Genomic DNA, 57,316 nt, shown 5'->3' with positions numbered 1-57,316 from the left:
TGCAGCCGGTTGGTGAGCTTGACGAAGCCGACCCCCGCGAAGCCGAGCACGGGGCCGACGATCACGGCCCACACGATGAGGGACGGCGAGAGGTGCATCGCGGGCACGTGGTAGAGCACCTCGTCCGGGATGACGAGCCGGGCGACCAGCGCGGCGACCGCGCTCGTGGCGAAGGCCGGCAGCGCAGTCGCGAAGGTCAGCTCCCCGAGGAGCACCTCGACGGCGAACAGCGCGCCGCCGAGCGGGACGTCGTAGACCGCGGCGAGGCCGGCGGCCGCTCCGCAGGCGACGAGGATCTTCGTCTCGCGGGCGGTCAGGCCGGCCCGGGCGGTGACGAGCTGGGACAGCCAGGCACCGATCTCGCGGGGCGCCACCTCTTTGCCGATCGAGGCGCCGAGGCCGACGGCGAGGATCTGCACGCCGGCGTTCGCGACGGTGGCGAGGGCGGGCATCCGCTTGCCGCCGACCGCAGCGGGCACGGACACGATCGGCCGACCCCACCGTCGGAGGGCCCACCACGCGACGCCGGTCAGGACGCCCGCGGCGACGAGCGCGAGGAAACGGTTCAGTGCCGACGGGGCGTCCGCGGCCTCGTGGTGGCCGCCGAACCCGTACCCGAAGGCGACGAACTGGATGAGCTGCAGCGCGAGCCAGACAGAGACGCCGGCGATGCCGCCCGCGATGCCGACGAGGCCGGTGACGACGGCGAGCTTGAGGGCCCAGACAGGGGTCGCACGTGTCGCGTGTCCGGTGTGCGGCATGACGTGGAGCCTATCGGCTCCCCTCGGCGCAGCCGGTCACACGACGACGCGCGGACGGACGGTCCGGCTCAGTCGAACAGCTCGCTCAGCCAGTTGCCCCGGCGCTTCCCGCCGCGGCCGTGCTGCTGCTGGCCGTACTGCTGCCCGTACCCGGGCTGGCCGTACTGCTGGCCGTACCCGCGTCCGGCCTGCTTGTCCCACGAGGACGGCGAGCCGGGCGACCGCGGCGACGCGTACCCGTTGCGCGGCACGGCCATCCCGGGGGCGTACCCGGGCTGCGGGTACCCGGAGCCCGGCAGGGGCTGCTGCGACGGCACGCCCGGCGCGGGAATCGGCGCAGGACCGGCCGATGCGCGCTCGACGATCTTGTCGAGTTCGCCGCGGTCGAGCCACACGCCCCGGCACACGGGGCAGTAGTCGATCTCGATGCCGGATCGCTCCGACATCACGAGGGTGGCCTGGTCGTTGGGGCACTGCACGGGGAGGTCCTTCCGGATGCACGCGCCGGACCGACGCGTTCCTGTGATCCTGTCCAGGTTCCATGGGGCGACCATGTGCGGGACCTGGGCGGGACCGGTGAGCCGGGCCGCGCCTCCAGGCCCGTCGGACGCGCGGTCAGAGCGCCGTCAGACGGAACGGCACCACGCAGTCGGCCGGGACGAGCGGCGGCTGCAGGCCGACCGTCTCGAGCACGCGCCCGCGGAACACGCGGTCCCCGGACCACCAGTCCGGGGCGACGATGCCGGAGTCGTCGCCGATCACCACCGGGTCCACCCGGTACGAGGCTCCGGGATCGAGGTCGCGGAACCGGATGCGGCCGGTGCCGGAGACCTCGGACCGTCCGGTGCTCACGAAGGAGAACAGCGCGCGGCGCTTGTCCGGTGCGACCGTGCCGTACACCAGACGGGTGTCGTCGACCTCGTCGATCCGGACCAGGTCGCCGCCGTGCAGCAGCGACCGGAGCTCCTTGTAGAGCGCGATCCAGGTCGCCAGGTCGCGCTCCTCGTCGGGGGTCGCCTGGGTCAGGTCCCACTCGATGCCGAGGTGCCCGATGATCGCCGTGCCCGCTCGGAACGCCAGGTCGTGCACGCGCCCCGTCGTGTGGCTCCTCCTGCTCGCGATGTGTGCACCGAGCAGCTCCGGCGGCAGGAGCTGCTGCGTCCAGCGGTGCATCTGCTGTCGCTCGAGGGGGTCGATGTCGTCCGACACCCACACGCGGTCGGTGTGCTCGATGACCCCGAGGTCGACACGGGCGCCGCCCGACGAGCAGGACTCGATCTCGAGCCGGGGGAACCGCTCCTTGAGGGTCGCCATCAGCCGGTACGCCGCCAGGGTCTGCTCGTGCACCGCGGCACCGCCGCCCGGGCGACCCGCCTCGAGGAGATCGCGGTTGAGGTCCCACTTCACGTACTCGACCCGGTACTCGCCGATGATCGCCGTCATCCGTTCGAGCACGTACGCGAAGGCCTCCGGCACGGCGAGGTTGAGGACCTGCTGGTCGCGGGACCGGAGCGGCAGGCGACCGTCCGCCTGCATGATCCACTCCGGGTGCGCGCGGGCGAGGTCGCTGTCCTCGTTCACCATCTCGGGCTCGAACCAGAGGCCGAACTCCATGCCGAGCGCACGGACGCGGTCGACGATCGGCCCGAGGCCCTCCGGCCAGACGTCCTCGTCGACGTACCAGTCGCCGAGCCCGGCGTGGTCGTCACGGCGGTGCCGGAACCAGCCGTCGTCGAGGACGTACCGCTCGACCCCGAGCCGGGCGGCGCGTTCGGCGAGGTCGGTCAGCCGGGCCAGGTCGTGGTCGAAGTAGACCGCTTCCCAGACGTTGATCGTCATCGGTCGCGGGGTCCGCGGGTGCGTCGGTCGGCTCCGGAGCCAGCGGTGGAACCGCCGTGCCTGGTCGTCGAGGCCGTCGCCGTACGCGCCGTAGAGCCACGGTCCCTCGTACGTCGCACCGGTGGCGAGCCGGACCTCGCCGGGCAGCAGCAGTTCGCCGCCGCCGACGACCTGCCGTCCGGTGGCGAGTCGCTCGGCCGTGTGCCGGTGGTTCCCGCTCCACGCCGTGTGCACGCCCCAGACCTCGCCGCGGGCGAAGCCGAACCCGGGCTCACCGACACTGAGGACGGTCGCGGCGTCGGCGCCGGTGCGACCCTTGCGTCCCTCGCGCTCGTGCGTGCCGACGACCAGCTCGCGACGCTGCGGTGTGCGTTCCTTGCCCCACCGTCCGGCGAAGTCGAGGACCTCGCGCGCGTGCGACGGGATCGGCAGGGCGAGGGTGAGGTCGTCGACCGTGTAGGTCCCCGCACCGGTGTTCGTGACGGCCGCGCGGGTGCGGACGAGCCCGGAGGCCAGCAGTTCGACGGTCAGCCGGAGCGCGAGCCCCGCGGTGGTGTCCTCGGCCTCGACGGTCACGCTCGTGTCCGTGACGTCGAGCGTCGACACCGTGAAGGCCGGCGACCAGTCCCGTCCGTCGCGGTGCCCGGACAGCCCCGGTCGGCCGGTCCACCCGCGGTGCGGCTCGGGCAGGATCGCGAGCCGGACCGGCACGTCCACCTCGTTCTGGGCGACCGGTGCGACGTCGGCCGCGGCGAGCGCCACGAGCTCGGCGTCGTCGAGCGGCCCGAGCGCCGCGCCCCAGTGCACGACGGCGGGCAGTGCCCGGTCGCGGCAGTCGAGGACGAGGGAGACGCCCCCGGCGGTCAGGTGGACGAGTTCGTCGGGCATCGGTGCTCCAGTCGCGGCGGTGACGCGTCAAGTCTCCCGGTCTGGGAGCGCTCCCAGCAACCCGACGCGCGGCACAAGGTCGGGCTCCCCCGCGATCAGAACCAGCGCTTGACCTTGAACACGATCCAGAGCACGGCCGCGAAGGCCACCATCGCCACCAGCGCCAGCGGGTACCCCCACCGCCACTGCAGTTCCGGCATGTGCGTGAAGTTCATCCCGTAGACGGCCGCGATGAGCGTCGGAGCGAACAGGATCGCCGCCCAGCCCGAGATGCGCTTCGTGTCGTCGTTCTGCTTCTGCGCCGCCAGGGTCGAGTCGACCGTCAGGGCGTTCTGCAGCAGCTGCCGGAACGTGTCCAGACGCTCCACCGTCCGGATGGCGTGGTCGAGCACGTCCCGGAACCGTCGCTGCATCTCGACCGGCAGGTGGTACTTCTCGGCGCCGCGGTGCAGGTTCTCGATCATGTACACGAGGGGTCGGGCCGCACGCTGGAAGTCCACGACCTCGCCGAACAGCTCGTAGATGCGACGGGAGACCCCGGCCTCGCCCGCGAACAACTGGTCCTCGATCTGGTTGATGTCCTCCTCGAGCCCGTCGATCACCGGCATGTAGCCGTCGACGATCGAGTCCATCAGGGCCCAGAGCTGCGCCTGCGGACCCACCGTCACGAGACCCGGCTTGCCGCTCATCCGCTGCAGGGCCCGCGGGACGGTCTGCTTGCCGCGCGGGTCGGCCTGCACGACCGCGAGGAAGAACTCCTCGCCGACGAAGGCGTGCACCTCGCCGAACTCGACCTCCTCCGCCGTGTCGTTGTACAGCGCGGGCTTCAGGACCACGAAGAGCGTCGAGCCGTAGCGCTCGAGCTTCGGGCGCTGGTGCCCCTCGGCGGAGTCCTCGACCGCGAGCTCGTGCAGGCCGAGGGCGACCGCGACGTCGCCCAGCTCCTCGGCGTCGGGCTGGTGGAGCACGATGCACGCGCTGGCGCCCTGGTCCTCGAGCATCCGGAAGGTGTCGTCCAACGAGGGACTCGCGATCGGCGCGATCCGGTCGACGTAGACGGTGTTCAGCTCGACGCTCACGACCCCACCGTACGCAGCGGGACGGTCTGCGGGGCGCGACGCGCGAGGCGGGGGTGCGCCGTGCCTCCAGGCAGTCGCCCGTTCCTGAGCGTGGGCTGCGCGGACCACCCGTCCGTCCGCCTACCGTGCAGGTCATCAGCATGCTGACGAAAGGGACTGCCATGCAGAAGATCTGGAAGCGGATCGCGGTCGCGGTGAGCGCCGTGGTCGCGGTCGTCGGTGCGTTCGTGGGCTCCGGCGCCGCGGGTGGGACCCCCATCCAGGACGCCGCGGGCGGGGCGCTCTCGGCGTCCTCCACGGCCATCGCACCGGACGGGCCGGCCTTCTCGATCTGGAGCGTCATCTACGTGGGACTGCTGGCGTACGCCGTGCGCCAGTGCTTCCGGACCGCCGACGACGCCCGGCACGCGCAGCTGGCCGTGCCCGCGATCCTGTCCCTGCTGCTCAACGCGGCGTGGATCCTGTCCGTGCAGTTCGGGTTCCTGTGGCTGAGCGAGCCGATCATCGTCGCACTGCTCGTCGTGCTGGTCTGGACGTTCCGGATCCTGCGGCGCACCCGCCCCGCCGGCATCGTCGGGGCGATCGTCACCGACGGGACGTTCGGGCTGTACCTCGGGTGGGTGTGCGTCGCGACGGCGGCGAACACCGCCGCGGTCCTCACGGCTGCCGGCTTCCGCGGCTTCGGGCTCTCGCAGGACGTCTGGGGCGTGCTCGTCGCGGCGGTCGCCGGGCTCGTCGGGGTCCTGCTCGCCGTGTGGGGCCGGGGACGCCTGGGGCCCGTCGCCTCGCTCGCGTGGGGGCTGGCGTGGGTCGCGGTCGCTCGGCTGGACGGGCCGCTCGTGTCGACGCCGACCGCGGTCGCGGCGGTGGTGGCTGCGGCTGCGGCGGTCGTCGTGACCGTCGTGGTGCGGGCCCGGGTCGGGTGGCGCGGCGCGGCTGCGCGCGTCGGGGCCGGCGGGGTCCGAGTCTCGGCCTGAGCGACAGCTCTCGGGGTCGTGACCGCGAGAAACGTCGCTCAGCCCGAGTCTCGGCCCAGGGGCGCGCCGCGCGCCCGCGCGCCCGCGCGTCGCGCACCGCGCGCGTCAGCGCCCCGCGACCGCCAGCCCGTGCGCCGCCGCGACGGCCTCGTTCACGACCCGCCCCGCGTGCACGTTCACCCCGAGCGCGAGCGCCGGGTCCGCCGCGGTGGCGTCCTCCCAGCCGCGGTTCGCGATCGCGACGGCGTACGGCAGCGTCGCGTTCGTCAGCGAGATCGTGCTGGTGCGCGGGACGGCTCCCGGCATGTTCGCCACGCAGTAGTACACGGTGTCGTGCACGGCGAAGGTGGGGTCGTCGTGGGTGGTCGGGTGCGAGCCCTCGAAGCAGCCGCCCTGGTCGATGGCGATGTCGACGAGGACCGATCCGGGGCGCATGTCCGCCACCATCGCGTCGGTCACGAGCTTCGGCGCCGACGCCCCGGGGATGAGCACCGAGCCGATGACGAGGTCGGCGTCGCGCAGTGCCTCGGCGATCGCGTGCGACGAGGACCGCAGCGTCGTGACCCGTCCGTCGAACCGGGCGTCGAGCGCGCGGAGCCGCGGCAGGCTGATGTCGAACACGGTGACGTCGGCGCCCATGCCGAGCGCCATCGTCGTGGCGTGCTCCCCCGCGACCCCGCCGCCGATGACGACGACGCGTCCCTTCGGGGTGCCGGGGACGCCGCCGAGCAGGAGGCCGCGACCGCCGTGGGCACGCATCAGGTGGTTCGCTCCGACCTGCGCGGACAGGCGCCCGGCGATCTCCGACATCGGGGACAGCAGCGGCAGCGACCGGTCGGGCAGCTGCACGGTCTCGTACGCGATCGCGGTGGCGCCCGAGTCGATGAGCGCGTCGGTGAGGGGTCGGTCCGCGGCGAGGTGCAGGTAGGTGAAGAGGACCTGCCCGGGCCGGATCGAGGCGTACTCGGAGGCGACGGGTTCCTTGACCTTCATGATCATCTCGGCCTGGGCCCACACCTCGGCGGCGGTCGGCACGATGGTCGCGCCGGCGGCGGCGTACTCGGCGTCCGGGAAGGACGATCCGTCACCCGCTCCCGCCTGCACCAGGACCTCGTGGCCGTGCAGCGCCAGCTCGGCGACCCCGGCGGGGGTGGCGGCGACGCGGAACTCGTTGTTCTTGATCTCGGTGGGGACGCCGATACGCATTGCAGACTCCTTCGTGGGCGGTGCTCTCGTCCCCACCATTGAGCACCGGATTCGTTACGGGAGTGTTGCGGCCGAATGATCTCGAGAAAAGACGCGGAACGGTCCCACCGAATTCGGTGCGCGCGTCAGAACACCTTGCCCGGGTTGAGGATCCCGGCCGGGTCGAACACCCGCCGTATCCCCCGCTGCAGCTCGAGCAGGTCGTCACCGAGCTCGTCGCCGATCCACCGGCGCTTGAGCACCCCGACCCCGTGCTCTCCCGTCAGCGTCCCGCCGAGTTCGATCGCCGCGCGGAACATCGCATCCGCCGCCTCCCACACGTGCGGCGGGACCTCGTCGCCCTCGAACACGAAGTTCGGGTGCAGGTTGCCGTCACCCGCGTGGGCGACGGTGGGGATCCGGATGCCGTACTCGTCGCCGATCGCCTCGACGCGGGCGAACATCTCGGCGAGCCGGCTGCGCGGCACGGCGACGTCCTCGATGAGCACTCGGCCCCGCGCCTCCATCGCCGGGTGGAACGACCGACGGATCGTCAGCAGGCGCTCGCGCTCGGCGGCCGAGCCGGCCAGGTGCACGGTGCCGCCTTCGGACTGGAGGCGCGGAGCGGCTCCCAGCGCCGCCTCAGTCGCGCCCGGGCCGTCGTACTCGACGAGGAGGAACACCTCCCCCGCCGCGGTGCTCCCCACGGTCTGCGCGATCACGTCCGGCCCGAGGTACGCCGCGATCCCCTCGAGCGCGGCGGCGTCGAGCAGCTCGACGGTGGACGGCCGCTCCGCCTCGGTCACGACGAGCGCCGCCGCGCGTGCGGCCGCCTCGACCGAGGGGAACACCGCACCGAGCGTGGCCGGTTCGCCCGCGGGCACCGGTACCAGCCGCACGGTCGCCCCGACGATCACGCCGAGGGTGCCCTCGGAGCCGACGAGCAGCGCCGTCAGGTCGAGGCCGGTGACGCCCTTCACCGTGCGGTGGCCGGTGGAGACGAGCCGGCCGTCGGCGAGCACGACGTCGAGTCCGAGCACCGCCTCGCGGGTGACGCCGTACTTCACGCACCGGAGGCCCCCGGCGTTCGTGGCGATGTTGCCGCCGACGCTCGCGATCGCCGCACTCGCCGGGTCCGGGGCGAACCGCAGCCCGTGCTCGGCGACCGCCGCGTTGAGGTCGCCGTTCAGCACGCCCGGTTCGACGATCGCGAACTCGTCCTCGGTCGAGACCCCGATGATGCGGTCCATCCGGGCGACGCTGAGGACGACGCTGCCCGCGGTGCCGTTCGCGCCGCCGGCGAGCCCGGTGCCGGCGCCGCGCGGCACGACGGGGACGCCGAGCGCCGAACAGGTCCGGAGCGTCGCCTGGACGTGCTCGACGGTTCGGGCCTCGACCACGGCGACGGGTCCGCCGGGTGCGGTCCACCCGGACTTGTCCGTCCGTGCCGCGTCGAGCGCGGCGGGGTCGGTCAGGACGAGCGTGCCGTCCTCGTCGTGGAGGGCGGAGCGAAGGGCGGCGACGACGGTGTCCATGCCGCCACGCTACCGAGGGCAGAGCTCAGCGCGAGCGGAGCGACTCGCTCGGCAGCTCACCGAAGCGGGCGCGGTAGGTCGCCGAGAAGCGTCCGAGGTGCCCGAAGCCCCACGCCCGGGCGACGTCCGCGACCGACGTCTCGTCGCGGTCGCTGCGCACGAGGTCCGCGCGGGCGCCGTCCAGCCGGACCCCGCGGAGGAGTTCGCCGGGGGTCTGGTCGAGGTGTCGTCGGAGCGACTGCTGCAGGCCGCGCGGGCTGAGGCCGGCCGCCTCGGCGATCTCGGGCGTGCCGATGGGCTCGCGCGCGTGGTCGTGCACGTACTCGAGCGCCCGGCGGAGGCGTTCGTGCTCCGGACCGCTGCCGGTCACGGTCGACCGCCACGGGCTGCGCTGGGGGAAGGCGGCGATCGCCGCGGTGGCGAACGCCTCGGTGATGTCCCGCTGGGCGGTGGGTGTCAGCTCGTGGTCGACGTCGAGCCAGGTGGAGGCGTACCCCCGGACCACGGACTGCCACGCCCGCATGCCCTCGGCGGACGGACGACGGAGGGTCTCGAACGTGAAGTCGTCCTCGCCGACGATCGACCGGACGAAGTCGCTGTCGAGCTGCACGAGGTTCATCGCGATGTCGCGGTGGTGCAGCTCGAACGTCTCGGCGAAGGGCAGGACCACGGGGACGCCCGGCTCGAGGTCGTACGACTCTCCCCCGTACGTCAGCGTGCTGCTGCCACCGCGGATCCACGCGACGAGGAACTCGCCGTCCGTGCGGCTGTCGGTCTGCAGGTCGACCAGGAAGCGCGACGACCGGAGGGACATCCGGTCGTCGCCGACGCCGGCGAAGTCCCAGTGCGCCTGCTGGTGCGTCCGTCGGACCCGTGGTGCGCGGAAGTCGTAGTCGCTGCCGAAGAACGCGAGCGCCTGGTGGACGTCGGTGCCCACGAGCCGCCGGAAGTACCGGCCGGTAGCGCGCTCGTCGACGTCGCCGGTGTCCGGGGACGACGGGATCGTGTCGATCTCCGCGGTCGCCGGTCGGCGGGTTTCGTTGGTGGGCACCATGCACCGGAACGTACCCGGCACCACCGACAAAGTAGATCAGATCGTGACTCAGGGCTGCAGGATCGCCTGCCCGACGCTCTCGTCCAGGATGAGGTCGGTGATGAGCCCGGCGGCCAGTGCTCCACGCAGCGACGCTGCCTTCGAGCGACCTGCGACGACGCAGACCCGGCGGGGTGCGCGCTTGATGGTGTCGAGGTCGGGCGCACCGGCGCGGGCGTTCACGCCGATGTCCTTCCACGACCCGTCGGCGCGGTAGAACACGGTCGAGACGTCGCCGACCACCTGGGCCTTCGTGAGCTCGTCGCGGTCCTCGGGGTCGAGGTAGCCGCCGGAGTACACGTGCGAGGGCACCGGCGCCTGCGGAGCCCCCACGCCGAACACGACGAGGTCCATCCGCTCGTGCAGGTCGAGGACGCGGCGGATCGAGCGCTCCCGGAACAGCGCTTCCTTCGTCGAGGGGTCGTCGAAGAACGCCGGCACGGGGAACTGCTGCACGAACGCGCCGTAGGCCTCGCCGAACCGGCGGAGGATCTCGGACGCGTAGACGATGCCGGTGGTCCGGGTGTTCGCCGCGCCGTTGATCTGCACGACCGTCGAACCGTGCGTGGTCTTCGGTACGAGGTACCGGCTGACCGCACTCACCGTCGATCCCCACGAGATGCCGATCACCATGTTCGACTCGACGTACTGCGTGAGGATGCGCGCGGCGGACAGCGCCACCCGCTCGAGCCGGTCGACGTCGCTCGTGTGGTCCGGCACCGGGACGACGTGCGCGTGCACGCCGAACCGCGATCGGATGCTCCGGCTGAGCGCAGCGGCCTGGTCGAGGGGCGATCGGATCTGGATGTCGACCAGCCCGGTGTCCCTGGCGTACTTCAGCAGGCGCGAGACCGACGAGCGCGAGGTGCCGAGCTCGTCGGCGATGGCGTCCATCGTCAGGTCCTGCAGGTAGTACAGGTGTGCGGCGCGCAGCGCCTGCTGCGTTCGCATCGGCTGCGCTGCATCACTCATGGGAACTGAGCATGCACGGACGTGCACGGCCTCTGCAACCCCTGTCGCGCCTCCAGGTCCCCGATCCTGCCTGCGCGACACGTGTGCTGCACGTTCGTGCACGCGAGTTGCCCGACCTCTCACCGAGGCGCACGATCGATGTCGAACCCCCAGTACCGACCAAGGAAGCGACGCAGCAGATGTCGAAGAAGACGCAGCCCCGGAACACGGTGAACGCGCTCACGGAGCGCCCGAACGCACAGGTCCTCGTCGTCGGTGGCGGCATCAACGGCATCGCCACCTTCCGCGACCTCGCCCTGCAGGGGGTGGACGTCGCCCTCGTCGAGCGCGGCGACTACGCCTCCGGTGCGTCCGCGGCCTCGTCCCACATGATCCACGGCGGCATCCGCTACCTCGAGAACGGCGAGTTCCGCCTCGTCCGCGAGAGCGTGCAGGAGCGCAACGGCCTGATCCGGATCGCCCCCCACTACGTCAAGCCGCTGCAGACGACGATGCCGATCTTCTCGACGTTCTCCGGCATCATGAACGCGCCGCTCCGGATGCTCACCCACAAGCAGCGCTCCACGAAGGAGCGCGGCGCCATGCTCATCAAGATCGGCATGACGATCTACGACTCCTTCTCGCGCGACGGCGGCTCCGTCCCGAAGCACGTCTTCCGCACGAAGAAGGCCGCGCTCGAGGACATGCCGGCCCTCAACAAGGACCTGAAGTACACGGGCACCTACTACGACGCGTCGGTGCACGAGCCGGAGCGTCTCGCCCTCGACGTCCTCAAGGACGGCCTGGCAGCGGGCACCGGGACCGGCTCGGCCGCGACCGCCCGCGCCACCAACTACGTCGAGGCCGCGGGCACCCGCGACGGCGGCGTCGTCCTCCGCGACCGCGAGACCGGCTCGGAGTTCGTGTTCACCGCGGACGTCGTCATCAACGCCTCCGGCCCCTGGACCGACCTCACCAACGGCGCGTTCGGCGGGGAGACGAAGTTCATGGGCGGCACGAAGGGCTCCCACATCGTCGTGCAGAACGACGAGCTGCTCGAGGCGACCAAGGGTCGCGAGCTGTTCTTCGAGAACAACGACGGCCGCATCGTCCTCATCTACCCGCTCAAGGGCCGGGTCCTCATCGGCACCACCGACATCGACGCCGACCCGTCGAAGCCGGTCACCACCACCGACGAGGAGATCGACTACTTCTTCGGGCTCGTGAAGCACGTCTTCCCGCAGATCGAGGTCACCCGCGACCACATCGTCTACAGCTACTCCGGCATCCGTCCGCTCCCCCGTCACGAGGACACCGCCCCCGGCTTCGTCTCCCGCGACTACCGGATCGTGGACACCCCGATCGCCGGGCTGCCGGGCAGCACCGTGCTGTCGCTCGTCGGCGGCAAGTGGACGACGTTCCGCGCCCTCGCCGCGCACCTGTCGACCGAGGCCACGACGAAGCTCGGTGTCGCCCGCACGGTCGACACGACCGGCATGCCGATCGGCGGCGGCAAGGAGTTCCCGACGACCGACGCCCAGCGTGCGCTCTGGATCAAGTCGCACCGTGACGGGCTCGACGAGTCCGTGGTCGAGGCACTGCTCGAGCGCTACGGCACCCGCGCCGCCGAGGTCGTCGACGTCCTGGTGGACGGCCCGGTCGACCCGCTCGAGTCGGACCCGTCGCTCACCCGTGCCGAGGTCGCCTACTTCGCGCAGCACGAGCAGGCGGTGCACCTGATCGACGTGGTCCTGCGTCGCACGAACCTCGCGTTCGTCGGCGGCGTCACGATCGACCTCCTCGACGAGCTGGCCGACGTGCTGGCGTCGACGCTCGGCTGGAGCCCCGAGGAGCGCGCGGACGAGGTCCAGCGCACGCTCGACGTCCTGCGCGAGTCGCACGGCGTGATCGTGCCGCTGACGTCCGCGTCGCAGCTCGCGTAACGCACGCAGCAACGGACGGGAGGCGCGGTGCCAGCTGGCACCGCGCCTCCCGTCCGTCGTCCGGTCTGTTCAGAACCGCTCGCCGGTCGGGTCCTGCGCCGTCCGGTCGATGAGCTGCTCGCCGCCGATGGGCTCACCCTCCCAGTCGACGAGGCGCCAGCCGTCCTCGAACGATCCCTCGACCTCGACGATGCCGGTGTTCTCGAGGTGCCGCTGCGTGCCGAACTCGTCGGGGGTGTTCTGCGACGCGGCGCTCGCCCAGGTCCGGATCGCCGCACCGTGGCTGAACGCCGCGGCCACGTCGACGCCGGTCGCCACGATCTGGCGGACCGCGTCGTCGTAGCGGGCGAAGAACTCGTCACCGCGCTCCGCGCCGGGCATCCGGGTGCTGCGGTCCCCCAGCGACCAGCCGTGCACCGTCGAGATGTACGTCTGCACCGAGACCTTGTCGTGCGCTCCCTGCAGGTCGCCGGCCTCGATCTCGCGGAGGCCGGGCAGCACCACCGGCTCGAGGCCGAGTGCGGCGGCGAGCGGTGCCGCCGTGATCTGCGTCCGGACCATCGACGAGGTGAAGAGCCGCTCGATGCCCCGGTCGGCGAGGGCGGCCGGCAGCGCGTCGGCCTGCTGCTGCCCGAGCTCGGTGAGGCCGGGCCCGGGGACTGCGGCGTCGAGGACGCCGTTCACGTTCGCAGGGGTCTGGCCGTGGCGGATGAGCAGCAGTCGCATGCAGCCACCCTACGGAACCCCGGGGACCGGACGACCCGGAACGACATCGTCGACGTCGTACGACGACCGCGATGTCGTTCCGGGTCGGCGCCGCTCGGGCGGCGTCAGCGGGCGCCGGTCATCTGCGACTCCGCCGCGGCCTCGCGTGCCCGACGTGCCGCGTCCTCGGCCGCGAACGGCAGGTCGCCGAGGTCGAGGTCCGGGTTGGTGTCCTGCGTCAGCACGAGCTCGCGCGCCTCGTCCTCGGTCTCGACCGCGGGCATCGAACCCGGCAGGGGCCGCTTCGACGACTCCTTCATGCAGAACACCCCGACGGCCCCGAGTGTGCTCATCGCCATCAGGAAGTACGCGGGCGCGAGCTCGTCGCCCGTGGCGGTGAGCAGGGCCTGCACGATGAGGGGCGTCGTCCCACCGAACACCGCGATGGCGATGTTGTAGGCGAAGCCCATGCCGCCGTAGCGGGTCGAGGTCGGGAAGAGGGCCGGCAGCGAGGCCGCCTGGTTCGACACCCACAGCGCCGTCATCAGGGCCAGCAGCCCGAGCCCGGCGAGGGTCGACCACTGTTCGCCGTGGCCGATGAGCAGGAACGCGGGGACGACGAGGACGACGGTGGTGCCGGCGCCGATCCACATCACGACGCGTCGGCCGACGGCGTCGGACAGCTTGCCGGTGAGCGGGAGCATCAGCGCGAGGAGCACGAGGACGGGGATCGTCAGGAGCGTGCCGTCGAGCGGGGAGTACCCGAGCGAGTCGGTGAGGTACGTCGGCATGTACGACGTCAGCGCGTACCCGACGGTGTTCGACGCGGCGACGAGCATCACCGCGATGAGGATCGGTCGCCAGTGGGCACGGACCATCGCGAACACGTTGGCCGGGCGGTCGCCGCCGAAGGACCCGCGCACCTCGGACGCCGCCTCCTGCGCGGCCTGCGTCGCCTGGAACGCAGGCGACTCCTCGATGCGCAGACGGAAGTAGATCGCCACCACGCCGATGACACCGGCGGCGAGGAACGGGAAGCGCCAGCCGTACGCGGTCATCGCCTCGTCACCCAGGGTGAGCTGCAGCACGGAGACCACGGACGCCCCGAGCGCGAAGCCCAGGTAGCTGCCGAAGTCGAGGATGCTCGCGAAGAACCCGCGGCGTCGGTCCGGCGCGTACTCGGTCACGAAGGTCGTCGCGCCGGCGTACTCGCCACCGGTCGAGAAGCCCTGCGCGAGCTTCAGCACGACGAGCACGATCGGTGCGAGGGCCCCGATCGTGGCGTACGCGGGCAGGGCCCCGATGAGGAAGGTCGACGCGGCCATCATGATGAGCGTCGTGGCGAGCACCTTCTGCCGGCCGATGCGGTCGCCGAGGCGTCCGAACACGATGCCGCCGAGCGGGCGGGCGATGTACGTCGCGGCGAAGACACCCAGGCTGAACAGGATCTGCACGGCGGGTTCGGCGGTGGGGAGGAAGACCTTCCCCATCGTGACCGCGAGGTAGCCGTAGACGCCGACGTCGTACCACTCCATCGTGTTGCCGACGACCATGCCGCTGACGGCTCGGCGCATCATGCTCTTGTCGACCACGGTGACGTCGCTCACGCGGAGGCGCCGTTCGGGCCGCTTCGGGGTACTGCTGGGATCGGAGCCCATGCGTTTCTCCTCGGTGGATCGGCGGGCCGACGGGTACCGGCCCGGGAACAGCCGACGACGTTACCGAGCAACCGAAATGTCATTGGCCGGTGATTCACAGGAACGGGCGTGTCCCTCGGACGAGGGACAGTGCCGCTTCCCCGTGGGCAAGCGGATCCGTGGCGGTGCCAGCCGGAACCTGAACGCGCGGCCCTACGATCGCGTCATGGCGATCGAACCCGAGACGAAGAACTGGACGTGGGTCATCGAGTCCGCGTGCCCCGAGTGCGGCTACGACGGCAGCACGGTGTCGATCCGGGACGTCCCGGGGATCATCGAGGCGAACGCGTCGGCGTGGCCAGCGGTGCTCGGCCGCGACGACGCCCGGGAAGGTCCGGACGACCACACGTGGTCCCCGCTCGAGTACGGCGCGCACGTCCGAGACGTGCACCGGAAGATGGCCGAACGGCTCGCCCTGATGCTCGCCGAGGACGCCCCGACGTTCCCGAACTGGGACCAGGACGCCACCGCCGTCGCGGACCGCTACGGCGAGCAGGACCCGGCCGTGGTGGCCCGCGAGCTCGGCGAGGCCGCGCACCGGGCGGCGAGGGCGTTCGACGACGTGCGCGACGACCAGCTGGAGCGGACGGGGCTGCGCTCGGACGGCAGCGCCTTCACCGTCGCGACCCTCGCGACCTACTACGCGCACGACCCGGTGCACCACCTCTGGGACGTGCGGCGCGGGCGGTAGAGGCGGGATCTCCGGGCCGGGAGGCACGTGGCGGGCCCGCCACGCGCCTCCCGGCCAGGACAGGGGGCCGCCAGGGCCGCACCCGCGTCAGGCGAGCGCGTCGAGCAGTGCGCGCGCGGTCGCCGCGTCCGTGACGAGCTCGTTGACGAGCCCGCCACGCGCGGCACCGATGATGCTCGCGACCTTGGCGGTGCCGACGGCCACGCCGACCGCGTGCGGGACACCGGCGAGCACCTCGCGGGAGGTCCGGACCATCCGCTCGCTCCCCGGGAACTCGATCGCGGAACCGTCGGCTGCGTAGAAGTTGAGGCAGACGTCCCCCGCCGCCTGGTCGAACACGGCGTCCTCGACCGGGAGGCCCCGGGTCAGCGCGTCGCGGGTCGGGGTCGGTGCACCGATCCCGAGGATCGCGCCCTTCGCCCGCCCCCAGAGCCCGACGACGTGCTGGAACGCGGGGTCCTCGTCGAGCGAGGCCCGCATCGCCGGCGAGGGCAGCGCCTGCGCGAAGAGGAACGCGGGGATCGCACCGGAGTGCTGCGCGGCCGCCCGGGTGATCTCGTTCGTCTGGAACCACGGCATCGGGTCCGCCTGCCCGCCGACGGTCGGCACGAGCTGCACCCCGACGAGCGGTGGCATCCCGGCGTGGGCGACGTCGTAGACGGTCCGACCGGAGGACATCAGCACCGCGTCGCCCGGCACGAGCCCCATCCCCTCGACGGCTGCGGCCAGCGGTCCGGCGAGGTCGGTGCCGAGCGTCGCGGTGTGCGTGACCGCGGCGAGGTGCACGGCGTGGAGACCGAGGACGACCTGCAGGCGTTCGGCGAGCGCGACGGTCTCGTCCTGGAACGGGTCGACGACCTCGATGCGGACCAGCCCGGCCTTGCGGGCCTCGGCGACGAGGCGACTGACGGTGGGCCGCGAGACCCCGAGCCGCGAGGCGATCTCCACCTGGGTGGCGTCCTCGAGGTAGTACATCCGCGCGGCCTGGTACACGGTGTCGAGCGGGAAGCGGGTCCGGGCGCCGTCAGGGGTGGGGGTCTCGGCCGACATGGGCTGATCGTAGCGTGACACGCCCAGCGGAAATTGTGTTCTGGACAGATGTCAGGAGGGCGCGCAGACTGGGAGGAGACCACAGGACTGGAAGGTGAGCACGCATGACGTACCGACTCGTGATCGGGTCCGACGACGCCGGGTTCGACTACAAGGAGATCATCAAGGCCGACCTCCTCGCCGACGACCGGGTGTCGTCCGTGCAGGATGTGGGCGTCGACGCCGACGGCCACACCGCCTACCCGCACGTCGCCGTCGATGCAGCACGACTCGTGGCGAACGGCGAGGCCGACCGGGCGATCCTGATCTGCGGCACCGGACTCGGCGTCGCGATCAGTGCGAACAAGGTGCCGGGCATCCGAGCCGTGACCGCGCACGACTCGTACAGCGTGGAGCGGTCGATCCTGTCGAACGACGCCCAGGTGCTCTGCATGGGGCAGCGAGTCGTCGGTGTCGAGCTCGCTCGCCGGCTGGCGAAGGAGTGGCTCGGCTACGAGTTCGACCGCACCTCGGCGAGCGCCGAGAAGGTCCGGGCGATCTGCGAGTACGACGGCAGCGCACCCGCCGGGGTCGACGCCTCCGCGTAGCCCCGACGTGCGACCGATGCGGGTCATCCCCGCGACGGACGACGGCGGGCGGACTCGGGAGCGATCGTGGACCTCGGCGACGCCCAGCCCACTGTCGGGGGCCGGACGTACCGTACTCCCGCACCCGATGCTCCACCGAGGGGAAACCGATGAAGAAGTCAGCCTGGCTGCCCGCAGTCATCGCTCCGGTCGTCGTGGCCGGCGCCGTCGCCGCTCCGATGATCGCGAACGCCGCCAACGACCCGGTCGCGGGGAAGAACCCGAGCGCCGCCGACGTCATCGCCAGCATCGCAGAGTCCTCCGACGCGCAGTACTCCGGCAAGCTCGTGCAGACGAGCGACCTCGGGCTGCCCGAGCTCCCGACCGGGTCCGGCGGCTCCTCGCTCGAGGGTGACGCCTCCGACGCGCTGAGCCTCCTCACCTCGTCGCACACCGCCCGCGTCTACGTCGACGGCCCGAGCAAGCAGCGCGTCCAGCTGACGCAGCAGCTCGCCGAGCAGGACCTGGTCCGGAACGGCAGCGACGTCTGGACGTGGGACTCGAAGGAGCGCACGGCGACGCACGTCACCCTGCCGAAGGACGCCGCGACACCGCGGGACGGCACGACGACCCCGGCGGAGATCGCGAAGCAGGCGGTCGACGCGATCACGCCCAGCACCACGGTCTCGAAGCCGACCGAGGTCCGGGTCGCCGGGCACGACGCCTGGCAGATCACCCTGACACCGAAGGCCTCGGGCACGCTCGTGGGCACCGTCCGCCTGGCGATCGACCAGCAGACCGGTCTGCCGCTCCGCGCCACGGTCGACGCGAAGGGCCGGGACGACCCGGCCGTGCAGGTCGGCTTCACGAGCCTCAGCTACGGCGCCCCGGCTTCCCGGCTGTTCGACTTCACCCCACCGTCGGGTGCGAAGGTCGAGACGAAGGACCTCTCCGACGCGGGCTCGCACGCGAAGGGCGACGCGGACCACCACCGCACGCACGGCTCCCACGCGGACGGCGCGGAGCCGACGTTCACGGGGAAGGGGTGGAGCACGATCGCCGAGCTCCCCGCCGGCACGGTCGACCAGTCCTCGCTCGGTGACGAGGCGTCGGGGCTGCTCGGACAGCTGACGAAGTCGGTCGACGGCGGCCGCGCGGTCCAGACCTCGCTCGTGTCGGTGTACCTCACCGACGACGGCCGGGTCCTGGCGGGTGCCGTCCCGGTGTCCGCCCTGGTCGCCGCCGCGAAGTGACCACGACCGACCCCGACGCGTCGGGCCCGCGACCGGATCTCGCGATCCGCACCACGGGCCTCCGGAAGGTCTTCCGGAAGCAGCGCGCCGTCGACGGCATCGACCTGGCCGTCCCCCGTGGGGCCGTCTTCGGCTTCCTCGGGCCGAACGGCTCCGGCAAGACCACCACGATCCGGATGCTGCTCGGCCTGTCGAGCGCGACGGGCGGCTCGATCGAGGTCCTCGGCGAGTCGATGCCGACGGCCCTGCACCAGGTGCTCCCCCGCGTCGGTGCGCTCGTGGAGGGCCCGGCGTTCTACCCGTACCTGTCCGGCCGGGGCAACCTGCTGCGCTTCGACGCCGCCGATCCCACCTCGGACCCCCGGACCCGGAAGGACCGCGTGGCGAGCGCCCTCGACCGCGTCGGTCTGACGCACGCGGCCGACAAGAAGGCGCACGCGTACTCGCTCGGCATGAAGCAGCGCCTCGGTCTGGCCAACGCCGTGCTCGCCCCGCGGGACCTGCTCGTGCTCGACGAGCCGACGAACGGCCTCGACCCGCAGGGCACGCGCGAGGTCCGGAACCTCATCCGCTCCCTCGCCGACGACGGCACGACGGTGTTCGTGTCGAGTCACCTCCTCGCCGAGATCGAGCAGGTGTGCACGCACGCGGCGGTGATGCGGACGGGGAAGCTCGTCGCGCAGGGCACGCTCGACGAACTCCGCTCGGCCGGCGCGCGCACGGTGACGGTCCGGACGCCCGACCTCGGCCAGGCAGGCTCGGTGCTGATGCGCCTGGGGCTGACCCCGCGACACGACGGCGGGGCGGACGTCCTGGTCGCCGACCTGCCGCACGAGGTCCTGCCGGAGACGATCGCGGCCGAACTCGTCCGTGCGGATGTCCGGGTCCGCGGCCTGACGGTCGGCGGCGGCACGCTCGAGGACCTGTTCGTCGCACTCACCGGGGAGGGATTCGATGTCGCAGCCTGACACCGCCGCGTCCGGGACCCCCAACCCCACGACCACCGACGTGGACGGCACCGCCCCCGCTGCCGGCACCACTCCGGCCGCGCGGGTCGTGCGCCGCCAGCGCCCGTTCGCGCTCCTCGGCTCCGAACTCGCCCTCGTCTTCCGCCGACGGCGCACCTGGGCGATGATCGGTGCGCTGGCCCTCGTACCGATCCTCATCGCCGTCGCCGTCCGGATCACCACCGGCCCGGACGCCGGCGGCCCGGCCTTCCTGGGCGACATCACCAACAACGGACTGTTCGTGGCGTTCACCGCGCTGACGGTCTCGATCCCGCTGTTCCTGCCGCTCACCGTCGGCGTGGTCGCCGGCGACACCGTCGCGGGCGAAGCGAGCCACGGCACCATCCGCTACCTGCTCGTCGCGCCGACGGGTCGAGTCCGCTTCATCCTGGTGAAGTACGCCGGGGCGGTGGCGTTCTGCCTCGCCGCGACGCTCCTCGTGGTCCTCGTCGGCGCGGCGATCGGTGCCGTCCTGTTCCCGATCGGCCCGGTCACCCTGCTGTCCGGCACCCAGGTGGACGGCTGGTCCTACGCCGGTCGTGCCCTGCTGCTCGCGCTGTACGTGACGCTCTCGATGCTCGGCCTGTCGGCGATCGGCCTGTTCGCGTCGACGCTGACGAGCGTGCCCGTCGGCGCGATGGCCGCGACCGTGGTGCTGGCCGGCGCCTCCCAGGTGCTCGACCAGCTGCCGCAGCTCGACTGGCTGCACCCGTTCCTGTTCTCGCACCAGTGGCTCGGGTTCGGGGACCTGCTGCGCGACCCGATCTCGTTCGACTCGTTCGGGTCGAACGCGGTGCTGCAGCTCGGCTACGTCGTGGTGTTCGGAGCGCTCGCGTACAGCCGGTTCGCGACGAAGGACATCCTGAGCTAGCCCCGCCGCGGTCAGCTGGCCGGACTCGCCGAGCCACCCGCCATCGTCTCGGTGTCGGTCCCGCGAGCGTCGGCGTACCGGTCGCGCAGGTCCCGTGCCTTCTCGGACCGGTACCAGTCCAGACGGGCACCGGTCTCGACGGTCTGCATGCCGATGACGACCTTCCCGCGGGACTTCATCTCGGCCAGGTCCTCGTACGCCTCGACGATGTACTCGAACGGGTAGAACCCCGAGATGAGCACCTGCACGCGGCGGTCCTGCACGGCCTTGGCGAGCAGGGTCAGGAGTTCCCGGGGGACCTCGTCCTCCGCCGGTGCGCGGAGGAACCGGATCTCGATGTCGCGACGGGTCTCCGACGACACGAAGCGCCCGGACGGTACGCCGAGGCGCTCCGAGAGGACCTCGGCGTCGCTCTCGCCGTGGTTGTCGATGAACGCGGTGATCGGTCGGCCGTCGGCGATCTCGCGGATGCGCGCCTCCTCGCCGTCGCCGTAGACGACCGGGAGCGTGCCGATCTGCCGCAGGTAGTCGTGGTTGCGGGCGCTGCCGAGCGCGATCACGGTCGCACCGGCATCGTGGGCGAGCTGGCACTCGATGTGCCCGACGCCGCCGGCCGCCGCGCTGATGACGACCGTGTCGTCCGGGCCGAGCTTCAGGTCGCGGACGACGGTCGCCGCGGTGCAGCCGGCGAGGTAGAGGCCGCCCGCGACCTCCCAGCCGACGTGCTCCGGCTTCTTGATGACGGCGCCACGCGGCACCACGAGCCAGGTAGCGTGCGACCCGCCGGCCGGGGCGTGTCCCATGACCTCGTCGCCGACCTTGAGGTCCTTCACACCCTCGCCACGTGCCCGGACGATGCCGGCGAAGTCGACGCCCTGCCGGGCCGGGAAGTCGAGCTCGATGTGGTCGCGGAGCTTCCCCTCGCGGAGGAACCGCTCGATGTGGTTCAGTCCGGCGGCGACGATCTCGACCACGATCTCGCCGGCTCCGGCCGTCGGACGCTCCTGGGGGACGAGTTCGACGACGTCGAAGTCGCCGTACCGGTCGTACTGAACTGCGCTGCCGATCCGCATGGTTGCTCCTTCGCTGAGGTCTGTCCCTTTGGTACTCGGAAATCCCGACCGCAGCCCGGACGTGCAGGGTACGACGTCGGGTGTCCGGGCCTGGAGGCGCGTGGCGGCGCCGCCACGCGCCTCCAGGCCGGTGGGTCCGGACGTCAGCCCGCGGTGGACGCGTCGATGACGGCGGTCACCGTCTCGGCGTCCATGTGGAACGCCAGCGGGTCGGCGTCCGGACGCGGCACGCGGACCGGCGTCGACCACACCGAGCCGTCCTCGGCGAGGTCGACGACGAGTGCCCCGGCGTCGACGTACGCGGACTCCTCGGACCACGATCCGGTGACGTCGGTGTCGTTCGCGACCCCGGGCGCGACGAGGACGGGCACGCCGGCGAGCGATCCGGCGAAGTGGTGGTGGTAGTGGCCGGCGAGGACCACGCGGACGTCGGTGCCGCGGATCGCATCGGCCAGGGCGCCCGGGTTCCGGAGCTTCAGGGCGTCGTGCAGAGCCGTCGGCGCCGGCAGGGGCGGGTGGTGCAGGACGACGATGCTGCCGTCCGGTGCGGGCTCGCCGGCGAGGGCGGTGCGGAGGCGTTCGAGCGCCGTCTCGCTGACCTCGCCGTACCCGGCGCCGGGGACGCTGGTGTCGACGGTGACGACCCGGCGGCCGGCGACGACGGACTGTCCTGACACCGGCACGGTCGGCGGGTGGTACTCCATCGTGTGCATGAGCGGTCGGCCGCCCTCGCCGAGGACGTGCCCGTTCGCGAGCACCTGGCGGAACCCCTCGCGGAGGTCGTGGTTGCCGGGCACCGCGACGAGTGCGGCCCCGTGCCGCTCGGCCCAGCCGCCGACGCGGTCGCGGACCACGGCGTAGGACTCGGCGGAGCCGTCCTCGGAGACGTCGCCGGACACGACGACCAGCCCGACGCCCGGGATGCTGTCGACCCGTGCCAGGACGCCCTCGAGCGCGGCCGTGGTGTCGACGGATCCCTGGTGCAGGGCGCCGTCACCGGTCAGGTGGGTGTCGGAGAGGTGGAGGACGCGGAGGGTCCCCGCTGCGGGCGGCTGCATGCGCCCACGGTATCCGCGGCGGGTATCCGCGGTCTGGCAGCCGGGGCAGTTCGCGGGCGGCGCACGGTGCAGCCTCCGTCATCCGGTGCGAGGTTCGGCACCCGGTGCGAGACCAGGAGGTCGCACCAGCCCGTCAACCGCACACCGAGTGGCGAAGCACGCACGGTGCGCCCCTGACACGGACCGTCAGTCCCCCGCCGCCGCCAGCTGGTCCTCGAGGTTGAACACCTCGGGCAGCACCCGCGCCGTCTGGTCCGCCCGCCCGGTGGAGCCGTCGAACAGGTCCTGCATGTGCGCCTCCCACGCGCCGGCCACCTCGGACGTGGCGAGCGCCGCGTCCGCATCGGCCACCGAGTCGGTCTCGTAGTACCCGATGAGCAGGCCGTCGTCGTCGAGGAACAGCGAGTAGTTCCGGCGTCCCGCCGCCGCGATCGCCCGGAGCATCGCCGGCCAGACAGCTGCGTGCCGTTCCCGGTAGGCGTCCATGTGCTCGGCCGCCACCTGCAGACGGAAGCAGACGCGGGTCACGTGATCCGTGCCTCCAGGCTGGTCCGACCGGAGCCGCGGACGACGCTCGTCGGCGTCGTTCACCGCCCCGTCCGCTCGCGGCCCGCCGCGCGGACCTGCTCGCGCGCCGCGTGCTCCTCGGGTGTCCGGACCGTGCCGGTCACGCTGGTGACGGTGCCGTAGCGCTCGGCTTCGATCTCCTCGAGGGTGCGGCCGCGCGTGTTCGGCGCCCAGATGGTGCCGACCATGAACGACAGCGCGAGCAGGCCGATGATGAGGCCGCCGAGGCCGCGCAGGCCGATGTCGGACAGGAGCAGGGGGAACCAGATGCTCAGCAGGCCGACCATCACGCGGGCGGCGAGGAACAGGACGCCCTGGGCGCTGGCGCGGTACCGGGTCGCGAAGAGCTCGCTCGTCCAGAGGCCGTAGAACGCCTGGGCGCCGATGCCGGACGAGATGCCCCACGCGATCGCGAAGAAGAGCAGCGTGCCGAGGTTCGCCGGCGCGTAGATGAGCACCGCCCAGGCGATGATCGCGAGGAGGGCTCCGGCCGCGTAGAGCACCCGGCGGCTGACCCGGTCTCCGTAGCGCATGAAGCCGAAGTACGTCGCGGCGACGGTGCAGCCCCACACCAGGATCTGCAGCCCGTACTGCTCCGGGACGCTCGTCACGCCGGTGGCGGAGTAGACGCGCGGCTGGAAGATGCCGGCCTGGCCCGCGACCGTGTTCCAGAGCGCGTAGACGCCGAACAGGAACAGCATCGCGGTGAGGTTCTTGCGGCGACTGAAGAGCTGCGTGAAGCCGTGGAAGAAGTTCGCACTGCCGGTGGCCGCACGCTCGTCCTTCCAGATCGTCGATTCGGGCAGGCCGCGCCGCAACCACCACACGATCGCGGCGACGACGAACAGGTGCGCGAAGATCAGGCGGCTGCCGAGGAGCCCCAGCGGTGCGGCGGCGATCGCCAGTGCGAACCCGACCATCGGGCCGATCGACCACGCGAGCTGCGCGGTGCCGACGTGGGCAGCGCGCCGGTCGGCGGGCGCCTGCTCGGCGATGTAGGTCCAGCTGGCGGGGACGCCCGCGCCGACGGCGATGCCGGTGAGGATGAAGCCGACGAGGAGCATGCCGTAGCTGCCGGCGAACACGGCGAGCAGGATGCCGAGCATGTAGAGCAGCAGGTCGTACGTGTAGATGAACTTCCGGCCGTACCGGTCGCAGAGCGGCCCGCCGATGATCGCGCCCGCGGCGGCGCCGAACGCGTTCGCGGACAGGCTCGCCAGCAGGCCGACCTGCAGGTCCCCGATGTGGAACTGGGCCTGCCAGAGGCTGAGGCTCGTGGCGATCGCGATGATCGACCCGGACTCGATGTAGTTCGACATGGCGACGGAGATCGTCGCCTTCCAGCCCGTGGTGTTGCGGGCTCCGATGCGGACCGCCATTGGTCCTCCGTTCGTGCGTTCGTCGGTGAATCGTTTCAACGGTGCTGCGAGGACGGTACCCGCTGCGCGTCCGGAGGGCAAGTCGCTGGGCAAGTCGCTCCCCCGAAACCCCCGACCCGATGCCAGGATGACCCCATGGCAGTCAGCGTTCGGGAGGTCGCAGCGCTCGCCGGCGTGTCCCTCGGCACCGTGTCGAACGTGCTGAACCGCCCCGACAAGGTCGCCCCGGGCACGGTCGAACGCGTGCAGGCCGCCATCGCGGAGCTCGGCTTCGTCCGCAACGACTCCGCCCGCCAGCTCCGAGCCGGCCGGAGCTCCACCGTCGGCCTCATCGTGCTCGACGGCGGCAACCCGTTCTTCACCGACGTCGCCCGCGGCGCCGAGGACGCGGCGATGCAGAAGGGCCTCGCGGTCCTGGTCGGCAACTCCGACGAGTCGGTCGACCGCGAGCACACCTACGTCGACCTGTTCGAGGAGCGCCGGGTCGCCGGGCTCCTCATCTCCCCCGCGGGCGACGACCTCTCCCGCCTCGCACGTCTCCGCGACCAGGGCACCGCCGTGGTCCTCGTCGACCGTCGCGCCGACGACGAGCACTTCGCGTCGGTGTCGGTCGACGACGTCGCGGGCGGCCGCATCGCGGTCACGCACCTGGCCGAGATCGGCCGGCAGCGCATCGCGTTCGTCGGCGGCCCGTTCGGCATCCGGCAGGTCGCCGACCGCCACGCCGGCGCCGTCGCCGCGGCCGCCGAGGCCGGGGTCTCCCTCGAGGTGCTCACGACGTCGTCGCTGTCCGTCCTCGAGGGCCGTCGCATCGGCGAGGAGCTCCAGGCCCGACCGGCCTCCGAGCGTCCGGACGCGGTGTTCGCCGCGAACGACCTGCTCGCCGTCGGACTCGAGCAGGCGTTCATCATGCGTGGGTCGATCCCGGTGCCCGACGAGATCGCGATCGTCGGGTACGACGACATCGCGTTCGCCGAGGCCGCCGTCGTCCCGCTGACCTCGGTGCGGCAGCCGGCGCAGGACCTCGGGCGGCGGGCGATCGAGCTGCTGCTGGCCCAGGTCGAGGAGGGCCAGGGCGTCGAGACCCTGCACGTCGAGTTCACGCCCGAGCTCGTCGTGCGCCAGTCCACGGTCCCCGAGCGCTGACGCGCTCGCGCCGGACGCCGCGACGGCGACGCACGTCGCCGACAGCAACGGACGTTCCGGGCCGTTCGCCGAGTGCTGGCGCCCCGGCGGACGTGGCGGTGACCACCGACGGCCTGGAGGCGCGTGGCGGCCCCGCACCGCGCCTCCCGTCCGGTGGTGGGCAGCACCACCCCGTCCGCCGCCTACGATCGGGGACATGGTGCATGTCCCCCGGCGCGACGGACCGCCGAGCGTGCACCATGTCGCCGCTCGCGCGGGCGTCTCGCTCGCGACGGTCTCGAACGTCCTCAACCACCCCGAACGCGTCGCCCCGACCACCGAGGCCCGGGTCCGCGCCGCGATCGCCGAGCTCGGGTACACGCCGAACCGGAACGCGCGGGCGCTGGTCTCCGGCAGCACCCGGTCGATCGGCCTCGTCGTGACCTCGCTGCGGAACTCCCTCTTCACCGACATGGTGAGCGGTGCCCAGGCCGCCGCGCGAGGCCGCGGGAACACGCTGCTCGTGACCAACAGCGACGACGACCTCGAGGCCCAGGCCGAACACCTCGCCTTCATGGAGAGCACCCGGGTGTCGGGGATCCTGCTCGCCTCGATGACGACCTCCCGCGACCAGGTCGAGACCGTCCGGAAGCACGGGCTGCCCGTCGTCTACGTCAACTACGAACCCGCCGAGGTCGACGCCTGCGCGGTCGTCGTCGACAACGAGCAGGCCGGGTACGTCGCGGCCACGCACCTCATCGAGCAGGGCTCCCGGCGTCTCGGTTTCGTGAGCGCCCGGCCCGACCTGCAGCCCGTGGCGCGGCGCCGAGCAGGCCTGCTCCGGGCGATCGCGGAACACCCGGGGGTCGTGCTCGTGGACGTCGAGGCGGAGGACATCGACCCACCCGGCGGGACCGACGCCGGAGCCCGGATCGCGGCGATGCCCGCGGCCGAACGACCCGACGCCGTCCTCGGGGTCACCGACCTGCTGGCGATGGCCGTCGTCACCGAGCTCCGCGCCGCCGGCATCCGGGTGCCAGAGGACATCCCGGTGTCCGGCTGCGACCACAACTCCATCGCGTGGGGCGGCGCCGTGCCGTTGACCTCGGTGACGATGCACGGCGAGGAGATGGGTGCCGTCGCGGTGGACCTGCTGCTCGCCGAACTCGCCGAGCCGGCGGCCACCCACGTGCACCGGACGGTGGTGCTCGGCAGCGAGCTCGTGCCGCGGGAGAGCACCCTCGGGCGGGCCCGGGCCGCCGAGGTCGCGCTGGCCACGCCCCCGAGCGACCCGAGGCGCTCCGAGGCCTGATGCGCGGGTGCCGCGGGCCGGGAGCCGCCGGCCGCCGCGGGCGGCGCCCGCCGGCCCGCCCGCCGGGAGCCGCCGGCCCGAGTCTCGGGGTGAGCGACAGTTCTCGCGCCCACGTGCCCGCGAACTGTCGCTCAGCCCGAGTCTCGGCCCCGGGGCTACGCGGCCCCGCGGCTACGCGCGACCGACGACCAGCTGGAGGCGCGTGGCGGGCTGGCACCGCGCCTCCAGGCCGAGCGGACGCACCACGCGCCGGGAGCGACCCGAGACTCGGGCCGGCCGACGGCCGGTGCCCCGTCCGGTCCGCCACAGCGAGACTCGGGGTGAGCGACAGATCACGCGGCCGGGAGCGCGAGAACTGTCGCTCAGAGCGAGTCTCGGCCCCGCGCCACCGCGGGACGCGGTCCGCGGCGGCGGACCCGGCCGCGCTCGGAAACGTGGCGCTTCCTCGCGTCCGGCCGGCGTCCGGCCGGCGTCCGGCCGGCGCCCGGCGAGCGCCCGGCGAGCGGGACGCCGCACGCGCCGCGCGCTTCGGTAACGAATCCGAACTGACGATTGACACGCTTCAATCCACGTGGTTCCATTCCGATTGAAACGTTCTAAACAGCAGCACCGGAACCCGCAGCGGAGCGGGGACCGGGTCCGTTTCACCCCGGGGTACCCCGCCCCGGGCCTTACGAGGAGGTAAGGAATGTCAGCTCGCTCCCTGACCACCAGGTTGCTCGCCATCGGCGGCGCCACGGTCCTCATCGGCGGCCTGGCCGCCTGTTCGTCGGGCGGCTCCGCCGACACCGGCAGCAGCGGCGGGAAGGTGCAGATCACCTACCAGGCGGACAACTCCGCCGCCACGGCCGCCACCGCGAAGCCCCTCATCGCCGCGTTCGAGAAGGCCAACCCGAACGTCACGGTCAAGTTCGACACCCGCCCCCAGGGCACCGACGGCGACAACCTCGTGAAGACCCAGCTGTCGACCGGCGAGATGGCCGACGTCTTCAACTACAACTCCGGGTCGCTCATGCAGGCGCTCAACCCGGACAACACGCTCGTCGACCTCTCCGACCAGAAGTGGGCGAAGAACGTCGACCCGCAGTTCACCAAGGTCGTCAGCACCGACAAGGGCATGTACGGCGCCCCGTTCGGGACCAGCTTCGGCGGCGGCGTGATGTACAACAAGAAGGTCTACGAGAAGCTCGGCCTGAGCGTCCCCACCACGTGGGACGAGTTCATCAGCAACAGCGAGAAGATCAAGGCCTCGGGTGTCGACCCGATCATCCAGACCTACGGCGACACCTGGACCAGCCAGCTGTTCGTCCTCGGTGACTTCGCGAACATCACGGCGCAGCAGAAGAACTGGGCCACGCAGTACACGAAGCACAAGGAGTCCTACGCGAAGGCACCGGCGCTCGCCGGGTTCCAGCACCTCGCCGAGGTCAAGGACAAGGACCTCGTCAACAAGGACTACGCGTCTGCGACCCAGGCGAACGGCCTGAAGATGCTGGCCGACGGCACCGGGGCGCAGTACCCGATGCTGACGAACGCGATCTCGACCCTCCAGCAGGACAGCCCGGACGCCGTGAACGACATCGGCGCGTTCGCCCTGCCGGCCGAGAACGCCGACGACACGAACCTCACCATCTGGGAGCCGAACGGCCTCTACATCCCGAAGACGTCCACGGGTGACAAGCTCGCGGCCGCGAAGAAGTTCATCGCCTTCGCGAACTCGTCCGAGGGCTGCAAGGTGCAGAACGACACCGGGACGCCCGGTGGCCCGTACGTCATCTCGACGTGCACCCTGCCGGACTCGGTCCCGTCGATGATCGGCGACCTGCAGAAGTACCTCGACGACGGCAAGGCATCGCCGGCACTCGAGTTCCTCTCCCCCATCAAGGGCCCGAACCTCGAGAAGATCTGCGTGCAGGTCGGCTCCGGGATCTCGTCGGCCGCCACGGGTGCGAAGCAGTACGACCAGGACGTCGTGCAGCAGGCCCAGCAGCTCGGCATCAAGGGCTGGTGATCCGGTGACCGCGACACTCACGACGGCGGTGGCCCCGCCGAAGACGACGAAGGCCGGCCCCGGACCCGCACGCAAGCGGATGCGTTCCTTCTACCCGGCGTGGTTCTTCATCCCGGCGATCGCGCTCTACGTCGTGTTCTTCGCGGTCCCGACCTTCGCGGGGTTCTACTTCTCGCTCACCCGCTGGACGCTGTTCGACCAGACCTTCATCGGCTTCGACAACTTCGTCCGGTTCTTCCAGGACCCGCAGTTGCTCTCCGGGTTCGTGCACACCTTCGAGTACGGGTTCGTGACGAGCGCGGCGAAGGTGGTCCTCGGACTCGCCCTCGCCCTGCTCCTCACGAGTCCCGTGCTCGGGCGCGGGTACCTCCGGGCGGTGGTGTTCTTCCCCGTGCTGGTGTCGACCATCGGCATCGGCATCACGTTCAAGGCGCTGATGGACCCGTTCCACGGGATCATCAACGGCGTCCTCGGTTCGGTCGGCCTCCCCACTCCGGGGTGGCTGACCGACCCGGCCCTCGCACTCTGGAGCGTCGCCGCGGTGGACGTCTGGAAGGGCGTCGGCATCGCGACGCTCATCTTCATCGCCGGCATCGTGGCGATCCCCCAGGAGTACTTCGAGGCGGCCCGCGTCGACGGCGCGAGCGCGTGGACGATCTTCAAGAACATCACGCTGCCGCTGTCCCGGCCGGCGATGGGGACGGTCATCATCCTGTCGCTCATCGGTGGCCTGCGGTCGTTCGACCTCATCTGGGCGATGACCGGCGGTGGACCAGGGTTCACCAGCGACGTCATCGCGAGTGTGATCTACAAGCAGTACCAGGCCGGGTTCTACGGGCTGTCGACCGCGGGCAACGTCGTGTTGTTCGTCGTGGTGACGGCGATCATGGTCCCGATCTCGTGGCTCATCAACCGCAAGGAGGCGGACCTGTGACCACCATCGCCACCCCGCGCCTGGCCCCGGCCGCCCCGCGCGGTCGTCACCCCGGGCGGACCCGCAAGTGGGTGATCGGTTCGATCGCCATCGTCGTCAGCTTCGTCGTGTTCCTCGTGCCGTTCCTCTTCGTCCTGCTCCAGGCCGCGAAGTCGCCGGCCGAGGCGAACCAGCTCGGCTTCACCCTGCCGGCCCAGTGGCAGCTGTGGCAGAACCTCGTCACGGTGCTCCAGACCGGCGACGGCGGCATCCTCCGGGCGTTCATGAACAGCGCCGTCCTCACCGTGGGGAGCGTCATCATCATGGTGGTGTTCTCCGCGATGGTCGGCTACGTCCTGCAGCGGCGGCCGAGCAAGTGGAACGGCGTGATCAACTTCTTCGTCCTCGCCGGCCTCATCGTCCCGCCCGCGATCGTCCCCACGATCTGGGTGCTGCAGGGGCTCAACCTGTTCAAGACGATGGGCGGGATGATCCTCATCGAGGCGACGTTCGGCCTGTCGTTCTGCATCCTGCTCTTCCGGGCGTTCGTCGCGACGATCCCGAAGGAGCTCGACGAAGCCGCCGTGCTCGACGGCGCCGGACCGATCCGCCTGTTCTTCGGGGTCGTGCTGCCGCTGCTCAAGCCGGTCATCATCACGGTCGTGCTCGTGCAGTCGGTGACGGTGTTCAACGACTTCACGAACCCGCTGTACTTCCTTCCCGGATCCGAGAACGCCACCGTGCAGCAGACGCTGTACTCGTTCCAGAGCCAGTCAGTCAGCCAGCTCAACCTGCTGTTCACCGACGTGCTGCTCATCACGATCCCGCCGCTGATCCTGTACATCTTCTTCAACCGTCAGATCGTCGCCGGCATGACCAGCGGCGCCGTCAAGGGCTGACGCCCGACCCCGGCCTGGAGGCACGACCCGCCTCCGCCGGGGCGCCCGCCCGGACGAGACGGCCGGGCCCCACGACCCCGCACCGGTCGACGACGACCGGCCCGGTGAAAGGACCACACCACATGACCACCTGGACCGCATCGTTCATCGCGAGCGACGACGACCTCGGGAGCGCACCGATCCTGCGCCGGGAGTTCACACTCGACGAGGGCCACGGCCCCGTCACCAGCGCGACCCTCGACCTCAGTGCCCTCGGCGTCGTCGAGGGCTGGCTCGGCGGGCAGCGCGTCTCCGACCACCTGCTCGAACCGGGGTGGACGAGTTACGAGTGGCGCATCCGCGTCGCCTCCCACGACGTCACGTCGCACCTGTCGGCGACGAACCCCGGCGACGCCGCGGTCCTCGCGCTCGTCATCGGGAACGGCTGGGCCGCCGGGCGGCTCGCGTGGGGCGGCGGTGGCGGCTGGTACACGGACGAGCGTGCCGGCTTCGCCGAACTCCGGATCACGTTCGAGGACGGCCACGTGCAGACCGTCGTGACGGACACCGACTGGCAGGCGCTGTCGAGTGCGATCACCGCGGACCAGCTGTACGACGGCGAGGACATCGACGCCCGGCTGCGCGACGGCTCGTTCCTGACGCCGGGGTCCGTCACGACCCCGAGCGTCGAGGGGCACCCCGGCCGCACCAGCGCCGTGCACACGGTCGACACCGGTGCGCGCGAGCTCGTCGCCGACACCGTGCCCCCGGTCCGGCCCCTCGCCGAGATCGCCCCGGTGGAGATCTGGACGAGCCCCTCCGGTGCCACCCTCATCGACTTCGGCGTGAACCTCGTCGGCTGGCTCCGCGTCGCGGCGAGCGGTGCGGCCGGCACCGTGCTGACCCTGCGGCACGCCGAGGTGCTCGAGCACGACGAGCTCGGCACCCGGCCGCTGCGGTCGGCGAAGGCGACGGACCACTTCACCCTGAGCGGCGGCGAGGACCGGTTCGAGCCGCGCTTCACGTTCCACGGCTTCCGGTACGCGCAGGTCGACGGCTGGCCCGGCACGCTCGACGAACTGCGGACCGCGATCACCGCCGTGCAGGTCGGGTCGGACCTCACCCGCACCGGCACGTTCGACTCGAGCCACGAGCTGCTCAAGACGTTCCACGACAACGTGGTGCGGGGCATGCAGGGCAACTTCCTCAGCGTCCCGACGGACTGCCCGCAGCGCGACGAACGCCTCGGCTGGACGGGCGACATCGCCGCGTTCGCACCGACGGCGTCGTACCTGTTCGACACCCGCACGTTCCTCGGCGACTGGCTCCGGGACGTCTGGCTGGAGCAGCAGCACGCCGAGGGGGTCATCCCCTTCGTGGTGCCGGACGTCCTGAAGTACTCCCCCGCCGAGGACTTCGGGAAGCCGGACGCGACCGCGATCTGGTCGGACGCCGGGGTCTGGGTGCCATGGACGCTGTACCAGGCGTACGGCGACACGGCCGTCCTCGAGGAGCAGTTCGACTCGATGTCCGCCCACCTCCGCCGGATCCGCGACCACCTGTCGCCCGAGGACCTCTGGGACACGGTGTTCCAGTTCGGCGACTGGCTCGACCCCGACGCCCCGCCGGAGGACCCGGCCGCCGCGAAGGCCGACAAGGGAGTCGTCGCGACGATCTGCGCCTTCCGGTCCGCCACCATCGTGGCGGAGGCGGCCGACCTGCTCGGCGGCCACGAGGAGGAGGCGGCCGAGTTCCGGGAACTGGCCGCGCGCCTCCAGGCCGGCTTCCGCACCCACTACCTGCAGGACGACGGCCGGATCCTGTCGGACGCGACCACGGTGTACACGCTGGCGATCGTGTTCGGGATCCTGTCCGAGCAGGAGCAGGCCGTGGCCGGCGACCGGCTCGCCGAGCTGGTCGAGGCGTCCGGGTACCGGATCTCGACGGGCTTCGCGGGAACGCCGTTCATCACCGACGCGCTGAGCCAGACCGGGCACCTGGACGACGCCTACCGGCTGCTGCTGCAGACCGAGTGCCCGTCGTGGCTGTACCCGGTGACGATGGGTGCGACGACGGTGTGGGAGCGGTGGGACTCGATGCTGCCGGACGGCACGATCAACCCGGGTGAGATGACCTCGTTCAACCACTACGCCCTCGGGGCCGTGGCGGACTGGATGCACCGGGTGGTGGGTGGTCTCGCGCCGCTGTCTCCGGGGTACTCGTCCGTCCTCGTGGCGCCGCAGCCGGGCGGTGGGCTGACGTGGGCGTCGACCTCGCTCGACACCGTGCACGGGCACGTCGCGGTGCGGTGGGAGCTCGTCGACGGCGAGCTCGTCGTCCGGGCGGAGGTGCCTGCGGGGGTCACGGCGGTCGTGCGGCTGCCGGGTCTGGCGGAGCAGCAGGTGTCGGGCGGCACGCACGAGTTCCGCGCGCCGGCCGCCGTCCCCGCCGGGTAGGGCGGTCCCCGGGGCGGGCGGTCCCCGGGGGCGGGGTCCCCGAGGCCGGCGGTCCCCGGGTGGGCTTCTTTCCCCGCAAAACACCGGTGTTCGTGTGCCGCACCTCGGTATGCGTGTGTTTGGCGGACGAACACCGGTGTTTTGCACCCCACCCCACCCCACCCCAGCCCGACCCACCAGCCCCCACCCCAGCAAGCCCCGGCCCACCAACCCCCGGGTTGCGCGGGACGCCACCGGCGCGTACCGTATGAAACGATTCAATCGACCACGAGGAAGTGCAACGATGACATCAGCCAGCTTCAGCTCCATCGCGGAGCAACTGGCCCGGCAGGCGATCGAGCTGCCGAGCTGGGCCTTCGGCAACTCCGGCACCCGCTTCAAGGTGTTCAGCACCCCGGGCACCCCGCGCGACCCCTACGAGAAGATCGCCGACGCCGCCAAGGTGCACGAGTACACCGGCCTCGCCCCGACCGTCGCGCTGCACATCCCGTGGGACCTCGTGGACGACTTCGCCGACCTCAAGCGCCACGCCGAGGAGCACGGCGTCGCCCTCGGCACGGTGAACTCGAACACCTTCCAGGACGACGACTACAAGTTCGGCGCGCTGACCCACGTCGACGAGACGATCCGGCAGAAGGCGATCGACCACCACCTGCGCTGCATCGACGTGATGGACGCCACGGGGAGCCGCGACCTGAAGATCTGGCTCGCCGAGGGCTCCAACTACCCCGGCCAGGAGGACATGCGCTCCCGCCAGGACCGCCTCCACGAGTCGCTCAGCACGATCTACGACCGGCTCGGCCCGGACCAGCGCCTGGTGCTCGAGTACAAGTTCTTCGAGCCGTCGTTCTACCACACGGACGTCCCGGACTGGGGCACGAGCTACGTGCAGACGGCAGCGCTCGGGCCGAAGGCGATGGTGTGCCTCGACACCGGCCACCACGCCCCCGGCACGAACATCGAGTTCATCGTGATGCAGCTGCTGCGCCTCGGGAAGCTCGGCAGCTTCGACTTCAACTCGCGCTTCTACGCCGACGACGACCTCATCGTCGGGGCGGCGGACCCGTTCCAGCTGTTCCGCATCCTCGTCGAGGTGATCCGCGGCGGCGGCTACGACAACCCCGACGTCGCGTTCATGCTCGACCAGTGCCACAACATCGAGGACAAGATCCCCGGGCAGATCCGCTCGGTGCTGAACGTGCAGGAGATGACGGCCCGCGCGCTGCTCCTCGACCGCGTCGCACTGACCGCCGCACAGGAGGCCCACGACGTCCTCGGCGCGAACGAGATCTTCATGGACGCGTACCAGACCGACGTCCGGAAGGACCTCGCCGCCTGGCGGGAGTCCCGCGGGCTGCCGGCGAACCCGATGCGCGCGTACCTCGAGTCGGGCTACCAGCAGTCGATCGCCGCGGACCGGGTCGGCGGCGTGCAGGCCGGCTGGGGCGCCTGACGGCGTCCGCACGAGACGAGGGAACGAACGCAGCATGACCGACACGAGCCTGGAGGCACGGGTGGACCCCGCAACGCAGCGCACGGACGCAGACACGACGATCAGTGCGCTCATCGCGCGCTCGAACGCGCTCGGTTCGGATCCGCGGATCACGAACTACGCCGGCGGGAACACCTCCGCGAAGGGCACCGACACCGACCCGGTCACGGGCGAACCGGTGGAGCTGCTCTGGGTGAAGGGTTCCGGGGGCGACCTCGGCACCCTCACCCCTGCGGGCCTCGCGGTCCTGCGGCTCGACCGCGTCCGTGCCCTCCGATCGGTCTACCCCGGCGTCGAGCGCGAGGACGAGATGGTCGCCGCGTTCGACTACACGCTGCACGGCAAGGGCGGTGCCGCGCCGTCGATCGACACCGCCATGCACGCCCTCGTCGACGCCGCGCACGTGGACCACCTCCACCCCGATGCCGGCATCGCCATCGCCACCGCGGCCGACGGCCCCGCGCTGACCGAGCGGGTCTTCGGCGGCAAGGTCGTCTGGGTGCCGTGGCGTCGGCCCGGGTTCCAGCTCGGCCTCGACATCGCACGCATCAAGCGGGAGCACCCCGAAGCGATCGGCACCGTCCTCGGCGGCCACGGCATCACCGCGTGGGGCGACACCTCCGACGAGGCCGAGGCGAACTCGCGCTGGATCATCGACACGGCCGAGCAGTACATCGCGGAGCACGGGAAGGCCGACCCGTTCGGCGGGACACGAGCCGGGTTCGAGGCGCTGCCCACCGAGGAGCGCCGTGCGCGCGCCGCTGCCCTCGCACCGACGATCCGCGGCATCGCCGGGCACGACAAGCCCGTCGTGGGCCACTTCACCGACGCCGACGTCGTGCTCGACTTCCTCGCGAGCGAGCACGCACCGCGCCTCGCAGAACTGGGCACGAGCTGCCCGGACCACTTCCTCCGCACGAAGGTCAAGCCGCTCGTCCTCGACCTGCCGGCGACGGCGAGCACCGACGAGCAGATCGCCCGGCTGCGCGAGCTCCACGCGTCCTACCGCCAGGACTACCAGGCGTACTACGACCGTCATGCCGATGCGACGAGTCCGGCGATCCGCGGCGCCGACCCGCTCATCGTGCTGGTGCCCGGCGTCGGCATGTTCTCGTACGGCAAGGACGCCCAGACCGCCCGGGTCGCCGGTGAGTTCTACGTCAACGCGATCAACGTGATGCGCGGTGCCGAGTCCGTCAGCACCTACGCCCCCATCGACGAGACCGAGAAGTTCCGGATCGAGTACTGGGCCCTCGAAGAGGCGAAGCTGCAGCGGATGCCCGCCCCCAAGAAGCTCGCGACGCGCATCGCCCTGGTCACCGGAGCAGCGTCCGGGATCGGCAAGGCCATCGCGAAGCGCCTGGCGGCCGAGGGCGCCGCGGTCGTCATCGCCGACCTCGACCTGCAGAAGGCGCAGCACGCCGCGGCCGAGATCGGCGGACCGGACCAGGCCATCGGCGTCGCCGCGAACGTCACGAGCGCGGCCGACATCGACCGGGCGATGCAGGCGACGCTGCTCCACTTCGGCGGCCTCGACCTGGTCGTGAACAACGCCGGGCTGAGCCTCAGCAAGAGCCTGCTCGAGACCACCGAGCAGGACTGGGACCTGCAGCACGACGTGATGGCGAAGGGCTCGTTCCTGGTGTCCAAGGCGGCGGCGAAGGTGCTCATCGAGCAGGGGCTCGGCGGCGACATCGTCTACATCTCGTCGAAGAACTCGGTGTTCGCCGGACCGAACAACATCGCCTACTCCGCCACCAAGGCCGACCAGGCGCACCAGGTCCGGCTGCTCGCGGCCGAACTCGGCGAGCACGGCGTCCGCGTCAACGGCATCAACCCGGACGGGGTCGTCCGCGGCTCGGGCATCTTCGCCTCCGGCTGGGGTGCGAACCGGGCGAAGACCTACGGGATCGACGAGCAGGACCTCGGCAAGTTCTACGCCCAGCGGACGATCCTCAAGCGCGAGGTGGTGCCGGAGAACGTCGCCAACGCCGTCTACGCCATCTGCACCGACGACTTCTCGCACACGACCGGCCTGCACGTGCCGGTGGACGCGGGTGTCGCCGCGGCCTTCCTGCGCTGATCCGGAAGCGAGCAGCGTCATGCACACGAGCGGCAGCGTCGCCGCGGTCGACCTCGGAGCGACCAGCGGCCGGGTGATCGTCGGCCACATCGACACGGACGGCGTGCGGATGGAGCACGTCGCCCGGTTCCCGAACGGCCCGGTGGCGGTGCACGAGGGCGATCGCCAGGCCCTGCACTGGGACGTCGTCGAGCTGTACCGGCAGGCGATCGACGGGCTCCGCCGGGCCTTCGCCGGGCACCCCGGGATCGTCAGCGTCGGCATCGACTCGTGGGCGGTCGACTACGGCCTCCTCCGTGACGGCCGGCTGCTCGGTCTGCCGTACGCGTACCGCGACGAGCGGCACGAACGGGGCGTGGCGCCGGTGCACGCCCGCATGGACGCCGCCGAGCTCTACCGCAGGAACGGTCTGCAGCACCTGCCGTTCAACACGCTGTTCCAGTGGGCGGCGGACCCGGCCCTCGGCGGAGCCGACCGCGCCCTGCTGGTGCCCGACCTGCTCGGGTACTGGCTCACCGGCGTCGAGGCGGCCGAACGCACGAACGCGTCGACGACCGGGGCCCTGAACGTGACCACGTGCGGGTGGGACCCGGCGTTGCGGGCGGCTGCGGGCCTCCCGGCCGGACTCCTGCCCACCCTGCGCGACCCGGGTGACCGACTCGGCCCCCTGCTGCCGTCCGTCGCCGACACCGTGGGCGGCACCGCACCGGTGACGCTCGTCGGGTCGCACGACACGGCCTCAGCGGTCGTCGCGGTCCCCGCGACCGACCCGGACTTCGCGTACATCTCGTCCGGCACGTGGTCGCTGGTCGGCGTCGAGCTCGACGCGCCCGTCCTGTCGGACGCGGCACGTGACGCCAACTGCACGAACGAGGGCGGCGTCGACGGCCGTGTCCGCTTCCTCAAGAACGTCTCGGGACTCTGGCTGCTCTCCGAGAGCGTCCGCACCTGGGAGCGCGGTGGCGAACGCATCGACCTGGAGGCGCTCCTCGCCTCCGCCGCGGCCGTCACGGCCCCGGTCCCCGTCTTCGACCCCGCCGACGAGTCGTTCACGCCGCCCGGCGACATGCCGTCGCGCATCGCCGCGTGGTGCGTGGCGCACGGACTGACCGCGCCCGCGTCACGAGCCGAGTTCGTGCGGTCGATCCTCGAGTCGCTCGCCACGGCCTACGCGTCGACGCTGGACACCATCCGGAGCGTCACCGGCAAGGACGTCCGCGTCGTGCACGTCGTCGGCGGCGGCTCCCAGAACCGGCTGCTCTGCCAGCTCACGGCAGACCGCACCGGGCTGCCCGTCCTGGCCGGTCCCGTCGAGGCCACCGCGCTCGGCAACGTCCTCGTCCAGGCGCGCGCCGCTGGACTCGCAGGCCTCGGAGGGGCTTCACTGGAGGCACTCCGCAGCACCGTCGCACGGACCGTCGAGCCCGTGCGGTACACCCCAACGTCCCCGGCGTCGTCACGCGCCGGGTCCGACCGACCCACCGTCAGGAGCACCGCATGACCACGACCGACGACCAGCACCGCGTCGACCCCGCGACCGGGGCTCCCGCTGCCTCGACCGGTCCCGCGTCCGCGGCGCGCGCCCGGGTGAAGCGGCAGCTGCCGACCGTGCACGACCTCGCGCCGCTCATGCAGTTCAAGAAGCCGGACCTCAACGCGCGCCGCCGCCGGCTCGAGTCCGCGCTGACGATCTGGGACCTCCGGAAGATCGCCGCGCGTCGGACCCCGAAGGCCGCGTTCGACTACACCGAGGGTGCCGCCGAGGCCGAGATCTCGCTCGCCCGGGCCCGCCAGGCGTTCGAGGACATCGAGTTCACGCCGGCGATCCTCCGCGACGTGTCGACCGTGGACACCTCGCGCCAGGTGCTCGGCGGGGACGTGGCGTACCCGTTCGGCATCGCCCCGACCGGCTTCACGCGGATGATGCAGACCGAGGGCGAGCGCGCCGGAGCCCGCGCCGCCGGTCGCGCCGGCATCCCGTTCTCGCTCTCCACCATGGGCACCACCGCGATCGAGGACGTGCGCGACGCCAACCCGCACGGCCGCAACTGGTTCCAGCTCTACATGTGGAAGGACCGCGAGAAGTCGATGGCGCTGGTCTCCCGCGCCGAGAAGGCCGGGTTCGACACGCTGCTCGTCACGGTGGACGTGCCCGTGGCAGGAGCGCGCTTGCGGGACAAGCGGAACGGGTTCTCGATCCCGCCGCAGCTCGGCGCCAAGACGATCGTCAACGCGATCCCCCGGCCGTGGTGGTGGTTCGACTTCCTGACCACCGAGCCGCTGGCGTTCGCCTCGCTCGACCGCTGGTCCGGCACCGTCGGGGAGCTCCTCGACCACATGTTCGACCCGACCGTCACCTACGAGGACCTCGCCTGGATCCGCGACCAGTGGAAGGGCAAGGTCGTCGTCAAGGGCGTCCAGTCCCTGGCGGACGCGAAGCGCCTGGCCGACCTCGGGGTGGACGGGATCACGCTCTCGAACCACGGCGGCCGGCAGCTCGACCGCGCCCCGGTCCCCTTCCACCTGCTGCCCCAGGTGGTCAAGGAGGTCGGCAACGACACCGAGGTGCACCTCGACACCGGCATCATGTCCGGCGCCGACATCGTCGCCGCGGTCGCCCTCGGCGCGCGCTTCACGATGGTCGGCCGGGCGTACCTGTACGGCCTGATGGCGGGCGGCGAAGCGGGGGTCGACCGGATGATCCAGATCCTCTCCGAGCAGATCGAACGGACCATGCGGCTGCTCGGTGTCGCGACCCTCGACGAGCTCGAGCCGGGGCACGTCACACAGCTCCAGCGGTTGACCCCGATCGCCCGGAGCTGACGAGGTTCCCTCGGGTCAATGTCCATCCACGGGGCGGTTCTGTCAAGACCCCCCGAACGGGGCACACATGGGGCATGATGTTCGTGGACTCGTCACCGAAGCCCGGCGGCAGCACCGCCGGACGCGGGTCCGTTCCATCCCCGAGCCCCACACCCGAGGAGCCCGAACATCGACACTCGAACGACGCGCACTCCTGTGCGCGCAACGACCCCCACGCCCATCGTCGAACGGTCCACACGGTGAACCGTCGCTCCGCCGTCGTCGCAGCAGCGGCCGCCGGCGCCCTCGTCCTCGGTGTGCCCACCGCAGCCTCCGCCCACACCTGGTGGGGCGGCTGGGACGGGCACCACCGCACACCCCCGACGGCGTCCCCCACCCCGGACCCGTCCGACACCCCCACGGACGGCGCGGCCGAAACGGCCCCGTCGGACGAGCCGACATCGGCTCCGGTCGGGAGCGAGATCACGCCGACCCCCGCACCGTCCGACGACTCCGAGGCGGCTCCCGTCGCGGACGACGAGTCGGCGGCGCCCGCTGCCGACAGCTCGTCGGACAGCGACGCCTCGGCTGCACCGGACGCCTCGTTCGTCGAGGACTTCTCCGCCTCGGCCGCCATCGGTCAGGTCGCCTCGGCGTACCGCCAGGCGTGGCAGCCCTACCCCGACGGCACGTCCGGCATCTACGAGCCGAGCAAGACCGTCTCCGTCCACGACGGCGTCATGGACGTCCAGCTCGGGGGCGCCGGTGCAGCCGGCACCTTCGGCACGGTCGCCGGAGCATGGGACCACGTCGGTGGCTCCTTCTCCGTGCGGGCGAAGGCGACCGGTGGCGACGGCAACGGTGCGGCGTTCATGCTGTGGCCGACGTCGAACGTCTGGTCCGACGGCGAGATCGACTTCCCCGAGGGCAACTTCGAGTCGAGCCCGTCCGCGTTCCAGCACTCGATGACGCCCGGTCAGGAAGCCGAGCGCGTCCAGGTCCCCACCGGGGTCTCCTGGCGTGACTGGCACACCTACACGATCGACTGGGACCCGGGGAAGTCGGTGACGTACAGCGTGGACGGCAAGGTCCTGCAGACCGTCACGCAGGACGTCCCCACGAAGCCGCACCGCTTCATGTTCCAGGTCGGCAACTGGGGTGCCTCCGGCAACCTGCTGATCGACTGGGTCTCCACCACGGAGTGACCCACATCCTGTGACGGACAGGAGGCGCGGTGCCAGCTGGCACCGCGCCTCCTGTCGTCCGTGGGTCGACCTGGTCAGCCCACCGTGAACGGCGCGTGCCGACCGGCTCCCCACGCCCAGTGCAGCAGTGCGACGCCCGAGGCGTTCGTCACGCCGAGCGTGAGCCGCGAGCCGGAGCCCTGCAGCGCCTCCAGGCTGTAGGTGTCGTCGGTCCGGAGGCCCGGCCAGTAGACGGCACCGAGGTGCCGTTCCCGCACAACCGCCGTGACCGTCTGCAGGAACGTGACCGAGTTGTCGGTGTCCGCGACACCGGTCGTCGCAGAGCCGCGGTAGTCGATGCCGGTCGTCATCGGCACGCCGAACTCGTCGAGCACCGTCCGGGCCGAGCACGCCTGGTCACCGAGACGGCTCTCGAAGTCGGCCCTCCAGCCCGCCGCGTCGTGCGTCCCCCAGAAGCCGTAGTAGTGCTGCGACACGTAGGTGCCGGCCAGGGCCGGCGCAGCGCAGACTGCGTCGACGTGGTCGTTGTAGCCGACGCCGCTCACGAACACCCGGTCACGTGGGATGCCCCGCGCCGAGTAGCGGTCGACCCAGTTCGTCGCGACCTGGATCCACTCCGCCGAGGTGTACCCGAACGGCTCGTTCATCGGCTCGAAGTACACACCGCGGTCGTGGGCGTAGGTGCGCGTGAGGGTGTCCCACATCGCGGTCCACGCGGCCGGGTCGTCGACCTTCCCGTCCTTGCTCGCGTCGCTGCCCTCCCAGTAGCCGAGCACCACCTTGAAGCCCTCGTGCCGGGCGGCGTCGACGGCCCCCTTGTAGGACTTCCACCACGTGGTGCCCACCGAGTACGGGTTGACGGGGAGGCGGACGGTGTTCGCCCCGAGGTCCTTCCGGAACTCGCGGACGACCCGCTGGGCGGTCCGGTAGACCGTGCGGTAGTCGTCGGCGGTCGACAGCCCGGACAGGACAACCGGGCCGTTCACGTAGTTGTCGCGGGGGTCGGCCCAGTTGACGCCGTGGAACTGCGTCGGGTCGAGGGTCGGCGTGGGTCGGCCGTGACCGGCGGCCGCAGCCGGCGTCGCGGTGGCGACGGCCGGTGCGGCGAGGGCGATGGCGGTCGCACCGGCGAGCACGGCGAGTGCTCCGACGATCCTGCGTGCGCCTCTGGTCGATCGAGTGTGCATGGTTCCTCCCTGGCTCCTCCGTTGGAGCGGCACGACGACGTCGTCGTGCCGTGGTCGATGTGCCGGCTGGGCCCCCGCTCGGCGGATGGCAACGTCAACATGGGCCAGGGTGGCACCGCGCTCGGGCGCTGTCAACCCTCGGTGCTCGGTGGGGGCAGCGCGGGGCGGGGCGGGGCGGGGGGGCGGCGCGGGGTCGGCGCGGGGTCGGCGCGGGGCGGGGCGAGCGGCGCGTGGCGTGGCGGGGCGGCGCGGCGCGTGCGCACCGTGCGTCCTTCGTCACCCGGGGCGAGGTCGGCGGCCCGGTGCCGGCCTGCAACCTCGCACCAGCCGACGTACCCCGCACGCCCTGGAGAACCGGGCACCGTGCGGCGACCGGGCCCGGCACCGCACCGTGCGTCCTTCGTCACCCGGTGCGAGGTTGGCGGCCCGGTGCCGGCCTGCAACCTCGCACCAGCCGACGTACCCCGCACGCCCTGGCGGACCGGGCACCGTGCGGCGAGCGGGCCCGGCACCGCACCGTGCGTCCTTCGTCACCCGGTGCGAGGTCGGCGACCCGGTGCCGGCCTGCAACCTCGCACCAGCCGACGTACCCCGCACGCCCTGGCGGACCGGGCACCGTGCGGCGAGCGGGTCCGGCACCGCACCGACACCGGCACCGGCACCGGCACCGGCACCGGCACTAGACGACGGTGGCGAGCGGACCCGGACGATCGACGAGGGCGAACGACAGGGGGTCGGCCCGGACGGCGTCGACCGCGTGGGCCACGGCACCGATCACGACGACGTCGGCGCCGAGGGACGATGCGACGATCTCCGGCACGGGGTCGAAGTGCCACCCGTCGAGCAGGGCCCGGGCACGCTCGATGACCGGGGCGGCCGGCACCGCGATGGCCCCGGCGACGACGACGCGGTCGATGTCGAGCAGGCTCGCGAGCAGCACGCACACGCGGGCGAGGCGGTCCCCGAGCCGGTCCACGATCGTGCACGCCACGGAGTCCCCCGCGCGCGCGGCGGCGAACACGGCGGCTGCGTCGGAGTCGGGGCCGAGCGACCCACCCGTCGCCACGTCCCCGGCGGCGACGGCCTCGACCACGAGTGTGCGGGCGGCTGCACCGATGCCGTCCGACGACCCGACGCCGTCGACGATCTCGAGCACCCGCATCTCACCAGCACCGCCGTGCGCACCGCGGAGGAGGACCCCGTCGACGACGAGGCCGGCACCGAAACGCTCCCCGGAGAGCAGGGCGGCGAACGAGGCTTCGCCGGACGACGGTCGTTCGGCGAGGGCGGCCAGGTTGGCGTCGTTCTCGACCACGACCAGGTCGCCCGGCACGGCTCCGGCGAACCCGGGGTTCATCCGGTCCCAGAACCCGCCGTCGCCCGGCGATGCCCCACCGGCATCGACGGGCGCCGGGATGCCGACGACCGTGACGAGCACCCGGGCAGCGGGGACGGCGGCGTCCGCGAGCGCAGCATCCACGGTCTCGGCGAGGACCCGGAGCCGCACCGGCACCTCGAGGCCGGACTCACCGAGATCGCCCGCGGAGCGTCCGAGCACGGTGCCACGCAGGTCGGCGACGAGCGCGGTCACCCGGTGCTGTCCGGCGTCGACCCCGACGACGACCCCGGTCGCGGTGTCGAGCTCGTAGCGCCGCGCGGGGCGACCCATCCGGTACTCCCCCGCGGCCCGGGCGTCGTCGAGTTCGCGGACCCAGCCGAGCCGGATGAGTTCCTCGCACGCGCTGAGGACCGTCGAGCGGGTCAGACCGGTCGCGTCGATCGCCTCGGTCGCGGTGAACGCACGCACTGCGAAGGCGTACGCGAGCAGCGTCTCTGCGCTCGTTCCACGGGGTGGCGGCATGTCGTGACCCTATCGCGTGGACAGTTCCTTGCGGGATTAGATTTTCTGGCTATATTTAGTCCTGCGAGCGGCACCGGAGCCGACTCGCGGTCCGGAACGGCAGGGACGCCGGGTCCGGACGGACGGAGACGACGTGCGACCACACGCCACAGGGGCAACGGGATCGGCGGTCAGGAACGCAGCAGCGCTCAGCCGCCGCTCGTTCCTGTTCGGGGCCGGCGGCATCGGAGCGGGCCTCGCGCTCGCCGGGTGCGCCCCCATCGGTTCCTCGAGCAGCCGACCCGAGACGATCACGTTCTACGTCTCGAAGCCCGAGGTCATCGGGTACTTCGACGACGTGATCGCGAAGTTCCACGCCAGCCAGTCGAAGATCCGGGTCGTGCGCGACTCGACGTCGAGCATGTCCGCGAACTTCGTGCGGAACCGACCGCCGGACCTCGGGTGCTGGAACTACAACTTCTCGGTCGCGCCGTTCGTCGAGCACGGCGCCCTCACCGACCTGTCCGACCTGCCCCAGGCGGACACGATCAACCCCGACCTGTGGACGCTCCTCGAGCAGACGGCCGACTACCCCGGGCGGAAGAGTGCCCTGCCGTACTCGGTGACCGCCGCGTCGGTGATCTACAACAAGCAGCTCTTCGCACAGCAGGGCCTCGAGGTCCCGACGACGTGGAGCGAGTTCGCCGACGTCTGCGAGCGCCTCACCCGCGCCGGGATCGACCCCATCTACGGGACGTTCAAGGACAACTGGACGATCGCGCAGGGGATGTTCGACTACTCGATCGGCGGCATGCTCGACGTGCCGCGGACGTTCGCCGCGCTGGAGCGCGAGGGCACCTCCGTCGGCAAGGGCTCGAAGGTGTCCTTCGAGCAGGACTTCGCGGGCCCGATGCAGCGGATGGTGCAGCTCCGCCAGTGGCACCAGAAGGGCGCTGCGAGCCGCGGCTACGGCGACGGCAACACCGCCTTCGCCCAGGGCAAGGCGGCGATGTACCTGCAGGGCCCGTGGGCACTCGGTGAGATCGCCAAGACCACACCGGACATGGACCTCGGCACGTTCCCGCTCCCGGTCACCGACGACGCGTCCGACCGCAAGGTCCGCGTGAACGTCGACCTCGCGCTCTGGATCCCGGAGGCATCCCGCAAGCAGGAGGCAGCGCGCGAGTTCCTGTCGTTCCTCATGCAGCCGAAGGTCAACGACAAGTACAACGCGGACAACAACGGGTTCGGCGTCCGGAAGGACGCCCCGCCCGCGTCGAACCCGGCCCTGACCGGCATGCAGTCCTACTACGACGACGCCGCGTTCTACCTCGGCGCCTCCCAGCTCATCCCCGCCGAGATCCCGGTCGCGAACTACGCGCAGTCGATCGCCTTCGGTGGCGACCCCGAGCCCCAGCTCCGCACCCTCGACGCCGACTGGGCGCGCCTCGCGCTCCGCACGGCCGCGTAAGGAGACGTCCGAATGGCAACCACGACCACCGAGTCCGTCACGACGGCGGACCGCCGCCGGCGGGGCGGAGCCGCAGCGCGCCTCCAGGCCGGGAAGGACGGACGGACCGGCGCACGCCGCAAGTCCCGCGTCGACCCGCTCTTCCTGGCGTTCCTGCTCCCCACCCTCGTGCTCTTCACGCTCGCCATCACGCTCCCCGCGGTGATGGGCATCGTGCTGAGCTTCACGAACTCCGTCGGCTTCGGCGAGTTCCGCTTCACCGGCCTGACCAACTACATCGCGGTGTTCTCGGACCCCGCGATCCTGCAGGCCTACCTGTTCACGCTCGGGTTCTCGCTCGTCACCGTGATCGTCGTCAACGCAGTCGCGTTCCTGCTGGCGATCGCGCTCACGTCGAAGATCCGCGGGAAGATCGCCCTCCGCGCGGTGTTCGTCCTGCCGATGGTGATCTCCGGCATCGTCATCGCGTACGTGTTCTCTTTCCTGTTCGCGAACAGCCTGCCCGCCCTGGCGACGACGCTCGGTTTCGCGCCCCTCGAGCAGAGCATCCTGGCGAACCCGGACCTGGCGTGGATCGCCATCGTCGTGGTCACCGCGTGGCAGGCGATCCCGTCGACGCTCCTCATCTACATCGCCGGCGTCCTGTCGATCCCGGGCGAGGTCTACGAGGCGGCGGCGCTCGACGGCGCGAGCTCCTGGCGCCAGCTGGTCTCGATCACCGCACCGCTCACCGCGGGCTACATCCTCATCAACCTGGTGATCGGGTTCAAGAACTTCCTCAACTCCTACGACATCATCGTCGGCCTCACCGACGGCGGCCCCGGCACCTCGACCACCAGCGTCGCGATGTCGATCTTCAAGGGCTTCAACGGCGGCGACTACGCGTACCAGATGGCCAACGCGACGATCTTCTTCGTGATCGCCGTCGTGATCGCCGTGATCCAGCTGCGGGCGACCCGCGGGAAGGCAGCGCTCTGATGACCCTGCAGGCACCCCTGCGACCGGGCACCACGAAGACGGGCAGCATCCGGTCCGTGGACGCCGACAAGACAACCGGTCGGCGCGGTGGACGGTCCAACTGGCCCGTCACCGTCCTCCTCGTGATCTGTGCCCTGTCCGTCCTCGTGCCGCTCTACGTGACCGTGACGATGGCCTTCAAGACGAGCGGGCAGGCGGTCGACGGCAACGCGTTCTCGCTGCCGGCACCGTTCAGCGTCGACGGCTTCGTGCAGGCCTGGCAGCTGACCGACTTCCCGCGGGCGTTCAGCGTCTCGGTGTTCGTCGCGGCGATCACCGTCGTCGGCACGATCCTGCTCGCCTCGTTCACGGCGTACGCGATCGCCCGGAACTGGGACCGTCGGTTCTTCCGCTGGTCGTTCTTCTACCTGCTCGCCGCGATGTTCCTGCCGTTCCCGGTGCTGGCGCTGTCCCAGGTGAAGCTGACCGGCATGGCCGGGCTCGACAACCCCATCGGTGTGGCGATCCTGCACGTCATGTTCCAGCTGTCCTTCAGCGTCCTGCTCTTCACGGCCTTCCTGCGGTCCATCCCGGCGGAGCTGGAGGAGAGTGCTCGCATCGACGGTGCGAGCACGGGGCAGGTGTTCTGGCGACTCGTGTTCCCGCTCCTCGCACCGATGAGCGCCACCGTCGGCATCTTCGCGTTCCTCGCATCGTGGAACGACTTCGTGATGCCGTCGCTGATCACCTCGAACCCGGCACTGCAGACCCTGCCGGTGCTGCAGCAGATGTTCCAGACGCAGTTCAGCAACAACTACAACGTGTCGTTCGCCTCGTACCTGATGGCGATGGCCCCGGCGATCATCGTGTACCTCGTCACGCAGCGATGGGTGATGGCCGGCGTGACGCAGGGCGCCATCAAGTGACTGACACCGCGACGACGCACCCCGCACCGACCGAGAGGACCACCGACACCATGACCGACGTCATCGAGACGCCCGCACCCGCCACCACCGGCACCGACGAGACCTGGTGGCGCCAGGCGAGCGTGTACCAGATCTACCCGCGGTCCTTCGCGGACGCGAACGGCGACGGCATCGGCGACCTGCGCGGCGTCACCGAGCGCGTGCCCTACCTGGCGTCGCTCGGCATCGAGGCCGTCTGGCTCAGCCCGTTCTACCCGTCGGCCCTCGCCGACGGCGGCTACGACGTCGACGACTACCGCGACGTGGACCCGAAGCTCGGCACGCTCGAGGACTTCGACGCGATGGTCGAGGCGCTGCACGGTGCCGGCATCCGCGTGATCGTGGACATCGTCCCGAACCACACGAGCGACCGGCACGAGTGGTTCCGCGAGGCGCTCGCGTCACCGAAGGGCTCCGCCGCCCGCGACCGCTACGTCTTCCGGGACGGCACCGGCCCGGACGGGGCGGACGCTCCGGCCGACTGGATCTCCATCTTCGGCGGCCCGGCCTGGACCGCCGTCGGCGACGGCCAGTGGTACCTGCACAGCTTCGCGAAGGAGCAGCCCGACCTGAACTGGTCGAACCGCGAGGTCCGTGACGACTTCCTGCACACCCTCCGCTTCTGGTCCGACCGCGGCGTCGACGGCTTCCGCATCGACGTCGCCCACGGCCTGGCGAAGGACCTCGGCGACGTGCTGCCCACCTGGGCCGAGCTGTCCGCGATGCCGAAGGACGGCACGCACCCGCTGTGGGACCGCGACGACGTGCACGAGATCTACGCCGAGTGGCGGAAGGTCTTCGACGAGTACACCCCGGCGCGCACCGCCGTCGCCGAGGCATGGGTGGCCGCCGACCGCCGGGCGCGTTACGCCAGCGCCGAGGGGCTGGGGCAGGCGTTCAACTTCGACCTCCTCGAGGCCGACTTCGACGCGGGCTCGTTCCGGAGCATCATCGAGTTCAACCTGGGGCTCGCCGAGCAGTCCGGGTCGTCGACCACGTGGGTGTTCTCGAACCACGACGTCGTCCGGCACGCCACCCGCTACGCGCTGCCCCCGCGGAGCGGCGACGCCGAGCACGCACCGTCGACCGACAAGCAGGGCAGCGCCTGGCTGCTCGCCGGCGGCTCGCAGGACGCGCTCGACCGTGACCTCGGGCTCCGCCGCGCGAAGGCCGCCACGCTCCTCGAGCTCGCCCTGCCCGGGTCCGCGTACCTGTACCAGGGCGAGGAGCTCGGGCTGCAGGAGGTCGGCGACATCCCGGACGCCGACCGTCAGGACCCGGCGTTCTTCCGGAACCCGGGCGTCGATGTCGGTCGTGACGGCTGCCGCGTGCCGCTCCCCTGGACTCGGTCCGGCTCGTCCTTCGGCTTCGGTGACGGCGGGTCGCACCTGCCGCAGCCGGAGTGGTTCGGCGAGTCCTCGGTCGAGGCCGAGGACTCCGACCCCGAGTCGACGCTCAACCTGTACCGGAAGGCCCTCGGCCTGCGCGGCCAGCTGCAGTCCGAGGAGCACCTGGAGTGGCTCGAGACCGGCCGCGACGACGTGCTCGCGTTCCGCCGGCCGAACGGCTGGACCAGCGTGACGGTGTTCGGCGACGAGCCGTACCAGCTCCCCTCCGGCGAGCTGCTGCTCGCCTCCGCGCCGGTGGCAGCCGGCGCTCTGTCGGGTGTGGGGACCGCCTGGTTGCGTTCCTGACGGAACCAGCTGCGGGACTGGAGGCGCGGTGCAGGCAGGCACCGCGCCTCCAGTCCGTCTGTGGGTCAATTCGCGCGTAGGGAGCCGAATCGCGCATAGGGAGCTGTTCCGTTCGGCCTCCTACGCGCGATTCGGCTTTCCAGGTCGCGCTGAATGGGAAGAAACGAGCAGGCGGCGCCAGTAGGGTCAGCCGCATGAGTGGGGCGAGCATCAGCGTGCAGGACTTCGTCATGCGCTTCGGGGACCGGAACGTCGTCGACGGGCTGTCGTTCGACATCGCCCCCGGCGAGACCTTCGGGCTGCTCGGCAGCAACGGATCCGGCAAGACCACGACCATCCGCGCGCTGCTCGGCATCACCACCCCGACCGCCGGTTCCCTGACGATCGACGGGCACCCGTACCGCCCGGCGACCGGTGGGATCGGCTACCTGCCGGAAGAGCGCGGGCTCTACCGGAAGGAGTCCGTCATCGACGTGATGTCGTACTTCGGGCGGCTCCGCGGGCTCCGCGGTCCCGAGGCCACCGCGTGGAGCATGGACTACCTGGCCCGGGTCGGGCTCGCCGACCGCGCGAAGCTCCGGGTCGACAAGCTCTCCGGCGGCCAGCAGCAGAAGGTGCAGCTCGGCATCACGATCATGGACCGGCCCCGCCTGCTCATCCTCGACGAACCGACCAAGGGGCTCGACCCGGTGAACCGGCGGCTCCTGCTCGACCTGGTCGACGAGCGGAAGGCGGACGGCGCCACCGTGGTCCTCGTGACGCACCACATGGACGAGGTCGAACGGCTCTGCGACCGGATCCTGCTCCTGAAGGACGGCACCGCGGCCGCGTACGGCTCGATCCCGGACGTACAGGACGCCTTCGGCGGCGCCGTCGCCCGGGTGCTGCTCGACGGCACCGTCCCGCCGTCGCCGCTCTACAAGCTCGCCCGCCACGAGGGGCACGTCGCCTACCTCGTCCCGAAGCCCGCCGCGGCTCCGGACGGGTCGGACATCCTGGCGTACCTCGTCAGCACCGGTGTGCACGTCTCCGGGTTCGAGATGCGCCGCATCCCCCTCGACGAGATCTTCGTGCAGGTCTACGGGCACGACGCCGATGCCGGGGTCGCCGCGTGAGCCGCCTCGGGACCGTCGTCCGCTTCGAGTTCGTCCGCGCCGTCAAGAAGCCGGCGTTCTGGATCGGCACGCTCGCGCTGCCCGTGGTCATCGTCGTCGTGTCACTGCTCGTCGGCGTGGGGCAGGCGGCGGGGACGGACTCCGTCACGTCGAGTGCCTCGGCGGCGCGAACCCCGTTCCACTACGTCGACCACTCCGGGCTCGTGTCCGAGCAGGTCGCGCACAAGTGGGGCGGATCCCCCTCGACCGACCCGGCTGCCGACCGGACCGCGGTGCGGGACGGCCGGCTGGACGCGTTCATCGAGTTCCCGACGTCTCCGTCGACCCATGCGATCCGGGTGCAGGCCGCCGACCGCGGGCTGTTCGGCAACGGCGGCTACTCGTCCCTCGCGCAGCGGGTGCTCGAGCAGAGCGTCGCCGCGACCGTCGACGACCCCGAGGCCGTGCAGCTCCTGCGCAGCCCGCCGGACACCGACGTGACGACCTACGCGGACGGCCGAGTGGCCCCGGGCTGGCTGTCGATCGTGCCGCCCTTCGTCTTCGTCGCCGCGTTCTTCGGGCTCGTCATCCTGCTCGCCGCGCGCATGGTCACCGTGGTGGTCGAAGAGAAGGAGAACCGGATCTCCGAGATGATCCTCACCGCCGTCACCGCCGGCGACCTCATCCGCGGGAAGGTCATCGCGATGCTGCTCGTCGGGTTCGTGCAGGTCGCGGTGTTCGTGATCCCGGGCCTCGTCGGGCTGCTGGCGGCGCTCCCACTCATCGCCTCACGCCTCGGCGGGCTCGTCATCGATCCGTGGCGGATGCTCGTCGGTGCGCTGCTGCTCGTCGGCGGCGTCCTGCTCGCGTCCGGGCTGTTCGTGGCCGTCGGCGCCGCCGTGCCGTCGATCAAGGACGCCTCGGCGCTGCAGTCCGCGGCGATCTTCGCGCTCATCATCCCGATCTACGCGGCGTTCTTCGTGATGACCACCCCGGACTCCCCGGTGGCCGCGTTCTTCACGTACTTCCCGACGTTCACGCCGATCACCGCGATGGTGCGGAACGCGGTGGGGTCGCTGAGCGTCACCGAGTCGGTGGTCTGCATCGTCGAGGTGTTCGTCGTGGCCGGGCTGCTGCTCTGGTTCGCGGAGTACCTGTTCCGGCACTCGGTCGCGCAGTACGGGTCGAAGGTGACGCTCCGCCAGATCGCGTCGTGGCGGAAGGGCCGCTGACGCCTCAGACGCGGACCGGTACCTCGTCGAGGTCCCAGGCCGGTACGGGGCGCTCCCGCCAGCCCTGCCGCAGGGTGCGGACGGATCGGTCGAACTCCACGAGCACGTCGAGGTGCGGTCGGACGAGCATCTGGATCTGCAGCCCCTCGTACATCGCGAGGAGCTGTGTCGCCGCCTGGTACGCCGGGATCGCCAGGCGCTCGTTGCCGGCGTCGACGTCGCGTTCCAGCCCCGCCTCGAGCTGCTCGGCGTACTCCTCGAAGCGCTTCCGGAAGAGTTCGGCGAACCCGGTGTCGGCCGCGGCGATGGTGATGACACCCGCCAGCACACGGACGAGGCCCGGGTCGGCGACGTCCTCGGCGAGCGTCAGCCGGATGAAGTCGATCGTGCACGCAGGTGGCTTCTGACGGCGGGTGCCGCGCAGCTCGGTCCAGCGGTCGTACGTCACGAGCAGCAGGGCGTCCCACGTCGGGAAGAGCCGGTGCACGACGTCCACGCCGACCCCGGACACGTCAGCGACCACCTGGGCGTCGACGTCGTCGAAGGGGTGCAGGCGGTAGGAGCGGATCGCCCCGCGGACGATGCGCTCGGCGAGGGACTGCTCGTCCTCGATGCGCCCGTCGTGCTCGTGGTCCATCCGACCATCCCACATGACGTGGACGCCGATGTCTGCTCCCCGACCGGGGGCCGTCGCGTTCTGCGGCTCAGCCGACGGTGACCGGGGCGGCCGACGGCCGGGTGCGCTGCCTGGCCCAGACGAAGAACCCGGTGAGGGTGAACACCCCGTAGAACACGTACATCAGGCCGGAGGCGTAGTAGCCCGCCGAGAAGAGGAGCGGCACGCCGACCAGGTCGACGGCGACCCAGATGAGCCAGAACTCGACCCACCCCTTCGCCATGCCGTACGTCGCGAGGAGCGAGCCGACGAAGATCCACGCGTCGCTCCAGACCGGTTCGTACGAACCGAGCGCCCGGAAGACCGGGGTCAGGATCGCAGTGCCGCCCACCATGGCGAGGACCAGCAGTCCGCGGGTCCGCCAGGAGGCCCAGTGCGGGTCGATCACGGTGGTCGCGTCGTCGGCACGGTGCGTCCAGCGGTACCAGCCGTAGACGCTGACGATGATGAACATCACCTGACGCCCCGCCTGGCCGAGGAGGTTGACCGGGTTAGGGGTGTCGAAGAGCGCCCCCATGAAGACCGTGAACAGCAGGGCGTTGCCGACGATGCCCACCGGCCACGCCCACACCCTGCGGCGCATCCCACCGAGGGCGCTGAGCAGGCCGAAGACGTTGCCGATCACCTCGCGCCAGAGCACGGTCTGGTCGCCGATGACGAGCTGCGCGTCGAACAACCACCGCACGATGCCCATGGGCCCTCCTCGTTTCCGGTCGATGCAACCGCATGGGGGCGGTCGACATTCCACGATCCGCGTCCTCGAATCGGGGTACAAACCGTGTCGGCATTGTCGTGGACAAAAATGCCCCCCGGACTGGGTCCATCCAAACGCATGTTCTCGCTTGTCCCCCCTTCGGCGGACAGGTAGCGTCGTTTCACGAAGCGAGTCCTGCCCGCCCGAGACGTGTCACGTCGTTCGGAGCCCGGCGACCGCTCCCCGGCACCGGTCAGCCGCGACCTCCCCCAACCAGGAGGTCGATGACGTCGTGCCGTCGACACCACGAACCCGAACCCGTGTCGACGGCCTCCCGCGCGCCCCGAACGCGCAGAAACGGACCTCCTCATGCACAAGATCGTCACCGGCGCCATCGCCGGCGCCGCCGGTGTCGCGCTCCTCCTGGGCGGCGCGGGCACCTTCGCCCTCTGGAACGCCAGCGCGAGCACCGCGGCGTCCTCGGTGAGCTCCGGCTCGCTGACCCTCAGCGCCAACAACGACGGCGTCTGGACCGACGTCACCAACGGCCGGTCGGCGACGATCAACCCGGCGAGCGCCCTCATGGTGCCGGGCAACACCTACCAGTTCACGCAGACGCTGACCATCGGCGCCACCGGTCAGGACCTCAAGGCCAACCTCACCTACGCGAACCAGAGCATCACCGGCGACGCCGCCCTCCTCGCCGCGACGACGAAGACCCTCGCGGTGTCCTCGACCAGCGCGTCCGTCGTCCAGTCGACCAGCAACGCGAACACCTTCGTGGTGTCCCCGTCGGCCGCGACCTCGACCGTCAAGGTGGTCTTCACCATCGCGCTGCCCGCTTCGGCCACCACCGGCCAGGGCGGCACGCTCAACGTCGGCGCCCTCGCGTTCACGCTGACGCAGACCGCGATCGGTTCCTGACCCGCGGACCCGACCCGGGCCTGGAAGGCCGCCGTCCCGATGGGTACCTGATCCGCCCGTCGCGACCACGCGCCTCCAGGCCCGACCGCACCACATCACCACTCGACCGCCGCACCGGCGGTGACCACACGACCACGACGACCCGGGGACGGACATGACCAGGACACCGAGGACGACCGGACGCCACGCGGCGCCCCGTCGGGTGCGGTGGATCTGGCCGGCTGCCCTGACGCTGGTCGTCGCGGTCGTGACGGCGCTGCTCGGGACCGGTGGCACCTACGCGCTCTGGAACGGGACGACGAGCACACAGGCGTCGACGGTCCGCTCCGCGACTGCCACGGTCACCGTCGGGGCCCTGTCCGCGATGAACACCGCGGTGCTCGGACCGGGCACGGGCACCACCGGCACCTTCACGGTGCAGAACACCGGATCGATCCCGCTGAGCATGCGTGTCGCGACGACCGCGACGAAGGTCTCCGCCGCCACGAACACGACCTCCACTACCGTGCTCGGCGAGCTCACGCTCCGGCTCGCCGTCGTCGGCTCCGCAGCGGCCTGCCGCACCGGACTCTCCGGAGCGAGCGGCCGTGTCGCGGCCTTCGACACCGGCAGCGGCTCCTTCACCCTCCCCGCCGGGGCGAGCGCCGTCGGGTGCGTCGAGATGGACCTCGACGCGGACGCACCGCAGTCCGTCGCCGGCGCGGTCACCGACTTCACCCTCACCATCACCGGGACGCAGGTGGCCGCATGAGCCACCGGCTCCGCATACTGTTCGCCGTCGTGCTCACCGTGGCGTTCGTCGCCGGCGGGTCGTCGGCAGCGTGGGCCCTGTGGGCCGCCAGCGCGACGACGACCTCGAGCGTGACGATCGGGAAGACCGGGGCGTCACTCACCGGCACGAGCGCCATCACCACCACGTTCTCGTCCAGCGTCACCACGACGACGAAGCCGATCACCCTGACGAACTCCGGGTCGCTCGCCGGGACCACCGCGACGACCGCATCCGTCGCGTCCGGCAGCTCCACCGCCCTCGCGCAGGCCGTCGGAGTCGTCGCCTGGCCGGTGGCCTCGACCGCCGGGTGCACGGTCGCGTCGACGGTCGGGACCGGGTCCGTCCGCGGCACGTGGGCATCGCTGCCGAGCCTGACCTCGACGCTCGCCGCCGGCGCGAGCGCCGTCTGGTGCACGCGGAGCACGCCGACCACGGCAGCGCCGGCCTCCACCACGACGAGCATCACCGTCGGCCTGACCGTCACGACGGGGAGCTGGACCTCCGGTGTCGCGCAGGGCACGTTCTCCCTCACCACGGCGGCGGCCACCCCCGCGCTCACCTGCACCGACCACGCCGGCACCTACGTCGAGGTCGCCTGGCCCACGTCGTCCCGACCGATGGACACCTGGTACGGGGCGTTCGTCGGACCGTCCGCGTCGGTGATGGTCGGGTCGAAGGAGCAGGACTACTTCGGCCGCTTCACACTCGCACCCGACCAGATCCCCGCGAGCGTCGCGACGAGCGGCCCGGTGACCGTCACCGTGAAGGTCCTCGACAGCGCCGGCAACGCGACGAGCACGGTCGTGGCCAGCGGCACCATCACCCTCTTCACCCAGAACAACGGGAAGGCCGTCCGATGCGGCGCATGAACCGATCCGCTCCGAGCTCCGCTGCCGCTCCGCGCTCTACTGCCGTTCCGCGCACCGGGTGGCGTGCCGTCGTCCGCGCGCTGGCGCTCGGGCTGAGCACCGGGCTGCTCGTCATCGTCGCCGGTCTCGCCGTCGTCCTCATCGTCGTGCCGAAGGCCACCGGGTCCACCCCGCTCACCGTGCTGACGCAGTCGATGGACCCGACGCTGCCGCCCGGCACGCTGCTCGTCGTCCGACCGACCCCCGTGGACGACATCCGCGTCGGGGACGTCGTGACCTACCAGATCACCTCCGGGCAGCCCGCCGTGATCAGCCACCGGGTGGTCGCCGTGGCGTCGTCGTCGGACGGATCACGGACCTTCGTGCTCAAGGGCGACAACAACGCGCTCGCCGATCCCGCGCCCGTGACCGCCGCACAGATCCGGGGCGTGGTCTGGTACAGCCTGCCGGACATCGGGCTCGTCAACCAGCTCGTGAACGGTTCGCGGACGTGGCTCATCCCGGCGATCGCCGGGGTACTGCTGGCGTACGGGGCCGCGATGGTGACGATCGGAATGGTGTCCGCGGCGCGGAAGCGGAGTCGCCGCGGACGCGGTACGCACGCCGCTGGCGCTGCTCGCGGTGCTGGCGCTGCTCGCGCTGCCCGCGCTGCCCGCGCTGCCCGCGCTGCCCGCGCTGCTCGAGATGCTCGCACGGCGGCGCACCGGGCTACGCTCGGGTGACGTGACGAACGGTGTGGAGCGGGCGCGGACACTGCTCGACGAGGCGGCACGGACACTCCGTGCCGCTGCGGTCCCCGACGAGGCGCTCGGCGAGTACGTCGAACCGAGGGCCGTGCTCGGCATCCGCCGTGAACCCACCATGCGCTCGCTCGGACGGGTCTGGCGGGTCGGCGCACTGCTGATCGGCTCGTCACCCGATGCAGCTGGTCACGTCTGGGCGACCGGACGGATCACCCGCGTGACCGACCCGGGGCGCTCCCAGTTCGTGTCCGTGTCCGCCGAGGTGCGCCGCGCGTACCGGGCCGCCGCCGCGAAGGGACACTTCGGTACCGGGGACACGGTCAACCACGGCGCGACGCCGATCCCGCTCGACGAGTCGCTCGTCGGGTCGGGCGGAGTGCTGTTCGTCGAGGACGGCGAGCCCCTCGTACGCTGGTCCCCCGCGGCCGGCGCTGCCGTGCCCCTCGCGTCCTACTTGGCCGACCGGGTCGGACTGCTCGTCGATCCACCGCAGGGGGCGACGGACTGAGGGTCCCCCGCGCCGCTCACCCCGTCTCCACCAGACCGGCAAGCAGCTGCTGCAGGGCCGCGCGCTGCTCCTCGTCCAGCGGCGCGAACAGGTCTCGCAGCACGACGACCGCGATGTCGTGACCACCGTCGAGGGCAGCACGGCCGTCGTCGGTGAGCGCGTACTCGAGCCGTCGCCCGCGGCCCGCTGACCGGGTGACCAGGCCACGCTCCACCAACCGCGTCGCGAGCGTGCCGAACGCCTGATCGCTCTGGAACGTGGCGACCGCGAGGTCGTGCCCCGACGCGCCGGGCATCCGGTCGACGGCCCGCAGCGCGTCCCACTGCACGAGGGTGATGCCGAGGTCGCGGAGCGCGCCGTCCATCGTGCGGTGGTTCCGGTACTGCGCCCGCTTGATGGCCTGCCCGAGTGCTTCGAGGTCCGTCGTCATGGTGCTACTGTATCAACACGTTTACATCAACATGTTTAGTCAGGAGCACCGTGAACGCCACACTGCCCGAATCCCTCCCCGTCGTCGTCGCAGGCGACCCGACCTCGCGCTCGGTCCTCGTGCTGCACGGCGGTGGTGGCCCGCAGACCGTCGCCCCGATCGTCGGACACCTCGTCCCGACGCACCACGTCCTGGCGCCGACGCACCCCGGGTGGGACGGCACGCCCCGGCCCGAGTCGATCGCCTCGGTGGCCGACCTCGCGCACGCCTACCTCGCCCGCCTCGTCGAGCACGGCGACCAGGACGTGGTCGTGGTCGGCTCGTCGATCGGCGGCTGGATCGCGCTCGAGATGGCGGTGCAGGCCGCTGCCGACGAGCAGTACGCCGGCGTCCTCGGTGCGATCGTCGTGATCGACGGAGTCGGTGCCGTGGTCGAGGGCGAACCGATCGCCGACTTCTTCGCCCTGGACGCCCGGGGGCTGGCAGCGGTCGCGTGGCACGACCCGGAGCGCGGCTACCTCGACCCGGCGCGGTTCACCGACGAGCAGCGGGCCGTCCAGCAGTCGAACGGGCAGACGATGGCGGCCGTCGCCGGACGGCGCATGAGCGACCCGACGCTGCTCGCCCGGCTGGCATCGGTGGAGGTGCCCGCGCTCATGGTGTGGGGCGCCAGTGACCGAGTCGTCACCCCGGCGTACGGTCGCGCCGTCGCGAGCGCCGTTCCGGGAGCGGAGTTCGTCGAGGTCGCGGCCGCCGGGCACCTTCCGCACCTCGAAGCGCCGGAGGCGACGTGGGCCGCGATCGACCCGTTCCTC

Annotated in this window: 50 protein-coding genes (2 of these 50 only partly in view); 30 read left to right on the top strand and 20 right to left on the bottom strand. The window is 71.5% G+C overall.

All coding sequences use genetic code 11. The features are described 5' to 3' along the window. The 4 genes from BLT36_RS11250 to BLT36_RS11235 all read right to left on the bottom strand — a co-directional run. On the bottom strand, positions 1-761 hold the 5' portion of the coding sequence (locus BLT36_RS11250) for a chloride channel protein (RefSeq protein ID WP_092095205.1). Its footprint begins 532 nt before the window's first position; 761 of the gene's 1,293 nt are visible here — the first part of the coding sequence; the start codon lies at positions 759-761; its stop codon lies beyond the left edge, outside the window. Between the two features lie 68 nt (positions 762-829). Next, positions 830-1,240: a TFIIB-type zinc ribbon-containing protein gene (locus BLT36_RS11245; protein ID WP_092095204.1), complete on the bottom strand. Its 411-nt coding sequence runs from the start codon at positions 1,238-1,240 to the stop codon at positions 830-832. 136 nt (positions 1,241-1,376) lie between these two features. Continuing rightward, positions 1,377-3,488, bottom strand: coding sequence for an alpha-galactosidase (locus tag BLT36_RS11240; protein ID WP_092095202.1), 2,112 nt, complete (start codon positions 3,486-3,488; stop codon positions 1,377-1,379). A 95-nt stretch (positions 3,489-3,583) separates the two neighbouring features. After that, complete coding sequence (locus tag BLT36_RS11235) at positions 3,584-4,567, bottom strand: magnesium and cobalt transport protein CorA (RefSeq protein ID WP_092095201.1); 984 nt, start codon at positions 4,565-4,567, stop codon at positions 3,584-3,586. Positions 4,568-4,728: 161 nt separating this feature from the next. Here BLT36_RS11235 and BLT36_RS11230 point away from each other — a divergent pair, with 161 nt between their 5' ends. Beyond that, entirely contained in the window at positions 4,729-5,544 is an 816-nt protein-coding gene (locus tag BLT36_RS11230) for a tryptophan-rich sensory protein (protein WP_092095199.1), read from the top strand. A 105-nt stretch (positions 5,545-5,649) separates the two neighbouring features. Here the strand turns inward: BLT36_RS11230 and ald are convergent, their stop codons facing one another. From ald to BLT36_RS11210, 4 genes are all read right to left on the bottom strand, one after another. Next, positions 5,650-6,750 carry an alanine dehydrogenase gene (ald, locus tag BLT36_RS11225; RefSeq protein WP_092095198.1) on the bottom strand — a complete coding sequence of 367 codons (1,101 nt, stop codon included), beginning with the start codon at positions 6,748-6,750 and terminating at the stop codon, positions 5,650-5,652. Positions 6,751-6,875: 125 nt separating this feature from the next. Next, on the bottom strand, positions 6,876-8,264 hold the full coding sequence (locus tag BLT36_RS11220) for an FAD-binding oxidoreductase (RefSeq protein WP_092095196.1): 1,389 nt from the start codon (positions 8,262-8,264) through the stop codon (positions 6,876-6,878). 25 nt (positions 8,265-8,289) lie between these two features. Next, a complete protein-coding gene (locus BLT36_RS11215) occupies positions 8,290-9,318 on the bottom strand; it encodes a helix-turn-helix transcriptional regulator (protein ID WP_092095195.1) in 1,029 nt (342 codons plus the stop codon). 48 nt (positions 9,319-9,366) lie between these two features. After that, positions 9,367-10,329 carry a sugar-binding transcriptional regulator gene (locus BLT36_RS11210; protein ID WP_254787579.1) on the bottom strand — a complete coding sequence of 321 codons (963 nt, stop codon included), beginning with the start codon at positions 10,327-10,329 and terminating at the stop codon, positions 9,367-9,369. Positions 10,330-10,508: 179 nt separating this feature from the next. On the opposite strand from BLT36_RS11210, the gene BLT36_RS11205 reads away from it, so the two are divergent. Next, a complete protein-coding gene (locus BLT36_RS11205) occupies positions 10,509-12,251 on the top strand; it encodes a glycerol-3-phosphate dehydrogenase/oxidase (RefSeq protein WP_092095191.1) in 1,743 nt (580 codons plus the stop codon). 69 nt (positions 12,252-12,320) lie between these two features. Here BLT36_RS11205 and BLT36_RS11200 read toward each other — a convergent pair whose 3' ends face one another. Beyond that, positions 12,321-12,977 (bottom strand): histidine phosphatase family protein, encoded by a 657-nt coding sequence (locus tag BLT36_RS11200; protein WP_092095190.1) that lies wholly within the window; start codon positions 12,975-12,977, stop codon positions 12,321-12,323. Positions 12,978-13,081: 104 nt separating this feature from the next. Next, on the bottom strand, positions 13,082-14,614 hold the full coding sequence (locus tag BLT36_RS11195; protein ID WP_092095188.1) for an MFS transporter: 1,533 nt from the start codon (positions 14,612-14,614) through the stop codon (positions 13,082-13,084). Positions 14,615-14,819: 205 nt separating this feature from the next. Between BLT36_RS11195 and BLT36_RS11190 the strand changes: the two genes are divergently transcribed. Continuing rightward, positions 14,820-15,344: a DinB family protein gene (locus BLT36_RS11190; protein ID WP_092095801.1), complete on the top strand. Its 525-nt coding sequence runs from the start codon at positions 14,820-14,822 to the stop codon at positions 15,342-15,344. An 87-nt stretch (positions 15,345-15,431) separates the two neighbouring features. On the opposite strand, the gene BLT36_RS11185 is transcribed toward BLT36_RS11190, so the two are convergent. Continuing rightward, on the bottom strand, positions 15,432-16,394 hold the full coding sequence (locus BLT36_RS11185) for a sugar-binding transcriptional regulator (protein WP_092095187.1): 963 nt from the start codon (positions 16,392-16,394) through the stop codon (positions 15,432-15,434). Between the two features lie 104 nt (positions 16,395-16,498). Between BLT36_RS11185 and BLT36_RS11180 the strand changes: the two genes are divergently transcribed. From BLT36_RS11180 to BLT36_RS11165, 4 genes are all read left to right on the top strand, one after another. Further along, positions 16,499-16,981: a ribose-5-phosphate isomerase gene (locus tag BLT36_RS11180; protein ID WP_092095185.1), complete on the top strand. Its 483-nt coding sequence runs from the start codon at positions 16,499-16,501 to the stop codon at positions 16,979-16,981. 149 nt (positions 16,982-17,130) lie between these two features. Next, entirely contained in the window at positions 17,131-18,213 is a 1,083-nt protein-coding gene (locus tag BLT36_RS11175) for a LolA family protein (protein WP_092095184.1), read from the top strand. Further along, a complete protein-coding gene (locus BLT36_RS11170) occupies positions 18,210-19,181 on the top strand; it encodes an ABC transporter ATP-binding protein (RefSeq protein ID WP_092095182.1) in 972 nt (323 codons plus the stop codon). The genes BLT36_RS11175 and BLT36_RS11170 overlap by 4 nt, the downstream gene beginning before the upstream one ends. Then, entirely contained in the window at positions 19,168-20,091 is a 924-nt protein-coding gene (locus BLT36_RS11165) for an ABC transporter permease (protein ID WP_302847116.1), read from the top strand. The genes BLT36_RS11170 and BLT36_RS11165 overlap by 14 nt, the downstream gene beginning before the upstream one ends. A gap of 11 nt (positions 20,092-20,102) precedes the next feature. Here BLT36_RS11165 and BLT36_RS11160 read toward each other — a convergent pair whose 3' ends face one another. The 4 genes from BLT36_RS11160 to BLT36_RS11145 all read right to left on the bottom strand — a co-directional run bounded on the left by BLT36_RS11160 (position 20,103) and on the right by BLT36_RS11145 (position 24,168). After that, complete coding sequence (locus BLT36_RS11160) at positions 20,103-21,164, bottom strand: NADP-dependent oxidoreductase (RefSeq protein ID WP_092095181.1); 1,062 nt, start codon at positions 21,162-21,164, stop codon at positions 20,103-20,105. A gap of 143 nt (positions 21,165-21,307) precedes the next feature. Next, complete coding sequence (locus tag BLT36_RS11155; protein ID WP_092095179.1) at positions 21,308-22,222, bottom strand: metallophosphoesterase; 915 nt, start codon at positions 22,220-22,222, stop codon at positions 21,308-21,310. Positions 22,223-22,408: 186 nt separating this feature from the next. Beyond that, complete coding sequence (locus BLT36_RS11150; protein ID WP_254787577.1) at positions 22,409-22,813, bottom strand: L-rhamnose mutarotase; 405 nt, start codon at positions 22,811-22,813, stop codon at positions 22,409-22,411. Then, the gene (locus BLT36_RS11145; protein ID WP_217638294.1) at positions 22,810-24,168 is read right to left on the bottom strand and encodes an MFS transporter; all 1,359 of its coding nucleotides are present in this window, start codon (positions 24,166-24,168) and stop codon (positions 22,810-22,812) included. Before BLT36_RS11145 ends, BLT36_RS11150 begins: the two co-directional genes overlap by 4 nt. A gap of 135 nt (positions 24,169-24,303) precedes the next feature. On the opposite strand from BLT36_RS11145, the gene BLT36_RS11140 reads away from it, so the two are divergent. The 11 genes from BLT36_RS11140 (at position 24,304) to BLT36_RS19030 (ending at position 40,445) form a co-directional block, all read left to right on the top strand. Further along, positions 24,304-25,314, top strand: a complete 1,011-nt coding sequence (locus BLT36_RS11140; protein ID WP_092095178.1) for a LacI family DNA-binding transcriptional regulator — start codon at positions 24,304-24,306, stop codon at positions 25,312-25,314. Positions 25,315-25,510: 196 nt separating this feature from the next. Continuing rightward, entirely contained in the window at positions 25,511-26,605 is a 1,095-nt protein-coding gene (locus BLT36_RS11135) for a LacI family DNA-binding transcriptional regulator (protein ID WP_092095176.1), read from the top strand. Positions 26,606-27,293: 688 nt separating this feature from the next. Next, positions 27,294-28,616: an ABC transporter substrate-binding protein gene (locus BLT36_RS11130; protein WP_092095174.1), complete on the top strand. Its 1,323-nt coding sequence runs from the start codon at positions 27,294-27,296 to the stop codon at positions 28,614-28,616. A gap of 79 nt (positions 28,617-28,695) precedes the next feature. Next, on the top strand, positions 28,696-29,550 hold the full coding sequence (locus BLT36_RS11125; RefSeq protein ID WP_092095795.1) for a carbohydrate ABC transporter permease: 855 nt from the start codon (positions 28,696-28,698) through the stop codon (positions 29,548-29,550). 5 nt (positions 29,551-29,555) lie between these two features. Further along, on the top strand, positions 29,556-30,428 hold the full coding sequence (locus BLT36_RS11120) for a carbohydrate ABC transporter permease (protein WP_254787621.1): 873 nt from the start codon (positions 29,556-29,558) through the stop codon (positions 30,426-30,428). Between the two features lie 122 nt (positions 30,429-30,550). Continuing rightward, the gene (locus BLT36_RS11115; protein ID WP_092095173.1) at positions 30,551-32,863 is read left to right on the top strand and encodes a family 78 glycoside hydrolase catalytic domain; all 2,313 of its coding nucleotides are present in this window, start codon (positions 30,551-30,553) and stop codon (positions 32,861-32,863) included. A gap of 283 nt (positions 32,864-33,146) precedes the next feature. Further along, on the top strand, positions 33,147-34,316 hold the full coding sequence (gene rhaI, locus BLT36_RS11110) for an L-rhamnose isomerase (protein ID WP_092095171.1): 1,170 nt from the start codon (positions 33,147-33,149) through the stop codon (positions 34,314-34,316). 34 nt (positions 34,317-34,350) lie between these two features. Continuing rightward, positions 34,351-36,438 (top strand): bifunctional aldolase/short-chain dehydrogenase, encoded by a 2,088-nt coding sequence (locus BLT36_RS11105; protein WP_092095169.1) that lies wholly within the window; start codon positions 34,351-34,353, stop codon positions 36,436-36,438. A gap of 19 nt (positions 36,439-36,457) precedes the next feature. Beyond that, positions 36,458-37,939 carry a rhamnulokinase gene (locus BLT36_RS11100; RefSeq protein ID WP_092095167.1) on the top strand — a complete coding sequence of 494 codons (1,482 nt, stop codon included), beginning with the start codon at positions 36,458-36,460 and terminating at the stop codon, positions 37,937-37,939. 128 nt (positions 37,940-38,067) lie between these two features. Continuing rightward, a complete protein-coding gene (locus BLT36_RS11095) occupies positions 38,068-39,261 on the top strand; it encodes an alpha-hydroxy acid oxidase (RefSeq protein WP_092095792.1) in 1,194 nt (397 codons plus the stop codon). A gap of 239 nt (positions 39,262-39,500) precedes the next feature. Continuing rightward, positions 39,501-40,445 (top strand): glycoside hydrolase family 16 protein, encoded by a 945-nt coding sequence (locus BLT36_RS19030; RefSeq protein WP_254787575.1) that lies wholly within the window; start codon positions 39,501-39,503, stop codon positions 40,443-40,445. A 74-nt stretch (positions 40,446-40,519) separates the two neighbouring features. Here the strand turns inward: BLT36_RS19030 and BLT36_RS11085 are convergent, their stop codons facing one another. Next, entirely contained in the window at positions 40,520-41,632 is a 1,113-nt protein-coding gene (locus BLT36_RS11085; protein WP_092095166.1) for a glycoside hydrolase family 5 protein, read from the bottom strand. A 679-nt stretch (positions 41,633-42,311) separates the two neighbouring features. Continuing rightward, a complete protein-coding gene (locus tag BLT36_RS11080) occupies positions 42,312-43,493 on the bottom strand; it encodes an ROK family protein (RefSeq protein ID WP_092095163.1) in 1,182 nt (393 codons plus the stop codon). 133 nt (positions 43,494-43,626) lie between these two features. Here BLT36_RS11080 and BLT36_RS11075 point away from each other — a divergent pair, with 133 nt between their 5' ends. The 6 genes from BLT36_RS11075 (at position 43,627) to BLT36_RS11050 (ending at position 50,885) form a co-directional block, all read left to right on the top strand. Continuing rightward, complete coding sequence (locus BLT36_RS11075; RefSeq protein WP_092095161.1) at positions 43,627-44,943, top strand: ABC transporter substrate-binding protein; 1,317 nt, start codon at positions 43,627-43,629, stop codon at positions 44,941-44,943. Between the two features lie 12 nt (positions 44,944-44,955). Beyond that, entirely contained in the window at positions 44,956-45,921 is a 966-nt protein-coding gene (locus tag BLT36_RS11070; RefSeq protein ID WP_092095159.1) for a carbohydrate ABC transporter permease, read from the top strand. Next, positions 45,921-46,826, top strand: a complete 906-nt coding sequence (locus BLT36_RS11065) for a carbohydrate ABC transporter permease (protein ID WP_092095157.1) — start codon at positions 45,921-45,923, stop codon at positions 46,824-46,826. Before BLT36_RS11070 ends, BLT36_RS11065 begins: the two co-directional genes overlap by 1 nt. Before the next feature lie 50 nt (positions 46,827-46,876). Beyond that, positions 46,877-48,559 (top strand): glycoside hydrolase family 13 protein, encoded by a 1,683-nt coding sequence (locus BLT36_RS11060; protein ID WP_092095789.1) that lies wholly within the window; start codon positions 46,877-46,879, stop codon positions 48,557-48,559. A 194-nt stretch (positions 48,560-48,753) separates the two neighbouring features. Beyond that, positions 48,754-49,674, top strand: a complete 921-nt coding sequence (locus BLT36_RS11055) for an ABC transporter ATP-binding protein (protein ID WP_092095155.1) — start codon at positions 48,754-48,756, stop codon at positions 49,672-49,674. Beyond that, the gene (locus BLT36_RS11050; protein WP_092095154.1) at positions 49,671-50,885 is read left to right on the top strand and encodes an ABC transporter permease; all 1,215 of its coding nucleotides are present in this window, start codon (positions 49,671-49,673) and stop codon (positions 50,883-50,885) included. Before BLT36_RS11055 ends, BLT36_RS11050 begins: the two co-directional genes overlap by 4 nt. A 4-nt stretch (positions 50,886-50,889) precedes the next feature. Here the strand turns inward: BLT36_RS11050 and BLT36_RS11045 are convergent, their stop codons facing one another. Then, the gene (locus BLT36_RS11045; protein ID WP_139166442.1) at positions 50,890-51,522 is read right to left on the bottom strand and encodes a TetR family transcriptional regulator C-terminal domain-containing protein; all 633 of its coding nucleotides are present in this window, start codon (positions 51,520-51,522) and stop codon (positions 50,890-50,892) included. Between the two features lie 67 nt (positions 51,523-51,589). Further along, positions 51,590-52,255 carry a nicotinamide riboside transporter PnuC gene (gene pnuC / locus BLT36_RS11040; RefSeq protein WP_092095150.1) on the bottom strand — a complete coding sequence of 222 codons (666 nt, stop codon included), beginning with the start codon at positions 52,253-52,255 and terminating at the stop codon, positions 51,590-51,592. Between the two features lie 369 nt (positions 52,256-52,624). Here pnuC and BLT36_RS11035 point away from each other — a divergent pair, with 369 nt between their 5' ends. From BLT36_RS11035 to BLT36_RS18740, 5 genes are all read left to right on the top strand, one after another. Beyond that, positions 52,625-53,179 (top strand): alternate-type signal peptide domain-containing protein, encoded by a 555-nt coding sequence (locus tag BLT36_RS11035; RefSeq protein ID WP_092095148.1) that lies wholly within the window; start codon positions 52,625-52,627, stop codon positions 53,177-53,179. A gap of 154 nt (positions 53,180-53,333) precedes the next feature. Further along, positions 53,334-53,930, top strand: coding sequence for a TasA family protein (locus tag BLT36_RS11030; RefSeq protein ID WP_139166441.1), 597 nt, complete (start codon positions 53,334-53,336; stop codon positions 53,928-53,930). Beyond that, complete coding sequence (locus tag BLT36_RS11025) at positions 53,927-54,820, top strand: hypothetical protein (RefSeq protein WP_092095144.1); 894 nt, start codon at positions 53,927-53,929, stop codon at positions 54,818-54,820. Before BLT36_RS11030 ends, BLT36_RS11025 begins: the two co-directional genes overlap by 4 nt. Continuing rightward, positions 54,817-55,542 (top strand): signal peptidase I, encoded by a 726-nt coding sequence (locus BLT36_RS11020; RefSeq protein ID WP_254787573.1) that lies wholly within the window; start codon positions 54,817-54,819, stop codon positions 55,540-55,542. The genes BLT36_RS11025 and BLT36_RS11020 overlap by 4 nt, the downstream gene beginning before the upstream one ends. A 1-nt stretch (position 55,543) precedes the next feature. Beyond that, a complete protein-coding gene (locus tag BLT36_RS18740; protein ID WP_175529609.1) occupies positions 55,544-56,071 on the top strand; it encodes a hypothetical protein in 528 nt (175 codons plus the stop codon). A gap of 16 nt (positions 56,072-56,087) precedes the next feature. On the opposite strand, the gene BLT36_RS11010 is transcribed toward BLT36_RS18740, so the two are convergent. After that, complete coding sequence (locus BLT36_RS11010) at positions 56,088-56,501, bottom strand: MarR family winged helix-turn-helix transcriptional regulator (RefSeq protein WP_092095139.1); 414 nt, start codon at positions 56,499-56,501, stop codon at positions 56,088-56,090. A gap of 50 nt (positions 56,502-56,551) precedes the next feature. Here BLT36_RS11010 and BLT36_RS11005 point away from each other — a divergent pair, with 50 nt between their 5' ends. Then, a protein-coding gene (locus BLT36_RS11005) for an alpha/beta fold hydrolase (RefSeq protein WP_092095137.1) crosses the window boundary here: on the top strand, positions 56,552-57,316 show its 5' portion. It continues 12 nt past the right edge of the window; only the first 765 of its 777 coding nucleotides appear in the window; its start codon is at positions 56,552-56,554; its stop codon lies off the right edge, out of view.

Source organism: Curtobacterium sp. UNCCL20 (assembly GCF_900101675.1).
GTDB lineage: Bacteria > Actinomycetota > Actinomycetes > Actinomycetales > Microbacteriaceae > Curtobacterium.
This window is presented reverse-complemented; position numbering and strand designations above follow the sequence as displayed.

What these genes read in the sequence shown, in the direction of transcription:
- BLT36_RS11240 (WP_092095202.1), bottom strand. Translation starts at nt 3,488, where the DNA reads ATGCCCGACGAACTCGTCCACCTGACCGCCGGGGGCGTCTCCCTCGTC.
- BLT36_RS11230 (WP_092095199.1), top strand. Translation starts at nt 4,729, where the DNA reads ATGCAGAAGATCTGGAAGCGGATCGCGGTCGCGGTGAGCGCCGTGGTC.
- ald (WP_092095198.1), bottom strand. Translation starts at nt 6,750, where the DNA reads ATGCGTATCGGCGTCCCCACCGAGATCAAGAACAACGAGTTCCGCGTC.
- BLT36_RS11220 (WP_092095196.1), bottom strand. Translation starts at nt 8,264, where the DNA reads ATGGACACCGTCGTCGCCGCCCTTCGCTCCGCCCTCCACGACGAGGAC.
- BLT36_RS11215 (WP_092095195.1), bottom strand. Translation starts at nt 9,318, where the DNA reads ATGGTGCCCACCAACGAAACCCGCCGACCGGCGACCGCGGAGATCGAC.
- BLT36_RS11210 (WP_254787579.1), bottom strand. Translation starts at nt 10,329, where the DNA reads ATGAGTGATGCAGCGCAGCCGATGCGAACGCAGCAGGCGCTGCGCGCC.
- BLT36_RS11205 (WP_092095191.1), top strand. Translation starts at nt 10,509, where the DNA reads ATGTCGAAGAAGACGCAGCCCCGGAACACGGTGAACGCGCTCACGGAG.
- BLT36_RS11200 (WP_092095190.1), bottom strand. Translation starts at nt 12,977, where the DNA reads ATGCGACTGCTGCTCATCCGCCACGGCCAGACCCCTGCGAACGTGAAC.
- BLT36_RS11195 (WP_092095188.1), bottom strand. Translation starts at nt 14,614, where the DNA reads ATGGGCTCCGATCCCAGCAGTACCCCGAAGCGGCCCGAACGGCGCCTC.
- BLT36_RS11190 (WP_092095801.1), top strand. Translation starts at nt 14,820, where the DNA reads ATGGCGATCGAACCCGAGACGAAGAACTGGACGTGGGTCATCGAGTCC.
- BLT36_RS11185 (WP_092095187.1), bottom strand. Translation starts at nt 16,394, where the DNA reads ATGTCGGCCGAGACCCCCACCCCTGACGGCGCCCGGACCCGCTTCCCG.
- BLT36_RS11180 (WP_092095185.1), top strand. Translation starts at nt 16,499, where the DNA reads ATGACGTACCGACTCGTGATCGGGTCCGACGACGCCGGGTTCGACTAC.
- BLT36_RS11175 (WP_092095184.1), top strand. Translation starts at nt 17,131, where the DNA reads ATGAAGAAGTCAGCCTGGCTGCCCGCAGTCATCGCTCCGGTCGTCGTG.
- BLT36_RS11165 (WP_302847116.1), top strand. Translation starts at nt 19,168, where the DNA reads ATGTCGCAGCCTGACACCGCCGCGTCCGGGACCCCCAACCCCACGACC.
- BLT36_RS11160 (WP_092095181.1), bottom strand. Translation starts at nt 21,164, where the DNA reads ATGCGGATCGGCAGCGCAGTTCAGTACGACCGGTACGGCGACTTCGAC.
- BLT36_RS11155 (WP_092095179.1), bottom strand. Translation starts at nt 22,222, where the DNA reads ATGCAGCCGCCCGCAGCGGGGACCCTCCGCGTCCTCCACCTCTCCGAC.
- BLT36_RS11145 (WP_217638294.1), bottom strand. Translation starts at nt 24,168, where the DNA reads ATGGCGGTCCGCATCGGAGCCCGCAACACCACGGGCTGGAAGGCGACG.
- BLT36_RS11140 (WP_092095178.1), top strand. Translation starts at nt 24,304, where the DNA reads ATGGCAGTCAGCGTTCGGGAGGTCGCAGCGCTCGCCGGCGTGTCCCTC.
- BLT36_RS11135 (WP_092095176.1), top strand. Translation starts at nt 25,511, where the DNA reads ATGGTGCATGTCCCCCGGCGCGACGGACCGCCGAGCGTGCACCATGTC.
- BLT36_RS11130 (WP_092095174.1), top strand. Translation starts at nt 27,294, where the DNA reads ATGTCAGCTCGCTCCCTGACCACCAGGTTGCTCGCCATCGGCGGCGCC.
- BLT36_RS11125 (WP_092095795.1), top strand. Translation starts at nt 28,696, where the DNA reads ATGCGTTCCTTCTACCCGGCGTGGTTCTTCATCCCGGCGATCGCGCTC.
- BLT36_RS11115 (WP_092095173.1), top strand. Translation starts at nt 30,551, where the DNA reads ATGACCACCTGGACCGCATCGTTCATCGCGAGCGACGACGACCTCGGG.
- rhaI (WP_092095171.1), top strand. Translation starts at nt 33,147, where the DNA reads ATGACATCAGCCAGCTTCAGCTCCATCGCGGAGCAACTGGCCCGGCAG.
- BLT36_RS11105 (WP_092095169.1), top strand. Translation starts at nt 34,351, where the DNA reads ATGACCGACACGAGCCTGGAGGCACGGGTGGACCCCGCAACGCAGCGC.
- BLT36_RS11100 (WP_092095167.1), top strand. Translation starts at nt 36,458, where the DNA reads ATGCACACGAGCGGCAGCGTCGCCGCGGTCGACCTCGGAGCGACCAGC.
- BLT36_RS11095 (WP_092095792.1), top strand. Translation starts at nt 38,068, where the DNA reads ATGCAGTTCAAGAAGCCGGACCTCAACGCGCGCCGCCGCCGGCTCGAG.
- BLT36_RS11085 (WP_092095166.1), bottom strand. Translation starts at nt 41,632, where the DNA reads ATGCACACTCGATCGACCAGAGGCGCACGCAGGATCGTCGGAGCACTC.
- BLT36_RS11080 (WP_092095163.1), bottom strand. Translation starts at nt 43,493, where the DNA reads ATGCCGCCACCCCGTGGAACGAGCGCAGAGACGCTGCTCGCGTACGCC.
- BLT36_RS11070 (WP_092095159.1), top strand. Translation starts at nt 44,956, where the DNA reads ATGGCAACCACGACCACCGAGTCCGTCACGACGGCGGACCGCCGCCGG.
- BLT36_RS11065 (WP_092095157.1), top strand. Translation starts at nt 45,921, where the DNA reads ATGACCCTGCAGGCACCCCTGCGACCGGGCACCACGAAGACGGGCAGC.
- BLT36_RS11060 (WP_092095789.1), top strand. Translation starts at nt 46,877, where the DNA reads ATGACCGACGTCATCGAGACGCCCGCACCCGCCACCACCGGCACCGAC.
- BLT36_RS11055 (WP_092095155.1), top strand. Translation starts at nt 48,754, where the DNA reads ATGAGTGGGGCGAGCATCAGCGTGCAGGACTTCGTCATGCGCTTCGGG.
- BLT36_RS11045 (WP_139166442.1), bottom strand. Translation starts at nt 51,522, where the DNA reads ATGGACCACGAGCACGACGGGCGCATCGAGGACGAGCAGTCCCTCGCC.
- pnuC (WP_092095150.1), bottom strand. Translation starts at nt 52,255, where the DNA reads ATGGGCATCGTGCGGTGGTTGTTCGACGCGCAGCTCGTCATCGGCGAC.
- BLT36_RS11035 (WP_092095148.1), top strand. Translation starts at nt 52,625, where the DNA reads ATGCACAAGATCGTCACCGGCGCCATCGCCGGCGCCGCCGGTGTCGCG.
- BLT36_RS11030 (WP_139166441.1), top strand. Translation starts at nt 53,334, where the DNA reads ATGACCAGGACACCGAGGACGACCGGACGCCACGCGGCGCCCCGTCGG.
- BLT36_RS11025 (WP_092095144.1), top strand. Translation starts at nt 53,927, where the DNA reads ATGAGCCACCGGCTCCGCATACTGTTCGCCGTCGTGCTCACCGTGGCG.
- BLT36_RS11020 (WP_254787573.1), top strand. Translation starts at nt 54,817, where the DNA reads ATGAACCGATCCGCTCCGAGCTCCGCTGCCGCTCCGCGCTCTACTGCC.
- BLT36_RS11010 (WP_092095139.1), bottom strand. Translation starts at nt 56,501, where the DNA reads ATGACGACGGACCTCGAAGCACTCGGGCAGGCCATCAAGCGGGCGCAG.